Origin of the sequence: Sphaerospermopsis sp. LEGE 00249 (genome assembly GCF_014299995.1) — a bacterium.
In the GTDB taxonomy this organism is placed as follows: Bacteria; Cyanobacteriota; Cyanobacteriia; order Cyanobacteriales; family Nostocaceae; genus Sphaerospermopsis; species Sphaerospermopsis kisseleviana.
Genome location: NZ_JACJUZ010000003.1, coordinates 57,672 through 115,342 on the forward strand (window position 1 = coordinate 57,672; position 57,671 = coordinate 115,342).

Here is a 57,671-nt window from a genome sequence, read left to right on the forward strand (position 1 = left end):
TACATCAACAGTAGACTTAATTTGCAGTTTATCAAATAACTCATGAACGGGAGCATTACCATATTTACTGGCATGAGTAAAAACATACAAACCACGACAAGCCATAAAACCCCGTGCTGAAGAACGGTCAAACTCCCAAGCCTTAATCAAAGCTTGCCAAAATAAAGCTAAATCTCGTTCATTCACACAACCAGATTTTTCTGCCAAAGCCAAATGGGGATTATAAAAAACATAAGACCTATATAAACCATAGGGTAAAACCTCTTTTCTGCCCATAGTTTTATTATCTTTTTTTACACCATCTTTTTTTTCTTTTTCTTCCGTTGCAGCACAACGAGTAATACTCACAGATTGGGGAAAAACCGGATCAATACTACGAGAAAAACTAATTTGTACAGGTCCCCAAACTTGACCAGCTTTTAAACCAGTAGATAATACCGCCCCAAACATTCTTAAATCATAATAATTCTGCTGCATCCACTTAGCAACCTTTAATTGATCTTCTGGTGTTCCTTCTTTTTGTGGTAAACCGACAGCAGTATAAGCGCGACTGATTTTTTCATTTAATACACTTCCTTCTTCCACAAATATTTTATATCTTTCTGGTGTTGGTTCATCCTTACCAAGCATCTCTACATAATTTCTCACCTTACGTTTTAAACAGGCATCTGTCACCAAACCTTGATTAGTTTGGGGGTCAATTCTTGGTTGATTTCCGGCATCGGGATCACCATTGGGATTACCATCCAAACAATCAAATAATAAAATTGCATCGTGTTTTTTAGTAGGGTCTAAATATGCAGTCATGATTTTTTTTCCTTGTGATTTGTTGATAGTTTGAAGACCTAACCCCTAGCTTCTTCCCTACGAGGGAAGGGAGACAAGAATTAGATAAAAACTGGTTTTTAAAGCCTTTCTCTTGGTAGGAGAGCGGTTTGGAGAGAGGTTAACATTGAAAATTATTTGTTGGGTTTCACTTTGTTCAACCCAACCTACTCAGATTTGTCTTTACTTTTAAAAAACTCGGCTCTTTTTTGCCACCAACCTTGAAAAAACAAAGCCTGAGATTTTAAATCTAGCACTTCTGGCAATATGGAAATATCAAAGTTTTCAAATTCTTCAGCTAGTAACTTTTTGATGTATTTACTATTATCACTTTCTATATGATAATGAGTACAACCATGACAAAGCCGAGCAAAAACTTGAGTCGGTGTAGAAGATAAAGTCTTTAAACTACGCATAACATTAGTATTATCTTCACTCATATTTTGAGCTTTAACTTGTGATTGGTGCATTAAAAATGCAATTCTGCCTAAAGTGTAAGCAGTATCAAATTGAGGATCGCCTGTGGGATATTTCATATTGTTTGTGGCTAAATAAAGTAATAAACCTTGCAGTCTGGGAAAATATCGAGATTGTTTAGATTTAGATGGAAAATCATGAAATACCTTTTCACTACATATCCTATCAATGATTCTGTAAGCATATTCATCAGGTAAACTTTCACCTAAAAAAGCAGCTTTAATTAATGCTGTTGCTATTCTGTCTGTGTGTTCTTTACTAGGATTCAAAAAAGCACTATTACATAACATCCACATAGGACTAGGTGACAAATAATTAACTTGCTGACATTGGATAAATTGCCCAATAGAATCTTTGATTTTTTGGGTAGTAACTTCACTCCAACCACTAACGGAAATTCTCCCTTTATTACCTTTGAGAATGGCTAAATAAAATTTGCTAGATTTAATATCCTCCAAATTAAATTTTTTCGGACTATGGGGACTAGCAAAGATAGATTCAAAAGCTGGATTTTCCCATATTTCGGGATTAATACCTTCCCCGTCTTCTTCTCCCCAATAAACAAAAACCTGCTCTCCTAATTTATAACGATTTGTGTCACTATTAAGTAAAAAATCTAAAGATTTATGAAATCTAACGGCACTTTCAAAACCTATGGGAGCGTTAATATTTCTATACCATCCGTGAGACTTATAAGCATCTTCTTGAAAACTACTAATAGCAGCACCAGAAGTAGCAGCACCAGTAACACCTTTAACCATCATGGGCATTTTTTGCTTCATAATTAGAGTCTGTTCACCTGTTAATAAACAAACTCCATTAACGGTATCTTGTTTACTGGCATAATAGTTAACCCACCATTTTTGAATTACGGGAATTTTGGTGATTTGTTTACCTTCAAATAGAAACACAAATCTATCCCGACACCAATCTGTATTAGCTGCTGTATTAGCTGCTTGTGGATAAATTTCTGTTAGCTGGGCTGTAATTTTTTCTACAGTGGTGTTAGTAACAAAATCATAAACTGCTTTAACTGCTTCGTGGTTAGTTTCTTGTAAACATCTTTCCAGAAGTTGTAAATACATTTGATGCCGTTTTCCACCTCGATCACCAGCACCAAAAACATATTCTCCCCCATCATCAATTAATAATGGTTCATCACCATTACGCCGCAAATCTGGTACTAATATTTTTCTGCCAAATTTCGGTTTACCTTTGGTTGCTGCTGTTTCTAAAACTTGAAAACTACCTAAAGGTAAATTAATTTGCCAATGACACAAACATTCACTAAATCCTGTGGGTGTGAGTTGATTATCCTGTTCTAAAGCAATTCCTAATTGATTTAATTCTTGCAACATAACCGCCCATCTCGCATTATAAAGTGAGCAAATTCTGTAACTACATTTCCTTTGACAAAACCTTGAGCAGTACGCCAAGAAACTGTACCTTTTTGATCAGGTATAAAGTGCATTTTTTTAGGCATTAAACCTAAATCTATTTCCCCTTTTAACTCTGGTGCTGGTTGATCTTCTTCTGAAGGAAAACTAAAATGGGCTATATATTCTCGACAGCCAAAATAGGGTTGTTTAAAACATTGCCCTTTTTCAATTCTCCGCTTTATTTGTGCTGCATATTTATTAGATAAATCTTCCTCTGTTTGTAAATCAAAATTAAAATCCACGATATAGGCCACATCATGCAATATGACATGATTTCTCTGAGCGCGATCGCCCACAGCAGTGTAACTCCCTATACCATCATTTCTCATCCAATCTTTAGCATTTTTATAGCTTTGTTTGGACTGCACCATGTTACGCTGGATGGTAAATGTATTAATTGGCTTTAGTACCGTGATGTGATTAATCTTGTATTTAATCTCTGGTTTCCAGAAAATAGACTCTAATACACCTACAGCCGCAGTAAAGGGAATTACCCTATAACTGTGCGGTTCAGCTTTAAACTCCGGCCTTGTGAATAATGCCCATTCACCCCATAACTTTAACTGCATAAACTAGACTTAAAATTTTTCATCAATTATAACTACAAATGAAATACTTAGCAAGAATTACTACAGATTGTAAAGAACAACTACTAGCAGCACATTTACAGAATGTTGCGGAAATGTCTGCAAGTGCTGTACCGCAACAATTCCAAGCTGTAGCCAAGTATGCTGGTTTATGGCATGATTTGGGTAAATATCAGCAAAAATGGCAGGAATACTTAAAAAATAACGGTAAGCGGGTTGTACATTCTCCCCACGGTGCTGTTGTAGCTTTACAAATGTCTAAAAAAGAACCGCCCGCAATAGCTTATATCATTGCTGGCCATCATTCTGGTTTATCAGAAAAGTTGAGATTAAGAGGTAGTGAGTATAAACAATTAGCAGCAGGTTTAGAGAAATGTTTAGAAATAGCTAGACAGGAAATAGCTGATTTTATACCGCAAGAATTACCAGATATTAATTTACCTAAATTGCGGCGAGAATTTGCCATTAGAATGTTATTTTCTGTCTTAGTTGATAATGACAGATTAGACGCTCGCAAATTTGAAAATATTGAAAATAAAGGTGAAAGCTCCATATATGTACAAGATTTGGAGCTTTCTGCATATAACAAAATGAGTTTCAATCCTCATTCCTTGTTTCCACAATCAGCAAATGCGATTAGTGAAGCTAGAAATGTCTTTGCCCAACATTGTATCAACAAAAGTGAATTACCCAAAGGAATTTTTAGATTAACTGGACCCTGTGGAATTGGTAAAACCATTGCTAGTGCGAGATTTGCTTATTTGCACAGTCAAAAACATCAAATGTCAGGAATAGTTTATGTCGGACCATTAAAAAGTATTATTGAACAAACTGCTGCTGTTTATCGGCAATTATTTGGAGAAAATGCAGTATTAGAACATCATTCAGGATATGAACCAAAATTAGCAGAAACCAAAGATTATAAATTAAATACAGAAAGATGGGATAAACCAGTAATTGTCACCAGTGGAGTCCAATTTTATGAAAGTTTATTTGCTAATCATCCTACTAAATGCCGAAAATTACAAGGTTTAATTAATAAAGTTATCTTATTAGACGAATCTCAATCTATACCTAGTGATTTAGTCCGGCCAATATTAAATGTTTTGAATACATTAGTCACAGATTGGGGATGTACAATAGTTTTAATGAGTGCTACCCAACCAGCATTTCACAACCTTAATGAAGATGATTTAACAGATGTTGTTGATATTATTCCTGAAGCTGAAACCAGCAGAATATTTCAACAACTTAAGCGTGTTAATTACCAATATATTGCTGATATTTGGGAATGGAAAAATTTAGTTGATAGCATTCAATCATCTAAATTAAATCAAGGCTTAATTATTGTTAATACCAAAAAATTAGCCAGGGCAGGATATGAAATATTATCTGCTAAATTTCCCGATCATTGTTTTCATCTTAGTTCTATGATGTGTCCTGATCATCGTTCTCAAGTTTTGGACAAAGTGCGAAAATTATTAAAAGCTGAACAACCTTGTTTTTTAATTAGTACCCAAGTAGTTGAAGCTGGTGTTGATGTGGATTTTCCCATAGTATACCGTCAACTTGCACCTTTAGATTCTATCATTCAAGCAGCAGGAAGATGTAACAGAGAAGGAAAGCAGGATCAAGGTAATGTAATCATTTTTAATATGTCATCTGCCAACCCACCGGGATATAAAGACGGAATAAGTATTACTAAAAAAATCTTAGAAAAATATGATATAAATGATGATATTTTATCTTTGATAAAGATTTACTTTAGTGATTTATTGAATCAGAATCATGATGGAGGTGTGGATATTCAAAAATTAAGAGAAAAGTATGATTTCCCGGAAGTTGCTAAAGCAGTAAAAGTAATTGATAATGAACATCAAATAGCGGTGGTTGTCAAATGGGGAGACAGTGAAAAATTAATTGCAGAAATGCAAAATAAAGAATATTTAACAGAAGCAGATTGGCGCAGATTACAAAAGTTTACTGTGAATATTCCTCAGAATGATCAATATACAAATTATACTCAAGTTGGTAAAATAGATGTTTGGATGGGAGATTACGAAGAAACGGGAATTAGGGTTGGTTGAGAAAGTCTTTTTGTGGGGATAAGGAATAGAGAATAGGTAAAGAATTTGCTCCCATCTTCCCAGTTCCCAGTCCCCTCTACTGATGAATCTGCGTTGCTTTGAGCATATGATAGGTAATAGATCTGTCCGAAAATTAATATGCGTAACCTGAAACCCATTCCTAGTGACAATTCATGAATTGTCCCTACATCTTTTTCGGAGATGTCTAATCATCAACTGTGTCAACGCTAGGGGGTAACTTTGTCATGTTTCCCCAGTTGTACCAGCGATTTTACCAAGTTCAGAATTGATTTCGCGATCGCAAATATTCTTTAAATAAGGAAATATTAGTCCTAATAATTATTTTTGGTTTTGTTTCTCTCCAGAAGCACGAATTAATTCTGCGATAATTGCCACAGTAGCGGTAATAGAAATTAACATAATGCTAAGGGCATTAATATCTGGTTTGACTCCAGTTCTGATGCGGCTAAATATTTCCATTGGTAGGGTATTAGAACCGCTACCTGCTGTAAAACTGGAGATAAGAAAGTCATCTAAACTGAGGACGAAAGCTAGTAAGCAACCAGATATAATACCAGGCATTAATTGGGGTAAGACAACTTTGATAAAAGCTTGAATAGGGGTTGCACCTAAGTCTAGTGCAGCTTCTTCTAGGTGGGGATCGAGGTTATTAAGTCGGGATGATACTACTAAACCGATGTAGGCTAGGCAAAAAACTATATGTGCAGCTACAATTGTCCAGATGCTTAAAGGTATGGCAAAAGCAGCTAAACAAACAAGGGTAGAAACTGCGATCGCAATATCAGGAATTAATAATGGTAAATACGATATACCACGATACAATGTTTTCCCAGGAAAATTATAACGTGCCAACCCTACAGCCATCATAGTTCCCAAGACTGCGGAAACAGCAACTGCACTACAGGCTACTAGCAAACTGTTTTTTACAGCTGATAAAATGCGAGCATCTGTGAACAGTTTTTGATACCATTCTAGAGTGAATCCTTGCCAACTTGCGCTGTAAGGTGACTGGTTAAAGCTATAAAAGCCTAGTACCAGGATAGGCAGGTACATAAACACAAATACCAATATGGAAAAAACTACCTGCCATGTCATAGACTTTTTTTTACTTGGGTGAGGGATATTCATGTTGATATTTAGTGCTTAATTATTGTATGAGATTATATCATCGTCAGGAGTCGTAGGGGCGACGTAGGGGCGAAGCATTCGGAAAATAACCTGTGATCAAAATTGATAATTGTTCGCCCGAATGCTTCGCCCTTACAGGAAAATAACCTGTGATAAAAATTGATAATTTTTCGCCCGAATGCTTCGCCCTTACAGGAAAATAACCTGTGATAAAAATTGATAATTGTTCGCCCGAATGCTTCGCCCTTACAGGAAAATAACCTGTGATAAAAATTGATAATTGATAATTGATAATTGATAATTCATCATTTATAATGAAAAACCTCCTGACTTCTTGAAATTCTGATTCCTTAAAATTACTAATTTACCTCTAAAGTAGAGGAAAATATCCCTACCTAAGATAGACAAAAGATATCAAAGATCCAGCATAAGATTGTGAAGCGAGTAACAGTATTAGGTTAATATTTACTAGTTTTTTGTCAGTGATTTTCAAGTAAATTCTTAATTGTTAGGGGGTTAATAATGAGAATTGCCCAGGTTGCTCCACTGTGGGAGAGAGTACCACCTCCAGCTTATGGTGGAATAGAATTAGTCGTGGGTTTGTTAACAGATGAATTAGTCAAAAGAGGACATGAAGTAACATTATTTGCATCAGGAGATTCTCTGACTCTGGCTAAGTTAGTATCAGTTCATCCGCGGGCTTTAAGATTGGATAATACTGTCAAAGATTACAGTATTTATGAATTGCTAAATCTAGCTTCAGTTTATGAGCAATCCGCAGAATTTGATATTATTCATTCTCATGCAGGACACACACCTTTAGCATACACAAAGTTGGTAAAAACTCCCACAGTTCACACTTTGCATGGTATTTTTACACCTGACAACGAAAAAATCTTTAAATATGCCAAAAAACAGCCTTATGTGAGTATTTCTGATGCCCAAAGAGAACCCAAGTTAGGGTTAAATTATATATCAACAGTGTACAATGGAATTGATGTGAGTAGTTATGAGTTTTATCCTCAACCTGTAGATCCACCATATTTAGCATTCGTTGGCAGAATATCGCCAGAAAAAGGCACACATTTAGCAATTCAAATTGCCAAAAAAACTGGTTGGCAGTTGAAAATAGCTGGTAAAATAGATAGAGTGGATATAGAATATTTTGAGCAGGAAATTAAACCCCAGATTGATGGTAAGCAAATTCAATATTTAGGTGAAGCTAACCACGCAGAAAAAAATACTATCATGGGTTCTGCTTATGCCACTTTATTTCCTATTACTTGGAGAGAACCATTTGGTTTGGTAATGGTAGAATCAATGGCATCGGGTACACCTGTAATTGCGATGCGAATGGGTTCAACTCCCGAAGTAATTGCTGATGGTGAAACAGGTTTTTTGTGCAATAATATTCAGGAGTGTATTGAGGCTATTGAGCAAATAGAAAGATTAAACCGTTATGCTTGTAGGCGATATGTAGAAAACCATTTTAGTGTCAAACAAATGACTGATGGTTATGAAGCGGTTTATAAACAAATTATCAAAGAGAAATTTGCTCAAGAAAATGGACATTTTCGGACTACTTTAGTTCATTAAGTTCATTATCATTGTTGGGTGAGAGTTTCCACAAAAGCCATTACTAACAGTACAATTGCGGTTGGGGCTAGGGTTAAGGCTATTTCTCCTTTCAAGTTTAATCTGCGCCTGAGTGTGCGATTTTTCCTTTGTAATGGTTTTAAGCTAGAACGTTTTTGGCTCATGAGGCTTCAACTACAGCTAGTTATATCCACTTTAAGAATTAAGAGCGATTGCGCGGAGCGCAGCGCCGGAGGCGATCGCATCTTCCCACGAATGATAGACAATCTTGAAGTTGCAGGAGATCAAGGAGTCAGGAGTCAGGAGTAAAATTGGCTTGATAGCTGTAATAACTATTTAGCCTCACAAAAATTATGACATCGACAATTTCTATCAACGACAGTCAAAAGTTACAACTTTCACCTTTAGAAGTTCCCAACCGTTTATTACTGGGTCCTGGTCCATCTAACGCCCATCCTGCGGTATTGCAAGCTATGAATACCACACCTTTAGGGCATTTAGATCCGGCATTTTTAGCCTTGATGGATGAAATACAATCTTTATTGCGCTACGTTTGGCAAACGGAAAACCCCCACACTATCGCCGTGAGTGGTACGGGTACAGCAGCGATGGAAGCAACCCTAGCTAACACTGTAGAACCGGGAGATGTGGTTTTAATTGGTGTTGCTGGTTACTTCGGTAATCGTTTGGTAGATATGGCGGGAAGATATGGCGCAGATGTACGCACTATTACGAAACCTTGGGGACAGGTATTTTCTGTAGATGAAATTAAAACAGCGTTAGAAACTCACAAACCGGCAATTTTAGCATTAGTTCATGCAGAAACCTCCACCGGCGCACGTCAACCTTTAGAAGATGTGGGGGAGTTGTGTCACAAATATGGAACTTTGTTATTAGTGGATACTGTCACCAGCTTGGGTGGTGTTCCTATTTTCTTAGATGAGTGGGGTGTGGACTTAGCTTATAGTTGCAGTCAAAAAGGTTTAGGTTGTTCTCCTGGTGCATCTCCTTTTACTATGAGTCCCCGTGCAATGGAAAAGTTGCAGAAACGGGAGACTAAGGTGGCCAACTGGTATTTAGATATGTTGTTGTTAGGAAAATATTGGGGTAATGAACGCATATATCATCATACAGCACCGATTAATTTATATTATGGTTTGCGGGAAGCTTTGCGTTTAGTAGCGGAAGAAAGTTTAACAAATTGTTGGCAACGGCATCAAAAAAATGTTGAATATTTGTGGGAAAGTTTGGAAAGTATCGGTTTAAAAATGCACGTTGCTAAGGAATATCGTTTACCAACTTTAACTACTGTTTGTATTCCTGATGGAGTGGATGGAAAAGCCGTAGCAAAGCAGTTATTACTTGAGCATAATATTGAAGTTGGTGGTGGTTTGGGAGAGTTAGCGGGTAAAGTTTGGCGTGTGGGTTTGATGGGTTTTAATAGTCGCCCTGAAAATGTGGATCGGTTGGTTGAGGCTTTGCAGCAGGTTTTGGGTAAGTAGGGTGTTTAAGGTGGGCATTTTGCCCGCCAAGATCATGATTTTTTCACATTAAGATCCAAGGAAGGATGCAAAGAGGAAAGACTTTTTGATCCCAGAATCCCTACCCTGATAGAGTAGGGAGGATATCAAATAAGTCAAATAATTGAGCAGATGCGATCGCCTGGAGTCATATCACATCTGATTTAATAGTTAAGACTCCGTCATTTCCTTGACTAACCGCTGATCAGATGCCACTGCCAGTAGTTCTTCTACAATATCCCAAGCTGCTGCACATTCACGAGAAGTATCTCCTTTCACTGCACAAATTCTTCTAGCTTCTTCCCGTGCAGCTTCTATCTCATCCTCAATAAATATGGGTTTTGGATTATCAAACAAATCACTTTTTCTGAGGATATCAGTAATTGATATAATCCCTAACAACTTACCTTTAATTACGGGAGCGCGACGAATACGTGTATTGGCAAACAAACGCGCTACATACTCTACACCAAGCTCAGGATTGACTACAATACAAGGCTTGGTCATAATCTCGTAAACTCGCACTTGTTTGGAGTCTTTACCATAAGCGGCAACTTTATAGACGATATCAGTTTCTGTTACCATGCCATAAGGATCGTTTTCTGTGCGTGGTTCCACAACTAAAGAACGTAATCCTTTATATTTCATCAAATCCACGGCTTCTGCTACTGTTGCTGAACCACGAATTGTAATCACTTCTGTGGTCATTATGTCTTCTGCTTTCATCATATTTTTATAATTTCCTGTCAGTAGTTGGTTGGAAAAATTGTTCGGGTTAATTTGCCGATGTTGATGATTTTTTTCACTCATTCCTGAGATGTTTTCAGATTTTTATCTTTGGTAAATGAGTGTAGTTACCTGTGCAAAAAGTACAAAGAAATGAATTTTGATGTTTAATCTTCGTAAATTCTTGCCTCTGGAGCGTTGGGAAATTCTTCACAATACATTTCAAAAGTGCTTTTGGGATTTTCCACAAAGTCACTTTTTCTGAGGATATCAGTAATTGATATAATTCCTAACAATTTACCTTTAATTACAGGAGCGCGACGAATACCTGTATTGGCAAACAAACGCGCTACATACTCTACACCAAGCTCAGGATTAACTACAATACAAGGCTTGGTCATAATTTCATAAACTCGCACTTGTTTGGGGTCTTTGCCATAGGCACCAACATTGTAAACAATGTCAGTTTCTGTGACTATGCCATAGGGGTCGTTGTCTGTGCGTGGTTCGACAACGATAGAGCGCAGTTTATTATCTTTCATCAGTTTTACTGCTTCTGCTACTGTTGCTGAACCACGAATTGTTACCACTTTTGTGGTCATTATATCTTCAGCCTTCATCATGGTTGAAATCCTTAAAGCAATGAGTATGAATCTGTGGGATTTTGATCTGGTAAATGTCTAAAAATGAGGCTGAATAAAGTACACTCTCTGATCACTAGCATTTGCTCCTCACGAATCTCCGAAGGAGTATTAGATGTGGTAGAAGGTTTAAAACTGCTTGGTATTCCAGGTGCGTAAGCTTCAATTACACTTCCATCCAGAGAGCGCATCACCATCAGGTAGTCACAAACTAGACACTCTGTACGGATAATTTGATTAGCTAAACAATGGGTGTGAGTTAGGTGTTCATCAGTTGCAAACTGACGCTGTGCCTCACTACCGCAATTAGGACATCGAACTATCTGCGCTCTCTGCATAAAGCAATTGCCTCAATAATGGTTAAAGTATATTGGTTACAGCTGTGCTGAATTTTTCATAAGGAGCTATCCCAACAATTTTTTCCAATAAGTCACCGTTCTTGAAAAACATAACTGCGGGAATACTGCGGATACCAAATTGTTTGGCAAAAGTTGGATTTTCACCCACGTCTATTTTGACTACTTTGGCACGACCTGTGTATTCATCAGCGAGTTTATCCATTAAAGGACTAACCATTTTACAAGGTCCGCACCAAGTTGCTGTGCAGTCTAGTACAACTATTTCGTTATCACTTAATAGTGATTTGAACTCTGTTTCCTGGATATATTCAACTGTTGTCATATCAACTCCTTTTTTAATCTTTTTCAATTTTGAGTGGTGGTTGTGAAAGGGAAAACAGTAAAAGATAAGGTGGGATGGCAATGAGTTAATTTCTCTATTGAGAAAAAGCTGAGGTCAGAATTGCTGTAACCTTGATGAAATAAAAGTTTCAGTCTTTTAATTTTTCTTTGCTTACGCATAAAATACTCATTTTTTCGGCTTTGTTTTGCTGTTAGTCCGATAAGATTTGTCGTTCTTTGTTGATTAGTCTTTTGCTGGTATTCACAGTTTTTTGGTGAATTGTTAAACTCAAATCAGAAAAAGAAGTTTGTAAAAAATGAGTCACTATTTCCACAGGGCGATCGCCATTAATCACTGTTAAACATCCTTGCTGGCGATAATGCTGAATCACGGGTGCAGTCTGCTCTTGATAAACTTCTATTCGCTTACAAATAAGTTCAGGGTGGTCATCTGAACGCCCCCTTTGTCGCCACCTTTGTACCAAAACATCTGTTGGCACATAAAAACTGAAAACTCGGTTATAAGACTGTCCTAAAGTTGCTAATAGTTGATCAAGAAACTGAGCCTGGGATAAATTACCGGGAAATCCATCTAATATCCAACCTCGTTGAGTAGATGAAGCAGTTAAGCGTTGGCGGATGAGATCAAAAATTAAATAGTCTGGAACTAATTCACTTTTTTCTACATACGCTTTTGCTTTCAAGCCTAAAGCAGTTTGATTAGCGATCGCCTGACGTAATATTTCACCAGTGGAAATATGCGGAATTTGCCATTGGCTGGACAGTATTGCCCCTTGCGTACCTTTGCCACTACCCGGCACTCCTAGCAAAATCAATCGCATTCAAACACCCCCTATCTTGAAAAGCCTGAAAAATCTAACTCATTTACCAGCAATCACCAGTAATTGATGTACCATGTTGACAAAGGTAATTAAATTCTGAAAACAATGGCTGCTGAAGAATCGAAAGATCACTCCCTCTGGGAAAAACTCAACCAAGCCCGGAAAGCAAAAGCTGCCAGTGGCGGCTATGCTGGCTATGGTTCACCCGCTTTTGGTCAGCAATCAGTTAATGGTGAATTAGTAGACAATCCCGCTGAACAACAGATTATTGAATTAATTCGCCGTCATCACAAGTCAGGAAAATCACTACCACAAATTGCTGCTTGGCTCAATCAGCAAGGATATACCACCAAGCGAGGACATCAGTGGCAACCTGTGTCCGTTAAAAGGGTTTTAGACAGGCTTCATGGCAAAATGCAACGAATTTCTGGCATGGGTGAGGACTGATGTAGATATTGCCTCTCAATAGAGCCATATACCTCATATCTCTTCCTTTTCCTCTCCAGTTATCTGGCAATCGGCCCTTGGATATCCCAGTTTAAATCTTTAACGCTAATTTACCTTTTACAGCTTATAGCCTTTATATAGCAAGCTTTTCTCCCATTTATCTTTTACATCTCTCGTATTATATATATATTTTGCAGAATTTAATATATTTATTGCTAATAAATTTACAAAACTTCATAATTAGTTTTACCATTTATAATCTAGACCGAATAATCTATGCAAATTGATGATCCACTCATTGGCGTTCCCTGCCTGGAAGATGCAATAGATAAGCAACCACTGGTGGTTGCACCCCATACTTCCCTGATGGAAGTTGTAAATTTAATGAATCAGACACGAGGTAATAGTTGCTTATTACCGGATTTTGATGCAGGAATTACCTTTAATTCCATGCAAGGTACACGCTCCAGCTGTGTACTAGTCATGGAAGGGAGGGAATTATTAGGTATTTTTACAGAACGAGATATTGTGAGATTTACGGCTGCGGGTACGGATTTTGCTAGGGTAAAAATAGCTGATGTCATGGCACATCCAGTAATTACCCTGTCAGAAACTGTATTTAAGGACATCTTTGCCGCACTGTTTTTATTTCGTCGGTATCGTATTCGCCATTTGGTAATCGTCAATGAACACAAAGAGGTATTAGGAATTATTTCCCCAGAAAGTATTAGACAAATTTTACGCCCCACAAACCTACTAAAAATGAGGCGAGTGTCAGAGGTAATGACAACCCAAGTAATCCATGCACCACCAACAACTTCTGTACTCACCTTGGCGCAGATGATGGCAACTCATAAAGTGAGTTGTATAGTCATAACCAAAACAGACTCCTGGAATAATATTCTGCACGCTGTTAAGCCTGTAGGAATTGTTACAGAAAGAGACATTGTGCAATTTCAAGCATTGGGGTTAAATTTAGACCAAATTGAGGCAAAAACAGCGATGAGTACACCCTTGTTTTTGCTAACTCCAGAAGATTCCCTATGGTCAGCCCATCAAGAAATGCAGCAGCGGCGAGTACAACGATTAGTTGTATCCTGGGATTGGGGATCAAAGTTAGGAATAGTGACTCAAACCAGCTTGTTGCGGATATTTGATCCCTTAGAAATGTATGGAGTCATAGAAACTTTACAGCGAAATGTAGCGCAATTACAAGCTGAGAAAGCAGAATATCTCAGCAACCAAACTAATTCCCCAGAACCACCTCAACAACCAGTTCCCAAGGAAAACTTAAATACCCTGATTTCTCTGTTGGAAAGCAGGATAGAACATTTGATCAAAAACCCGAATCTATCCACAGAATTACAGCAAATGTATTTAAATTTAGCAATAACGGACATTGACAAAATGCGCCATTGCTATCATTCATCGACATAACTCCTCAATACCCTGTTCACTGGCATGAAGAGAATTTTCAATTCTGTTTGATCTTATACTATTTGAAAATTGTGTAGTCGTTATACTCAATACTAAGGTTCTACCTGGGAATTGATGAAGTGGCAAAACAAACCACTTCATTTTTATTGTGAAAATGGTGAATTTTCAATCATTAACTAATTCATCGTGCCATTTTTCCCGTTTTGGGCGTTTCTCTATTTCTCTCACTTCACCGTCATTCATTCTATCTATATACCAAGTTCCCCATTTTAAAGCTTTTTGTCTTTCTAAATGGTCAATAAATTGAATTATGGGTTGATCTAAGTCAATAGGAGATTTTAAATTAAACTGAATAGTTTGAAAAATTTTGTTGTCGTCTTTGATAAAGTCTTCAGCCACAAATTTACTCAGCCATAAAACCAAGCGATTATGTAATCTACCGAAAATACCCAAGCGTTTTTTAGTCATTAATATTGTCATTATTTCTGCTCTACCCGCTTCTATTAAACGGGAAGCAAATATAAGATGAAATTGTAAAAAATCTAAACTAATTGTAATCATTCCTGTCATCCCATACCAATAACAAAGATGATAATGAACTGGTTTTTTATAAAAAGGACGAATCAATTTTATTAACCAAGAGTCTGGACTTTCTTGGGTAGTATTGGTAAAGGTAATGGCATTTTCATTGAGTTCTTGTTTTTCAAAATTAAACTCTGATAGTAATTTATGAACTGTGTTAAAATGTTGAGCATCAATAGCATTAATCATAAAAACATTAGGGTGACAGTTGGTGATAAATCTTGCACTCAAAGCACTGTCAGATTCTTCCATTTCCAACTCAGGAATAAACGGTAAAGGTTGTTGTGGTGTTTCTCCTGTCCAAACCCAAATTAACCCATATTTTTCAGCAGTAGGCCAACTTTTAGCTTTAACTTTAACAGGTTCTTCTAAACAAGGAATTTCTACACAAAAACCTTCAGAATCAAATTTCCAATGATGAAAAAAACAGCGTATTTCATTACCTTCTACTGTTCCTTCTCCCAGATGAGCGCCAAAATGAGGACAGTAAGCATCTAAAATCACAGCTTGTTTATCTTCACCACGATAAATTACTAATTCTCTACCCAAAATTGTCACGGGTTTAACTTCACCAACTCGTAACTTTTTAGAAGGTATTACCCAATACCAACCTTCAATAAAACGTTCTGGTTGATTGAAAATCTTAGGTTTTCTAGTATGGTTAAAATTTGCTGAATTGACGTTCATTTTTAGATTTATACTTATAGTCAAGGGGGTAATCTAGAAATATCACACCCAGCAAATAAAAACGGTTATTTTCGGTACTTCATTGGTGATTGGTGATTGGGTAAGATTGTTAACCTATTCCCTATTCCCTATTCCCTATTCCCATTCTTATGTTATCATCAAAACAAGAGTTGGGAAAATCTGCTGTGTTAATTGAAGATAAACAACTACTTTTAATTGGTCAGGTAACAGAAAAAAGTGGTGTTCCTATTAGAACAATTCGTTATTATGAAAGTTTAGGTTTAATTCAAGCATCAGCACGTACTGAAGGAGGTTATCGACAATTTTCGTCTGATGTATTAACTCGATTATCTTTTATTAAAAGAGCGCAACATCTGGGTTTAAGTTTAGAAGAAATTAAAGATATTTTGGAAGTTTATGATCACGGTAAACCCCCTTGTTGTGAAATTCAAGAAAAACTCCAAGCAAAGTTATCACAGATTGATCATCAAATTGAGCAATTATTAACTTTACGCTCAGAAATTAATCAATTACTTTCCGGTTGGCAAAATACAGAAATCAAACCTGAAGATACTATTTGTCCAATTATTCAGAAATAAATTTGGTAATTGGTAATTGGTAATTGGTAATTGGTAATTGGTAATTGGTAATTGGTAATTGGTAATTGGTGATTGGTAATTGGGTTATTAAACTCCCTATCTTCCTACCTTCCTACCTCTGATTTACTAAAAATAAACCACCATAATTCTAAACCTATTAAACCTAAACCAGCAATAGTTACTGCAAATTTTAATTCTAAAGGTTGCTGAATAATTTGAAACTGTTGATTTTGATTATGCTGTGAATGTGAATAGGAATTTTCTGCTGTTGCTGGACTTGATGTTAATAACATTAAACAAGCAAGACTTACCCACAGGATTTTGTGATTGAATTTTTGATTGAATTTTTGATTGAATTTTTGAGTTAATGTTTTATTTAACATTTAATTGACTCCTGCTTGAAACTTACGTAATCTTAAAGCATTGCTAACTACAGAAACGGAAGAAAGTGCCATTGCTGCACCTGCAAGAATGGGGTTAAGTAACCAACCGAAAATAGGGTAAAGAATACCAGCCGCAACAGGGATACCAATGATGTTATAAATAAAAGCAAAGAAGAGATTTTGCTGAATATTATTAATGGTAGCGCGACTAAGTTGAATAGCGGTGACAATTGCTTGCAAATCTCCAGAAATTAAAGTAATATCACTTGCAGCGATCGCCACATCTGTACCTGTTCCAATAGCTATTCCTACATCTGCTTGCGCTAACGCTGGTGCATCATTAATACCATCCCCCACCATGGCGACAATTTTAGATTTTGGATTTTGGATTTTGGATTGTAATGATTTTACAATAGCAGCTTTTTGATCAGGTCTGACTTGAGCGAAAACTTGAGAAATACCAACTTGATGAGCGATCGCTTCCGCAGTAGGTTGATTATCTCCTGTTAACATTACCACTTCTAAACCCATCTTTTGCAATGTTTTTACCGCTGCTGTTGAGGAAGGTTTTAAAGCATCCGCAATAGCCATTATTCCTGCTAATTCTCCGTCAACAGCAATTAAAATGACAGTTTTTCCTCCGGTTTCCCAAGCAATTTTATATTCTTGCAAAGCATCGGTATTAATTGCTAATTCATTTAACCATCGTTCTGTCCCAATTTGCACTGAATGATGATTAACAATACCTTGTACACCACAACCAGCAACAGCTAAAAAATCCGTAACTTCTGTTAAATTAACTTGTTGAGATTCGGCATATTTTACCACAGCTTCCGCTAGAGGATGTTCAGAATTTCTTTCTACAGATGCAGCTAATTTTAATAAATTCATTTCATTTTGATTAGCTGTACCTTTAGCAGTCACAAAATCTGTAACTGTGGGTTTACCTTGAGTTAAAGTCCCCGTTTTATCAAGTACAATAGTTTTAATTTTATGTGCTAATTCTAAACTTTGGGCATCTTTAATTAAAATACCATTTTCCGCACCTTTACCAGTTCCTACCATGACAGAAGTAGGAGTAGCTAAACCCAAAGCACAGGGACAAGCGATAATTAAAACACCCACCATTGTAATCAGAGAAAGGGTAAAATTACCTGTAAAATTAAACCAAATCAAAAAAGTTGCGATCGCAATAGCAATAACAGCAGGAACAAACCACCCTGTTACCTGATCTGCTAATCTTTGAATAGGAGCTTTAGAACCTTGAGCTTCTTGGACTAATTTCACAATTTGTGCTAAAAAAGTATCCTTACCTACCCTAGTTGCTTTAAATTTAAAACTACCAGTTTTATTAATTGTCGCCCCAATAACTTCATCTCCTGGTTGCTTTTTCACAGGTAAACTTTCACCCGTTACCATCGCCTCATCTACCATTGAATTACCATCAATAACTTCCCCATCAACAGGAATTTTTTCCCCAGGACGCACCAAAATTATATCATTAATAATTACATCTTGAATAGGAACATCAATTTCTTTTCCATCCCGCACAACTCTAGCAGTTTTCGCTTGTAAACCTATTAATTTTCTAATAGCTTCCGAAGTTTGTCCCCTAGCGCGATGTTCCAAAAACCGCCCCAATAAAATTAAAGTGACAACCATTGCTGCAACTTCATAATAAACATGAGTTTCTAAACCTTGGGAAATAAAAAAACCAGGGAAAAGCGTAACCACTACAGAATAAAAATAAGCCGCACCAGTACCCAAAGCGATTAAAGTATCCATCGTTGCGGTGTGGTGTTTTAAAGACTTCCAACCATTTCTAAAAAACGAACCTCCACACCAAAACTGCACCGGAGTTGTTAATATTAACTGCAACCAAGGATGATGTAAAAAATCAGGAATAAAAGGTAATTTTAACCCTGTCATCATCGGTAAAGAACCGACAAACAGGAATGTGCTAATTATCCCCCCTGTCCATAATTTAAGCTTTAATTCTTGTTCTTCTGCTATTTTCTGGACTTGTACCACATCATCTTCACCCTGTGCTTCTACCATAGAAAAAGATGAATAACCAGCATCTTCAATAGCAGCTTTAATTTCTGTTAAATTAGTCTGTTGTGGTTCATAATTAATTGTTGCTTGTTCTGCACCAAAATTAACATTGCAATTAATCACACCAGGAACTGCAAGTATAGCTTGTTCCACATTATTAGCACAGGAAGCACAACTCATTCCTTTGAGTTTGAGAGTAATATTATTCATAATTTAGAGTAGGGAATAGGGAATAGGGAACAGGGAACAGGTCTAATAAATTTCTCCCCATCTCCCTAACTATTAAGCTGGAGGATAACCAGCAGCAACTAAAGCTTCTTTAATAGCAGTTTCTGAAGCTTGAGTATCGACATTGACAAGTTTGGTTTTGGGATCAGCTTCCACATTAGCGTTAGCATCTACGGCTTTAACTGCATTGGTAATATTGTTGGCACAAGCAGAACAAGCCATTCCCGGAACTGTAAGTTTGATTGTCATAACCTTAAACAAGAAAGTGAAAAAATCAAGTGAACAAAAAATTAAGATTCAACTGATAACTGATAACTGTCACCTGTCACCTGTCACCTTTTCCAACTGCTGCAATTTCTCAAGTTGGGCTGTTTGCGTTTTGATGATAGCTTGAGCTAAATTGCGAATTTGTGGCTCATTAGCATTTTCAGCAGTTGTCTTTGCCATCTTCACTGACATTTGTTGATGGTGAATCATCTTCCGCAAAAATTCCTGGTCAAAGTTGGGGGCATTTTCTAAAGCTTCTAAACTCATCATTCCTCCCATACCGTTACCTCTACCCATACCACCCATACCACCCATGTCCATACAATTCATAGCACCAGCGGGCAATTCTGCGCCATATAACTGTTTGTACAAAGCTTGTAATTGCTCAATTTCTTGGGTTTGCTCGGTTTTTATCTCAGTAGCCAACGCTATTATCTGGGGATTTTTCGCCTTCTGTATGGCCAAATCTGCTATTTTCACCGTTTTCTGAAAATGATGGTTCATCATGATCAGAAAACGCTGATCTTCCTGTTGCTGGGGCATGGTATGGGGCATGGTGTTTGTCTCACCAGCAGGGGTAGAAGGCGAATGTTGATGTGGTTGGGCTATGGCGCTATTGGTGAGGGATAAAGCGGCAAGTAAACCTAAAATACCAAAGTTGACTGATTTGTTAAGCATCACTTTTGCTCCTTTCGCTTCCCAAGGAAGGTTTAGGGCATTTCTGCCAAAAATCAGCAATTTGTTTTACCTATGTTACCAATTTTTGGCTGAGAGTCCTGTTGTGTTGTCTAATTTATCCTAAACCCTCTAGTCCACTAGAGAGTCTAGATTTATTTTACAAATCTTTAAATTTTAGTAAATCTTAATTAAATCTTAATTTAGACATTAATAGCCCTTGGATTATTCAAATACACATATTATCATAACCAGTCCAGAAGTCAAGACCCTTGGAAAATCGTTATCTGGAAAAAGCTTATTGACAGAAATTCTCAGAATTTTGGCGGTAAAAATGACTTGTGTAACTTTTTTGGCATTTTTTGGCAAAATGCTATTTAAATAATTTATATATTGGCGTTGATTAGTTTGCCTATTCTAATCAGATCCAAAAGCAACTGGCAAAATAGCATCAGTTAAAATTGCACCTTTGAGGTTAGCACCTGTTAAATTTGCACCTCTGAGGGTTGCACCTGTTAAATTTGCACCTGCTAAATTGGCATATTTCAAATTAGCCCCAGTTAAATCAGTATTGGTTAAATTAGCCTCACTGAAATTAGCGCGGAATAAGTAAGAACTTCCTAAATGTGATTTAGTTAAATTTGCCTTATAAAAATTAGCTTGATAAAGATAGCTTTGCATTATTTCTGCTTCATACAAATTAGCTTCTGACAAGTCAGCATTAATTAAATTAGCACCCATCAAATTAGCAAAACTCAGATTACTGCGGATGAGTTTACTATCTGCTAAATCGACATTTTTTAAATTAGCGTTGTGAAAATCAGTACCAATTAAATTAGCGTCTGTAATGATTGCACAGATGAGGTTAGAGGCTTTTAAATCAGCACCAATTAAAGAGACCTGAGATAAATTAGCCTGTGTCAAAATGGCATCTTGCAAATTAGCGAGACTCAAATTAGCTTGAGAAAAGTTAGCTTCGATTAACTTAGCGTGAGAGAGATTAGCACTACTTAAATTTGCACCTTGAAAATTTGTTCTGACCAATAAAGCATAACTTAAATTTACCTTATTTAAATTCACACCTTGGAGATTTGCACCCCGAAAGTTTTCTCCTACTAAGTTAGCGGTACTCAAATCAATTTCAATTTCCGGGTTTTCTTTTCTCCATCCTGTCCAAGTGACTGCACCTGATTTTAATAAAGTTAGATGTTGTTGATGTGCCATTTTTATTAATCCTTTTATTCTTGACGCTGACTTTGAGGAGTGCGGCCTGGTACATTTTCAATTGCGGTTAAAGCTCCAGCTGCACCGGCTAAAATATCTCGTTCCGTTCCTCCTAAATAAAGTCGCCCAAAACTGCCGACAGCTTGCACTTCCAGAATATTAATTGCGGCTGCTTTTTCCGCTTCATTAGCTGCCAGTGCAGCGTAAGCAGCGGGTTCAACTTCTAAAACATAGAGGGTTTGTCCTGCCAGTAGCAGTTGTCCGCGACGGGTACGGTTGATGAGTTGGGTTTGGTAAGCGTCAATGTTGCGGATGATCTGGCTAGAAACCACACGGGGTTTAAGACAGTCTTCTTTTCTGACTCCCAACAAGTCTAAAATCGCTTGTCCTGCGGCTCGTGTTTCTCCTTGAGAACCGGAATGTATTTCCAAAAGTCCATAAAGTCGTTCTACTATCTGCACTCCCGGACGGACAGAAGCGGATTTTAAGGCTACGTCTGTAACTTTATTGATTTCAATACCGGGTGAGATTTCAATCCACAGGGATGTATCCCCTGGTAATGGTAAAAAACCTTGGGCTACTGTTCCCATATATGCTGCGTGTTGCGGTTGCAGGTTGTCTAGAAATACGAAACTGCGTAATTCTATGCCCAAAGTGTTTTTCTCCAGTTATGAGTATGAGTATGTAATATATGAGTTTACCGATAAAGGCTGCATCTGAGAAGAAGGAGATCAAGGAGTCAGGAGTCAGGAGTCAGAAGGCAGGAGGCAGGAGGCAGGAGGCAGGAGGTAAAAGTCGAGGCAGAGCCTCTTGGTGGCATTCCCAGTCTGAGACTGGGAACGAGATAAGGAGTCAGGAGGCAGAAAGCAGAAGGCAGAAGGCAGAAGGCAGAAGGCAGGAGGCAGGAGGTAAAAGTCGAGGCAGAGCCTCTTGGTGGCATTCCCAGTCTGAGACTGGGAACGAGATAACGAAGTAACTTCTCCCTGCCCTTTGCTCCCTATTCCCTATTCCCTTAAAACGGTGTTACTGTTTGTAAATGCAGATGTTCCCCGGTGTGGAGATGTTTAAATGTGATTTCTCTGGCGTGTAGATGTAATCGAGTAGCGTTAGCATTGCAACCATATAGGCGATCGCCTAATATATTAATTCCCAATCCTGCTACATCCGCAGCATGAACCCGTAACTGATGAGTTCTTCCTGTTAGGGGTTTAAATTCTACACGGGTGTAATTTCCTTTTTTTCCGATAACTCGAAATTCCGTTACACTGGGTTTACCTTTTTCCCAATCTACTTTTTGATAAGGTCGGTTTTCAGGATCTCCCCACAATGGTAAATTAATAATACCTTTTTCTCCTTGTTCTGTGGTCAGTGAACCTGCAATAATAGCTTCATATATTTTATGTATTTGTCGGTTGGCAAATTGCTGATTTATCTGTGCATAAGTGTTTTGATCCCGTGCTAAGATTAAAATCCCAGATGTTTCTTGATCTAAACGATGCACTGACATTAATTCCCAATCATACAAATTTCGTAAACGACTTAAAACACTGTCTTGGTTTTCTACATACCGCCCTGGTACTGATAATAATCCCGGTGGTTTATTCACTGCAATTAACCATTCATCTTGATAAATAATTTCTAAGTTTGAAAAATCAGAAGTTGCAATTTTTAAACCAGATAGCAAAAACCCCATCAACGGTTGACATCTTTCAACACAAGCACCATAAAATTTTCCTGGAATCTTATCTTGAATTGTATCCTGAATTGTATCCTGAATTTTATCATATTCTGAAGATTCACCCCACCAAAATTCCGCCATTGCTAGGGGTTTTAAGTGATGAGTTGCTGCATAATGTAACAACTTGGGAGCGCAACATTCACCTGTACCTGTAGGTGTTCCTGTTGGTATTAATTGTTGGATAGATAAAGATTTTCCATAAAAATTAGTTAATTTATAAGCTGCGTGCATTTGGTTTTGTAATTCCCTGGATAGCTCTTTTCTCTGTTGTTTGAGTTCTCTAATTCTGTTATTTGTGGCTGTTATTTTATCATGTAAAGGCTGTAAAACTTCATTTTGACTACGTTTGAAGTATTTTCTTTCAATTCCCTGCTGACGGCTTTCTGCTTCTAGTTCTGCTAAAGCAAGTTCTAACTTTTCTCCTGTGAGGTTTTGTTGATATTGTTGACGTTTTTCTTGTCGTTGTTTTTTACTATAATTATGTTCTAAACTCATGTTGTCTAACTGTTGTTGAAATTTAGCAGCTAAGGTTTCATATTGTTGTCGTTCTGGAATTTGTTGAAGTTGAATAATTTCCTGTTTAATTTTTTCCAATTCTATTAAAGTTTGCTTTTCTGCTAAAGCTATTTCTGCTCTTCCGGGAATAGGTGAAACCCAACCTGCAACTACACTTAAACCATTTAAAAGACCAGAAAAAGCTTTAATAACTCTTTGTTCACCGTTGGGTAATTCAACTAATAGAATACCATACATTTTCCCTTCATTATTATAAAGTTGATTTTCCCGAAGTTGCTGCATTAAACTTTTAGCAATAGCTTCACTTAACGCCGTGCGTGGTAATTTCAGAAGTTCCCCTGTTTGGGGACATTTTCCCTCATAGTAATAGTTAGGTGGTGCAATTTCAATCTCCATATCTGGGTTAATAAAATCTGATAAATGATGTAAAATTACCATCTGAAAATTACCATCTATTTTCTAGTGTTTTTTATAGTAATTTTAATGACTATTGAACATTTATTGAAGATTTAACTTAGCTTATTATTGACGCAATACTGTCTCTTTCAAACTCTCTTGCCTTTGTGTACTTTGCGCCCTTTGCGGTTCAATCATAAGCAAACGGACATGATTTTACAAAACAATTACCAAAGTTTCCTTAATTGTTTACTAAATACTTAAATCATCCATTTCCTAAAAACTTAGCTTTCATTTCCTCCAATTCTTTATCTATAGCATCGTTATTAGTAGTAACAGAAGATTGTTGGTTAGCATTTTTTGATGGAACTTTACCACCTGTAAACTGTGTTTTGATTTCTAGTAATTCTTTCTCAATTTGACTAGGAGTTTGAGAATTAACAACTGGTTGAGAAGTAGAACGTTTTTGTTTAACTGGTTGAGTAATTATTGTCGGTGGGATAACTGCGGAAGTTTGAATATTTAAATTGTTATTTATGTTATTTAAATCTTGCAGAACTTCCTGAGTTGTTTGATAACGCCGACCAGGGATAGTTTCTACCATTTTATCAATAATATTACCCAATTCGTTACTAACGGGAGTTGGTAAATTTTGTCGCCATATCCAAGCAGCGTTATGGGTATCGTAACTATCAAAAGGCGATCGCCCTGTTAATAAATTAATACAAGTTACTCCCAAACTATAAATATCACTGGCAAAAATTGCCCTTCCCCGCATTTGTTCTGGTGCAACATATTCAGGACTACCTATACTTGTTCCTGTATGATTTAAAGCTGTACTTGTAAAAGATTTTGCAGCCCCAAAATCAACAATTACTAACTTATTATCATTAATACGACGAATAATATTTTCTGGTTTAATATCGCGGTGAATGACTTGTTTACTATGACAAAATTGTAATACATTTAATAAATCATTCAACAATTGTCGAATTTGATTTTCATTAAAAGTACCTTTGTTTATTAATTCATGAGCTAAATTTTGCCCATCAATAAATTCTTGGACTAAATACTGTCTGTCATCTTGAGTACAATAAGCCAACAGCGCGGGAATTTGGGGATGTGTTCCCAATTCATCTAACTGAATAGCTTCCTGATTAAATAACTCTATTGCTTTTTGTACCGTATTTGTACCCTGTGCTTGGGGAAAAAATTGTTTAATTACACAGGGAGGTTTTGAGGGTTTATCCTCATCCACCGCTAAAAAAGTCCTACCAAAACCACCTTGTCCGATGGGTTTGATAGGGCGGTAACGTTCTTTTAAAAGTAACTTAGTACCGCAAGTTAGGCAAAACTTGACATCATCAGGGTTTTCCGGTTTGGAACAATGGGGGTTAAGACAGTAACTCATAAAGGCGATCGCTCACTTGTCTATATTATGCCTTGTGCTTTGTTAAATGTTAATTGTTAAGATTATTCAAGAAAAGCATAGTATAACAAAAAAGGTAAACAAATTGGACTTTGATAATCATGAAAAATCAATTTTCTTGGACTCAACAATGGTATCCTATTAGTCCCACCCAAGTAGCACAAAATTTACTTTAGGTCTGGTCTGATCATAGTTTAACAGCATTTACAGATTGCACATCCAAATAACCAGCTACCATTCCCGACACAGAACTGGATATTAATGTAAGCGACTGGTTTATGTTTGAAGCACCAATATGTTAATTATCATCAGCTTGTTAGTAAAATTACTCATATAATTGGCAGTAATATCAACAATTATTGCTGTTTGTAGTTCTTTGGCATTTTATTTATTAGATGATCCTAGTAATTATATTGTGTAACAATACCTTAGCCATTTTCCCGTAGGTTGGGTTGAACGAAGTAAAACCCAACGTATTTGTTGGGTTTCGTTCCTCAACCCAACCTACAAATCAAGATATTTTTGATTTTGGCAAAGGTATTGGTGTAAAAATCAGAATTACCTAAAAGTTTAAAGTTTAATTTGCACAAGTTTTTATATTTTTTATATTTTTTATATTAAATTGATAAAATCTTTATTTTCTTCAAAATTTTATATGTTAAGCTAACCACCATTACGGTAAATAAAGTACCAAAACTTTTTACAGGGATATCTTCAAGATATAAACGTTAATTCATGCCCAGGGTAGATAACTTGAAATAAAAGATAATTGTCCCTGCTGAATTAACAATCAAGCCACATCTAATCCATGTTATTGGTACTCATACAGGGGCATTTTATTAGTTGGTGAGCAGTCCAGATAGCTAATTATCAATAATAATCATAGACCAAATAAATTTAGCATTATATCTGGACTGATTTAGTAGCCGAAATATCAAAACCTAATTCACTTTTTTTAAACTATTGAGGATTAACAGATGGTTCTTACTTTGAGAAAAACAATTCGTGATATTGTCTTCAGCAATCGCCAATTAGCAAAATTGTACTACTCAGTTAGCTTGACTCAACCTGTTTTACCACACTGGGTAGGTAATGACTACTACCGCACAAAATCATCATGGGAATTACAACCCCATCTCTGTCCATGTGATCTTGAATTAATCGAATATTTGCAAAAATATAATATTCAGGATCGGACAGTGTTTCATTTTGGTACAGGCGCTCATCACATTTTAGGATTAGAAAATCAGAAGTTAACAAAACCCAATGAAATTATTGGTATTACTGCTTCTATTCCTGAACATGAAGCTTATGTGCAAATGTGCCGTAAAAATCGTCATTTGGCTAAATTTTACAAGGTACTTTGTACAGATATCTACACTCTCACAGATCGTTCTTTACCAATGTTAGATGTGGTTGCACTCTTTCATATTGGTGAATTTTATATGGCTGAAGAAGCTCCCTTTGTGCATCATAATGATGAATCAATGGTTGATTTATTTCTCAGAAAATTGAATCCTCACGGGAAAATACTGTTCTATACACAGTCTGTAGGTTATGCTAAAGCTGAAGAAATCATCGAATCATTTACAGCCCAAGGTAAAATTTACCTAGTTGAAAAATACAAGAGTCTTTTGGTTTATGCTCAGAAACAGTAAGTTGAATCAAGCAGTGATGTGATATTAATTTAGAATAGGTAATATTTAGATCCCCCCAACCCACTTTTTAAGGGGGGCTAATACCAATTCTCTGTAATAATAGTGATTCAAGCGTTTTTAATAGAAACAATGGTGTGGTCATAAGATACGGTTGGGTTCTTTTTTCTTAAAACAGTACGATAATTAAGTGTTTATCCTAAAGCTGTATGAAATTCAGTAACTTCAGATTGTCCTAAAAAAGATTTTATCTCAACAGCTATTTTTTGACCTTCCTTTTCTGCTCCTAAAAGTCTTTCTGTTTCTAAATCAATTCTAAAATCAAGACCATCTACTGTAAATATTAAAGGATCATCAGTAATTAACCAACCATCTTTTTCTAAAGCTAACCTAACTGCATTGTGAAAAAAATCTTTTGCTGACATAAGAAGTTAAAGTGAGGATGTTTAATTATATTATTTTTCAGTCTTGTAATTGTAATTGAGCAATGTGGGAAAATTCCCTGTTAGTAAATCATCAGAATGCTTCTCTTTCAGGTTGTTCTAATTGTGGATGTCTAATAAATATTTCATCTTGGATACAACCATACAAATCACTCAATTTCATGGTTTGTTCTTTGGGTGAATTTTTCTTGATTTGTTGAATTATCTCTTCCTGTTCTTCTGCGGGAAGTTGTAAGACAAGGTTGAGAATTTGCTCAAAGGTTATAAGAAGTGAGTATGTTTTTTGTGTCATAGTATTTTCTCAATTATTAATAGCTGAAAAATCTCTGTAAATCTTGATTCAGGCATTTAAGCAACTGCAAATTCTGTATATTGTCTGATATCGGCTGGTTGGAAGGCTAAAACAATTTGATTTTTAGGAATACCAGCGTTAACAAGTTCGTTAGCTATACCGTATTCTGTTCCGTCTCTTTGAATCCAGATTTTATCGTTGATAATGTCTATATGAACTAAGCAACCATGCACCCGTTGATTATTTTCCCAACCTAATGTTAGTAGTAGGTAATGGTTAGTGTTTTGGCTGATTATTAGTTGTCTTTCTAGTTCTCCGTAAGCGTAGGGAAGTTGGGAATATTCCGTTAATATTTTTTGAATGATTTGGCGATATTTATCTAAGGTATCCATTGCAGTATTTCCTCTCGTTTTGGATCGAAGACAAGTAAACAAAGGCGTTGATTTTCTAATAATATTTTACCAATTGGTTCTTGAAATAGTTGTGATTTTTGTTTCGCGCAAAGAAAAAATGAAAACCGAAACCAAGGTTTTTGTAATGTTACCTATTGACAAATGATAACGGTTACGTATAATAGTACGTAAATCATATTTAGATTAAATCAGCGTTTCTGGAAAACGCAAGTATCATGTCAATTGCAATTTTTAGCAATGCGTTCTCAGATGAGCTAGTTACATTACAGCCACTGAGTTGAATCGTCAACCTGGACGAATTCTAGACAAAGCTTATGAACATCCAATCACAATTACTCGCAATGACCAATCTTTTGCGCTATTGCGTCGTGTAGATATGGCTTATCTTGTGAAAGGGGTAACACAAAGTAAGGCTGTTTTTGAGGTGTTATCGGTTGCATTTCAGTTATTATTAGGACAAAAAATAGGTTATGAGCATCCTTATGGATGGTTAAGCGTATTTGATGCTGATGAATTGCAAGATTTTATTAAAGAAGTGAGTGAGGCTTTTCGCTTAACTGATACTTCTAATGAAGCTTGGGATTTGATTGATGCTACTATTCATGAATGGCATGAAAGTGCGATCGCAATCACCAGTCCTGACCTAGCAGCAGCTTTTAATGATGAAAATAAAGAGGGTAAATCATGTTAAAATTTATGTTCAAATAATGATAAAAGTTGCAATTAAGCACAATTTAAGTTAAAATAATAACTGGAGTTTAAGTTAATAAGATGACTTACATAACATCAAAAAGAATGGTAAGAAGAGGAAGAATTTTTCCTGAATTGACTATATCACCAGAAGAATTAGCCAGACGAGAAGCAGAAGATGAAATATTTTATCAACGTTGTCGGGCAATTTTTGAGCGTGTCCGTCCTGAATATATTGAAAATCACTATGGTTGGTATATTGCTATAGAACCAGATAGTGGAGAATATTTAATTGATCAGGATAGGATGGAATCTCATAAAAGAATGTTGGAAAAATATCCTCAAGCTAGACATTTCGTTTTTTGTTTGAATGAAACGGGGACAACTGGCACAATATGATAGAGGGTTATTTTGGAGAAAATGGGCAATTATTTTTTGAAATTGAATTAGTTAATGATAGCTTAAATCTTCCTATAGATGCCCTATTTGATACGGGATTTGCAGGTTTTATGGCTATTAATACACAAGATTTAGATGGATTAGAATGGGTGTATAGTGGGGAGGAAATGTTACGGACTGCGAAAGGTGAATCAAAATTTCAGATTTATTTAGGTCAAGTGATATTAGACGGAAAGCAGTATCAAATTCCGGTGAATGTTGGTAAAGGAATTAATGAAGTTTTATTGGGTTCTGAGTGGTTAAAGTTGTTGCGTTTGGTGGTGGATTTTCCAGAAGGTATTTTGACTTTGGGATGATTTTTTATCTCACGCAGAGACGCAAGTTCTATTACTTTGGTTAAATAATTTTCTGTGTGTTTTGTTAATACTGTTTTGACTAATTTAGGATAATTTATTGTTTCTATAAAATAATCTCCTGTTTGATGGGTGGAAATACTAGCAATTTTAATTGATGTCAGGTATGATAGTTTCAATCTTTTATTTTCGTAGGTTGGTTAAGCGAAGCGCAACCCAAAGCAGTTAAATTATAAAGATGTTGGGTTTCGTTCCTCAACCCAACCTACGTAACTAAAGGTTTTATGGAAAATAAAAAAAGGAAAATAAAATTAAGTATTAAGGAATATATTAGGATCAAATTCCTCATCAAATTCTCCAATTAGTGTTTCTCGAATTTCCGTAAAATCCTGAACTAAGCTAAAAAGATCTTCTGTTTTTTGTAACATTGGAGAATTAGTTTCTTTATCAATATCTCTCAGCTTTTTAATATTATCAAATAACGTTTGATCAGAATACCATGCCCTTCCAAATCGCACTTCTTTAATTTTGATTTTATTCTTATCTTCAATTAGCTCCTGGAAGTTTTTAAGTGAACTTTCAGCTATTGTGAAAGCTTCGTTATGTTCTATTACTACCGGACGTTTTCTAGCTTTACGATTACGAATACGTTTTTGTTTGCCTTGAATCTGCTCTTTTAATGCTTGAATTATTTGTTCAGCTTGCTCTTTCTTTTGTTCATTAATTTTATTTAATCTCTCCTGTCTTTTTTCACTAGGACTTTTTTCTTTAGGATATTTTTCTAGATAAGCTGCTACTGCTTGTTCTTGATATTCCTTGATGTTATTGTCAATTTTAAAAGTATTTGCAAATAATTCGACTAACAGTTGAATAGTTTCTTTATTTTGGACTGCCCATATATAAAGTGGCGTGGTTTGTGAATACTTACTCCTAAGTTCTGAAATATTTTCTTGGCGACTTTTAATATATGCTTTGTGATGTGTCATTTCTTGCTGAGAGTATTTACTTGCTTTTTTATGTATTCTGCTGCTAGTTTATCAGACTGAAGATACAGTTTGTCTATCTTTTCTTGAGCATAATTTCCTAACTTGCCTGTTTCTAAAGCCTTTTCTATTCCAATAAAACTACTTTTAACTTGTATAGGAAAATAGCAATCATTCCATTGAATTATTACATCCCATCGTAAACCAACATCAGCGACACTATCAGATGGAGTTTGAGCCGCAGTAATTCCAGGAAGTGCATTCAAAGCACAACAAATAACATCAACAGTTTTTTGTCCATGTTCATGATTACTGCTTGTTTCTAAATAGCCTCCAAGAAATTCGTTACACATACTCCCAACAAATTCAGGAGATTGAGAATAGCATTTACCCCGGATACCATACAAATTGCGATCAATTCTACCGGAAAGTACAAAACGATTTTTGGCATCTTGAAATAGTTCTAACTCCCCAGCACTTTTTGAAAGTTGTATAAGACTGGAAACAAGTGATTTACTGTCTATTTTAGATTCTTTAATTTTTTGTTGCTGCAAGAAAACCAAACATTTTTCTAGCAGCAATTTTTGCTGATCTTTTGTCAGTGATTGCCACCATTTATTAGTGGCAATTCCATCATTTATCCCGTTTTGCCACTCTAAAATTACATCAGGGGGAATGGAAATTGGTAAATTAAAATTTAGGATCATAAGATAATTCTCCAGTATTAGATAAGTGATTAAATTATTTCAAATCTTGATAAATTAATATAATTAAGAAACTTTATTAATACAAGTTAATACACCATATTAGCAATAAATACATTACCAAAAAATATAGATTAATTAACTAAACATCTGCAAAAAAGCCTTCAAATCATTTAATATAGGATGTTCAAAATCCCATATTTCTGATTTATTGGACATTGCATATTCAAAACTACATTTTTTCTCGGCTTGCTTTTTTTCCTTATTTGAACAAGTATCAAATCTTAAATACATAGAAACCCAAAATTTATTAAAATCCTTAATTTTGATTTTTTTTCCATGACTTTCTAAACAATCTTTCCAACTTTCTAAGCAGTCAGCATAAATCGAATTTTCTTTCTTAATCGTTTTTAAAACTGTTTCCAACTCTCCTTCTCCATTAACATTCGTAAAGTAACAAGCTAGTTGAAAATTAAAACTATCAAAATTTATATCCACAAAATTATTAATTTTTGTCAATAATTGTGTTCGTGGAAAAACTGCTTGAATGCAATCATTAACAAAATTAATTCTCTCAATTTCTTGTTTATCATCAATATCAATAACAATACCTATTCGTTCAACTTTACCTTTTTGTATATCCGCTTTTAAATCATAAAGAGCTTCTTTGAGTTTTTTAGGATCTAACCCTTTCATTGATTTATAATCGTCCTCCGAAATCATAATCGCAGGAGCAACTTCTATATTAAAATTAAGGTAACGAATAATTGCCTGTAAAAAATATTGATCATTTTTACTTTCTACAATCAAAATATTGCTACTCACCTCTGACCTCCTTATTGTGAGTTATACCATACTCTAAAGTATCTAAATCTCTCTTAATAGCAACTATTTTACCAGTTTTCACATTTCTAGTTAACTCAAAATGAGCAGCCATATTTTCATACTCAGCACCAGCTTCAATAAAAGATTTAATCATTTCTAAACTGTGAGTTGTAGCAAATATTTGTATGTTTAACTCCCTAGCTAATCTGTACAAAATACTCCAAAAAGCAACTTGATTTGAGTGATGAATACCATTTTCTATCTCATCAATTAATATAATACTATTCTCATTATTCACAATCCTTAAAATAATATCCGCAATACGATTTATGGCATCACCAAACAAAGCTAAAGGCAACCTTTTTTTTCCTTCTTTCTTCACCCAAATATTTCCTTCACCAATAGTCATTGTCTCTATACTAATAATAGCAGGATCAATAACTTGAAAGGTGCTGAGAAGTTCTTGATCTTTATCTTTTAAACGAGATTTATCAAATTCCTCTGCCAATTCCCTGCTACCAACTCTTAAGAAGGAGGGGATAAAAAAAGCATCTTTAATATCAGGAACTTTAATATCTCTGGCTATAATACCCTTAACACTAGACATGATTAATGTTTCAAATGCTTCTCCATTATTAATTGTTGTTTTTAGGTGCATTACAGATTTTACAGACTCACTTCCTGAAAAAAGACTAATAAGTTTTTCGTTATCATCATTATTATCCTGTTGATATGTATCTTCTAAATTTTGGACAGATTCATCTACAAATACTTCAATTTTTTTGGATGAATCATTTTCTAGGATAGCTTCAATCTCTATTGGATTATTTTTATTTTCTTCAAAAAAGAAGTAATTCCAGGTATTTTCTGGTAAAGATTGTCTAAACTTTGATGATTCTCTTCTTATTTGTCTTAGTAAAAAAATAGTATCTGGTCTTGGTTTACTATTAAGAAATAATGCTTCTAATAATGCAGTTTTACCAATATTATTTTTTCCACTAATTAAATTAATTTTCTCGAAACCAGATATTTCTAATTCCTCAAAATATCTAAAATTTTTAATCCTAATATTTTTAATCACTGTAACCTCCATACTATGTGATCATTCCCAGTTGGGTTATCGGTTTGACGTTAAGTTGACACCAATTGCTAAACCCCTACATTTTATAGACAGGGAATTAATTCCCTGTCGGGTTATGGGTTTTACTAATAAATTAAGTTCCAGACTGCCAAGAATTGATATACTCAACCTGATCAGCAGTCAAACTATCAATTGCAATACCCAACGCTTGCAACTTCAAACGAGCAATTTCTTGATCAACCTCAGTAGGAATAGAATACAAACCAGGTGCTAATTTACCCTTATTCTTCACCAGGTATTCACAAGCTAACGCTTGGTTTGCAAAACTCATATCCATTACCGCGCTAGGATGTCCTTCCGCAGCAGCGAGGTTAACTAAACGACCTTCACCCAGTACAATCACAGATTTACCACTGTTAAGAATATACTGCTCAGTGAAAGGTCTAACGGTTTTGATTTCCTTGGCTTGACTTGCTAAGTATTTCAGGTCTAACTCAATATCAAAGTGACCAGAGTTACAAACGATCGCCCCATCTTTCATTACGTCGAAGTGTTCACCCCGAACAACGTGCTTGTTACCAGTCACGGTAATAAACAAGTCACCTTGGGGTGCAGCTTCAGACATGGGTAATACCCGGAAACCATCCATTACCGCTTCAATCGCTTTAATGGGGTCAATTTCGGTAACGATAACGTTTGCACCCAAACCACGCGCACGTAAAGCAGTACCTTTACCACACCAGCCATAACCAGCTACTACAATGGTTTTACCAGCCAGCAAAATGTTTGTAGCGCGGATAATGCCGTCTAAGGTAGATTGACCAGTACCGTAGCGGTTATCAAAGAAGTGCTTGGTGTCTGCGTCGTTGACGTTCATTGCGGGGAAGGTTAACACGCCATCAGCCAACATAGCGCGTAAACGCACAATACCGGTGGTGGTTTCTTCGGTTGTACCGATTAAATCTGCAATTTGGTGTTGACGGTGTTTCACTAAGTCTGCAACCACGTCGCTACCGTCATCAATAATAATGTTAGGACGATGATCTAAAGCGATTTGCACGTGGCGGTTATAGGTGGCTGCGTCTTCGCCTTTAATAGCAAATACAGGAATTTCGTAATCTGTGACTAAACAAGCAGCCACATCATCCTGAGTTGATAAGGGGTTACTGGCAATTAAAACTGCATCAGCACCACCGGCTTTGAGGGCGATCGCCAAATGGGCGGTTTCGGTGGTAACGTGGGCGCAAGCAACTAAGCGCAAACCAGCAAAAGGCTTTTCTTTCTCAAAGCGATCGCGAATTTGCTTTAATACTGGCATTTCCCGGCCAGCCCAGTCAATACGTTGTCTTCCCAAGGGAGCGAGAGCGAGGTCTTTAACCTCGTGCTTTAATCTGGGAGCGGTTGCGGTCATGAAAATTATCCTCTAAAAAATGCAACAGGTTGATAAACCTTTACGTACTTTAACAATATTTTCTGACAAGTAGCCATATTTTCCGGTAAATACTCATTCCCGATTGATCAGCAAAGGTAATTTTTCATTGCTAGATAGTGGAACAGGCTTCTAGCCTGTTGACGGGCAAGACTTGTACTGAGTTTATCGAAGTATGCCCATCCCACATTTTATATTGAATTATGACCAGCTACTTAACAGTGAGTAGATTTGATTAAATCAATGAAGCCAAAGTTTGCATCAATAGCTGAGATTCCTTACTCATGTCACCTTGTAATAAAAGTTGATACCATTGATGTAACTGCTGCCGAGCTAAAGTATAAAGTGGATCATCAATACCTGAGTTAAAAAGTTCCATTATTGCCTGTCTTTGAGTTTTTCCGCGTCCTAAAATCCTCAGCCATAAAGTTGAAACATCTATAGGCAATTCACTGGTAACAACAATAGTAGTAGAGAAAATTGCAGGTAAATTATAAACCCCTGCAATATTTATAGCAGATGGTTTAATTCCAAATCCTCGAAAATGGTCAGGGAAAATCGAGGGGACGATGATCAATTGAGTTTTATTATCTTCTTCTTTTGATTTTTCCTGATCTGTATCTTTTAAAGTTTCATTGACAGGAATAATCCTACCATCAGCTTCACTTGTCCATGTTAAAAAATGATTGAGACAAGTTCGTAATTCCCAGATATTTGGTGTCCAGCGTAGAGGTGAAATAATACACGGATTTGAAGTAAATTCTCCCAATAGTCCCAAGGATGTCCTAGATTTATTGATGTCAGGTTCAAACAATACATCTACCATTTTTGCTTCTGCCACCACTTCAGGACTAACCAATATACGCGGGTGATCAGTAAAAATTGTTTTTATGTATGTACTTTCCCAGCCTAATCGAGAAGGATGTTTATAGACTCTCAATTTAGGGTTACGGGGAATAAGTTCATTGAGGAAAACATTACCATAATTACTAAGTAGTGCAAAAAGGTAATTTTGGGCAAAAATCACAAAAGATGGTCGAGACATAGACAATTTTTCCCAAATATTGTTTCTAATCTGTTCTGCATTTAATTAGCCATATTTTATCATAAATACCTATTAGCTATTACATACTACCTATATCTTCAACATAAGTAAGATTAAGACCCGATCTAACTTTTGGTTTTTTCATCTTTCTCTGGTAAGACTATAGGACTCCTATTTAATTATTTGCCAAAATTCTGTACACAAGAGGTCGTCAAAAGTAAGGGGTTTAGCAATGCTAAACCCTGACATAGATCATGAAACATCTGGTAAAAATTATCATAGGGACAATTCATGAATTGTCCCTACAGGGGTTTCGTGGTTATACACATTTCATGACCACAAAATGTCTATTACCCAAGGAGGTATTTAAGTGCTAGGTAAATTTTTAGCGATTACGGGTTCAATGATCATATCCATTGCACCCATACCTAAAGCTACAGCCCAGACACCGAATAATTTACCACAAATACCAGAAAGTTTACATAAAACTACATTTACTAAAAAAACATTAACTCAACCACAACAAGAAAAAGAAAATCAATTTTTAGAACAATTGGCGATCGCCTCTGGTACTACCATCGCTATGGTAATCATGAGTTGGGGAGTTCGTCGTTTCCAAAAACGTTTAAGTAATAATTTACTCAAAGTCTCTGACTCTGATTCCTCAGAAGATCAACCCATCACTACATTACTAAATAAACAGCAAGAGCGACATCTTCAAGAAGTTAAAACCCGACTATTTCAACTTGCACAAGCTGGAATTTGGGTCAGTGGTAGTTTAATTATTTTAGGACTATTTCCTGCTACCCAAGCCCTACAAATTGGGATTCTCACCATTGCCAAAATTCCCATTAAATTAATAGTTGTTGGGGTGGGAACATATCTAACAGTAAGGTTTACCTATGCCATTATAGATCATTTTACCTCTACTATCATCAGTGGTGGAGCATTACTAACTCCAGAAACTTCCGAACGTTTGCAATTGAGAATATCCACATTTTCTGGGGTTACTAAAAGTATCACTATCATTATTTGGGTAGGTGCAGGAATCCTAATGTCCTTAATTGCTTTGGGAATAAATATTGTTCCTCTTTTAGCTGGTGCTGGTTTAATTGGTGTGGCTGTATCTTTGGCTTCTCAGAACTTAATTAAAGATGCCATTAATGGCTTTTTGATTATTCTTGAAGATCAATATGCTTTGGGTGATGTGATTACTGTGGGAAATGTGAGTGGTTTAGTGGAAAATCTCAATTTGCGAATGACTCAAATACGGGATGCAGAAGGAAGATTAATTACAATTCCTAACAGCGAAATTAAAGTTGTAGCTAATCTTTCTAGTCGCTGGTCTCGTGCTGATTTAATTATTCCAGTTTCTTACCAAACTGATATTGATGAGGCTTTGAAATTAATTGAAAATGTCGCTATCCAGATGAATCAAGAACCTCAATGGAAACGACAAATTATTGAAACCCCCAGTATTTTGGGAATTGATAATTTTGGCGATCGCGGGATGATGATTCGTGTTTGGATTAAAACCCAACCCCTCAAACAATGGGATGTAGCGCGAGAATATCGTCGTCGTCTGAAAATTGCTTTTGATGAAGTTGGAATTAATATTCCCGTACCTCAACAATCAATCTGGGTTAATGATGTTCAGTTATTGAGTTATCAAGAAAATGGTTCATCTTTGCATTAAGCAGATATTTGACTGACTTAAAATGTGATTCAAACCCTGTTCTGGTGTAGCGGTAATTCATGAATTACCGCTACTTTCGTTATTTTTTGCGTAAGTCCTGGATAAGTCAGGGGTTTTTCGCTATTCTCTTGCAAATTTAGTATAAATGTACTATAATAAATTCATCGTGTCCGACCTGTAAACAATATCTGGAAGATGGATTCAAGGATATTACAAGGGTATTACTATGATGAAGCACTATATTCTCAATCTTAATCCAACTGCCAAGCATGAATGGGATCGTTGTATTTTACGTGATCCTCTGACCGCAAAACGTCCAGACATAGCAAAATTAATTGCTGAAGCGGTAGATGCGGATACGGGTAGTTATTTAGTCAGTGTCAATATTGAAGTTACAGTTTTGGAGGAAGCAGCATTACCTCAAGCTGAACAACTTTCCCTTCCCCTTCCAGAAGTGAGTATTTCTTCGCCAATGCGGGAAGCAGCGTAATTAAAAGTTAATTAAACAGTCCTGGGTTGGGTAGACATCAGGAAACCCAACACCTACAATTGTAGGATTTTTCTAAAAAATAGCAAAAATACCCAATTAGATTATACATATAATCATAGCACAAAAAGTAAATAAGGATTAATCAATCCTGAAAAAACGTATTTGCGTTGAATTATTGATAACATTCTCAATAATCTTGAGAATAAAGGCTGATTATTGTCAACAAGGCGCAATTGATCTATTTTAGCAAAATCAATATTTAAAAAACTTATATTTAGCTAATATCCCCGACTTCTCTAATATTTAATCTTCATCAACCAGAGATATAAAATAGAAGTCGGGGATCTGATCACCTTTTTAACAATTCTTGAATTTGCTGATTAATAATATTCACATCGAACTTTTGACTAGCACTAATTCTAGCATAATTAGCGATATTTTGCATCAAGTCTTTTTCCTGAACACAATGATTAATTACCTGTGCTAATTCTTGGGGGTTATTTGGTGTGATTAAAAAACCATTTATCCCATCTTCAACTAATTCTATTGCACCCCCAGCTTTAGCAGCAACCACAGGTTTACCGCATAGCATCGCTTCCACAATAACTCTCCCAAAAGGTTCAGGTGCAATTGATGTATGTGCCACCAAATCACAAGTTGACATTAATTGGGGAATATCATCACGAAAACCTAAAAATTTAACTCGGTTTTCTAAATTTAAAGCTTTTACTTGATGGTGTAATTCTTGTACATATTCATCCTCACCAAATAAAGCATCACCGACCAAAATAACATTAACATTTTCTGGACATTCTGCCAAAGCATCAATTAAAATATGCTGTCCTTTCCAGGGAGAAAGACGGCTAAAATGTCCCACTACAAATTTATCCTCTAATCCCAAATTTAGCCTTAATTGCCGAGGTTCATTTTCAGAAACTTGATAATTTTTAATAGCAAAACCATTATAGACAACTTCTACAAAATCAGCTTTCCCACCAGCTTGGATAAATGCAGTTTTACTAGCTTGAGAATTAGCAATTACTAAAGATGCAAAGCGATTAATTAAAGTAATAGCAACCCGGAGATTAGTGTTACTAAAATGTTCTAAAGATAGAATATCGTGTAAATGATAAACCAAAGGACGACGAGAGAGAAAACTTGCTATTGCACCGACAACTAAAGCTTTTTGAGTATTAGCGTAAATTAAATCATATTCCCTAGCGCGTGTCACGACTTTATTAATTAAAGGTGTGAGTTGTCCTAAACTAGCTAATGCTGTAAATAAACTACTTTGTTTTTTAACTTTAATAGCTTGAGTTGCTAAAACTTCCACAGGAATATGATTAATTTCCAGTAACTTTCTAAAATCACCATCAGCAAATAAACCAACCAAAGAATTATTAGCAAAGGGTTTAGCAATATCTAATAAACATAACTCAGCACCACCCGGTTTACCACTTTGATCTAAAAACAAAATCTTCATTATTATCTACCTTTATCTGCGTCTATCTGCGTTTAATTTATCAATTTTTATCAGCTAAAATAACTTGTCTTACTTGTTGAGAAATATGATTCCAATCATAATTTTGTACTGCATAATTACGACATTCTTCTCTAGAAGGTAAAATGATTTTTCTTAACATTGCTTGTTCTAATTTATCAGCAATGCTATCAACAGTAATAGAATCAGTAATTAAATCTGGTGCAAAACCCTGTAAAATTTCCGGCATTCCCCCTACAGGTGTGCATAAAACTGGAGTACCACAGGCTAAAGATTCCACAATTGCTAATCCAAAACCTTCAAAAGATTGACTGGGCATTACTGTTAAATTAGCAGCTTGGTAAGCAATTGGTAGCTGTTCATCAGGTAAAAAACCTAAAAATTTAACATTGTTTTCTAGTCCAAGTTCTATCACCTGTTGTTGTAGTGAATTTTGAATATGTCCACGTCCAGCAATAGCTAACCAAATATCAGGAATTGTGGGTTTAATTATGGCTAGTGCTTGTAATAACTTATCAATTCCCATGCGATAAACTAGACGACGGGAGGTAAATAATATTGGTCGATCAGTTGGCCAAGCTAGTTGTTTTCTGGCTGTGAGACGAGATAAATTATATTGAAAGTGATTGATGTCTACTCCACCGGGGATAATGTGAATTTTATGCCAGGGAACTTGATATTGTTGATGTAAAATATTACCAAAAGCTTGGCTGAGAACAATGAAGCGATCGCAGCGATTATAGGTATTTTTTTCTATCAACCGCTTTTTCACCCAAATACTTAGTTTTTTATTTACTTCTTCTTCCTTACTTTCTGAAGCCCAAGGACCATGAAAATTAAAAGTAATTGGTACTTCTTTCGGTAAAAGATCCAAAATCGGAAAGCTATATAATGCGAAATGTAGATTAATTGCATCAGGTTGATATAACCTAGTTTTTTGGAAGTTAGTCCGAATGGACCATAATCTTTTCCAAATTTGACTATCTGGAGATGCTAAATTATTTAACTGAATATTTGACTGAATGGGTGTATTTTTTGCATTAGGTAAACCTACACCACATAATTCTATTCGGTCTTTATTTAGAGCTAATTTTTGAGTTAGTTCATAAATATACCTTTCTAATCCTCCCGGTGTTTTGGGAAACCAACCTGTTCCCAAGGTGAGGATAGACGCAGAAGCTAATTCCTGAGTTTTTGTCATACCTTCCACCTAATTATCTCCTTAACTTCCTCACACGATGAAACTTATTTAATAGGTAAGTCTGAAACGATACAGTTAATGCTCATAATCATCAATTAACAAACCTTTAGTTTAATCCGGTTAAAAATTTGTAAATCAGGTAGTTTTTGAATAAATTATTTTTAGATATTGAGTTTACTGAGTACAGGGAGTCTTGGGATTTTGTACTTAGTAAAAGTATTACTGTGATTATTAATATCATTGATATCATTAATATCTATTAAATCCGCACCTTTGATAATTAAATATTTTCTCAAGCTTTGTATCTATCTACAGAATTAGGCTGTGATGAATCCTGTATTATAATTAACAAGTTCCGAGGGGAAGATAAATTATTTTTCTGAAAAAGAATAATATTGGCAGATGAGAAAATATAAAAAATATATTTTTTTGATAAAGTTCTGATGAAATTACCTAAAATGCAACATTTATTTGTTAGTTTATTGATATTTAGTACCAATGATGTTTATGTGCCTTTTCTCCGCTACGTTTTCGCTACGGTTTTTAGAAAAGGAACAAGATATCAAAAAGCAAAAGCATAATTTAGCAACTCATTTTTGCCAATATGCAGCCATAGCAATTTTATGAAAAACAGATTCACTTCACAAATTCAAAAAAATCAACAACAGCTAATTCAAGTTATCAATAATGTAGTTAGGAGTAGGTACTGGCGACAAAATATAGCTGTCAAAATTTTACTGTCTGTCACTTGTAGCTTAATTGTCATCTTTGCGGGAATGACAATGGAAAAAGCCACAACTCAAACAGCTACAGCACCAGTATTTACTTATCAAACATCTTGGCTTGGTAATACTATTGGTAAGGGAGAACTAAGGGTACAAAACTATATAGAGGCGATGTATGTTACAGGAAATGGACTGGTTTACACTAACAGTATTTGGGATGAAGCTGGCATGGAAGCAGCTATCTATAAAGATGGTAAAGTCATAGGTTTCCTGGAAGATTTGCATGGTTGGTATCGTCTTGGTGGGAAAGCGGTTACAGCCAATAGCAAATATATTTATGTTGCTATGAGACAGGGAGGAATGAGTAGTCAAAAAGAAGGTTATCCTTCTGAGGGTAAAACTTGGTACTGTGTGAGACGCTATGATTTAACGGGAAAACCTGCACCTTTTCCTGGGGGAAATGGCTGGGATAAAAGTATGTTAATTATCAGTGACAAAAGCGAAGTTACTGGTTTAGCAATTGTAGGTAATAAGTTATTTGTGAGTAATGCTGATGCCAACATTGTGCGTATTTTCAATACAGAAACAATGCAGGAAACGGGAAAATTTACTGTTAATAATCCCGGAGGAATAGCCGTTGATCCACGGGGAACTTTATGGATTATTCAAAATAAAAAAGGTAATACACCGGGGAAAATAGTTCATTATGACCAAACTGGTAAGAAATTACCCCAACAAATTGTAGATGTTGTTGATCCTACAGCGATCGCCATTTATAAACAAGATAGAATATTAGTAGCTGAAAATGGCATCCGGCAACAGGTACTCATTTACAACATTAAAAACCAACCTGTCCAGGTAGGAACTTTCGGAACTAAAAATGGAATTTATAGCGGTGTTCCTGGAGAAGTTCAAGACTTAAAACTTTATGGTATTACAGGCGTTGGTGCAGATAGTGCCGGCAATTTCTATATCAACAATAATGGCTTTAATAATTCAGGAACAGATTTAAGAAAATTCTCCCCATCGGGAAAACTGCAATGGCAATTACTTGGTTTAATCTTTGTTGATAATGCCGATACAGATCCTAAAAGTGATGGTGTTAATCTTTTCACCAAACAAGAAGAATATTGGATGGATTACAGTAAACCAGCAGGTAAACAATGGACATATAAAGCTTATACTTTAAATCCTTTCAAATATCCTCAAGATCCGCGTCTACATACATCCCCAGATGCTCCTATTTTCCGTCGCATTCAAGGAAAGCCTTTTTTATTTCTGACACATATGTTCGGAAGTATGGTGCAAATTTATCGTTTTGATCCAAAAACAGATGGTGAAATTGCTATTCCCGCGGGAATGTTTGTGGGAACTAATGATCAAGGTAAATCTATAAACGGTAATTGGCCTCCGTATCAACCAGCCAAAGGAGAATGGATCTGGCGAGATAAAAATGGTAATGGTGCATTTGATCAAAATGAATATGACAACAGTGAAGATTATCCCTACATAGGAGGTTGGTGGGTAGATACTAAAGGTGATATGTGGAAAACTTTGCGAACGGAAGATGGTATTCGCCATTATCCTTTACAGGGATTAGATAGTCAAGGAAATCCGATTTATACCTATCGTTCCATGCAAAAGGAAAAGACTCCTAGCTTCTTTAAAGATTTGCGAAGAATTGAATATTTTCCCGAAACAGATACGATGTATTTATCAGGTTTTACTGTTGAACATCCTGCTATTGGTGATGATTGGGGAGTTGTCGGGTCAGAAATTGCCCGATTTGATAATTGGAGTAAAGGAAATCGCACTCCTAAATGGCGAACTGTCATTCCTTATGACACCACTGGTAAACGAGAAATTGCTACCGCCGCTATGAGTGTAGCAGTAGATTATGTATTTACAGTGACATCTAAAACTGCGGAGGTTAATATCTATAATGCCACTACAGGCAAACTTGTAAGAAAATTTAGTCCAGGTCCAGAAGTTGGTGGAGAAAGTGGTTGGGTGGATATTCCCCACGGTATCCGCGCTTTTCGTCGTCGTAATGGTGAATATTTAGTGTTTGTGGAAGAAAATTGGAAAGGAAAAGTGATTATTTATCGTTTACCAATTTCCTAAAAATTAGGTTATCCAACTTATTGGATTAAGTGTAAAAATCCAGCATTTAGGATTAAGTATGGGTTTAGCATTGCTAAACCCGTACATGAGTTATAATATTTGATCATTGACAATCAAATAATGATTGTTAATGTGAACAAATAAAATTTTTTGGTGTGCTGATTCATGTACAATTTAATCTTCATAATCATAGAACAAATTTACAAAATCAATAAATCTAGCTGTTTTTATTTAAATATGATGATAATTAAGGCTTTGTACTTTGCCTTAATTTTCATAGGTTGAGACTCTGTTTAAAGAATAAATTAAAATAAAAGTAGAGGAAGTAAAAAAATATGCTAAAAACAACCTTGATGGAATTACAAAAATTAATTCCCAGCAATTTATTAAATACAGTCCAATATATTCATGCTAGTTTACTTGCAAAATTTATTTTAGGTTGGGGAAGTGAACAGTTTCAATTTAGTGAAGCTTCTGCAATGGTTTTTTCTCCCCATCAAGATGATGAAACTTTAGGTTGTGGTGGGATGATCGCTCGCAAACGGGAACAAGGAATAAAAGTAGCCGTCACTTTTTTAACCGATGGACGTGGTTCCCATGGTACAGATACAAATATTCAAAATCAAATTATTCAAATTCGTAAACAAGAGTCTTTAGAAGCATTAAGTATTTTGGGTATTTCTCCTTCAGAAATTCACTTTTTGAATAAAAAAGATGGCAGTTTACCAGACTTAAACCCTGAAGAAAAACAACAAACCATTGCACAGATTTCCGAACTGTTAAAACGTTATCAACCAGGAGAAGTTTATGTTCCTCACCGTAAAGATTGTCATAGAGATCATGAAGCTACATATTACTTGGTAAAAGAGGCGATCGCCCAGAGTGGAATTAAAGTACAACTCCTACAATATCCTATTTGGGTATTTTGGAGAGCGCCCTTATTTATCCTCTTAAAATTCAATGATATTAAATCAGCGTATCGCTTATCAATTACCTCAGTACAAGAAAAGAAAAAAAGAGCGATCGCTGCCTATCCTTCCCAAATGCAAACCCTACCACCAGGCTTTATCAAACGATTTTTATCTTCAGAAGAAATCTTCTTTCATAATTAATTATCGTGTATTGAATCAAAAGCTCAAAGCTAAAATATCAAAATCTTTTGCCTGATGAAATTTTTATTAACAACAATTGCTGTGGAGAACAAATAAATGCGAATACTACACATTACGAACCATGTCCAAAAAATCGGTAACGGAATTGTCAATGTCGCAGTAGACTTAGCTTGTTTACAATCAAAACAAGGTTTTAAAGTTGCTGTTGCTTCAGCAGGTGGAGAATACGAAAAATTATTAGTAAATCATGGAATTGAGCATTTTCAACTCAATCAATCACGTACACCATTAAACATCATTAAAGCAGCTTGGCGTTATCGAGAAATTATCAAAGAATTTCAACCAGATATTGTTCATGCCCACATGATGACAGGAGTTGTACTGGCAGGAATTTTGAGAAATAATCATGAATATAGTTTAGTTTCCACTGTACATAATGAATTTCAACGTAGTGCAGTATTAATGGGATTAGCAGATCGGGTAATTGCAGTTAGTCATGCAGTAGCTGATTCTATGATTCGTCGTGGTATTCCCGCCGAAAAATTACGAGTAGTTGCTAACGGCACTTTAGGCAGTCCTCGACATAGAAAAATCCAAGATTATCAACCCATAAAACTACATCATCCAGCCATAACCACAGTAGCAGGAATGTATACTAGAAAAGGTATTGGTGAGTTAATTGCAGCCTTCCAAACTATTGCTAAAGATTTTCCTCAAGCCCATCTTTATTTAGTAGGAGATGGACCAGACCGTGCTATATTTGAGAGCATGGTTAAAAACTGCGGTAAACTACGCAAACGTATTCATTTTGAAGGTTTCCAACCAGAACCTCAAAGATATATGTTATCCACAGATATCTTTGTTCTCGCCTCACATTGTGAATCATTTGGTTTAGTTTTAACAGAAGCACGAGAAGCTGGTTGTGCCATTGTCGCTAGTGATGTAGATGGCATTCCTGAAACTTTAGATCATCGTCAAGCTGGTATTCTTATTCCACCCAAAGATAGCCAAACATTGGCTAATACCTTAGCGCAATTACTCAAAGATCCTCAACAATTACAAAGCTGGAAATTACGCGCCCAGCAAAATCTAGAAAGATTTAGTACCATGCGAGTAAGTGAGGAAACATTGGCTATATACCGTGAGTTAACTAGACAATATACCGTCATCAACCCAATACAAATGAGAGAATTAGTAGTAGGTAAATAGTCATTAGTCATCAATATCCATTCATCTACCTTACCTATTCTCTATTTATTGCTATATATTAATCACTTCCTTTTGACTAAAATACATGGCAATTCCTTTTTCATAATAAGCAGCTTCATTGATAAAGAGAGGATACACAATAGACTCTCCCTCATAGAGAATTTCTTCATCTTCAAAAGTGAGAAAAATTGGATCACCAGGATGGAGAGGTTGATAATCTCTAAATTGAAGTTGGGGATGAATCATCGCTTTAATTTCCCCATCTTCATTTCTAGGATAATCAACCGCACAAATAGATTGATAAATTGTCAGAGTGTGACTATTTTGTGGAATTTTACCTTGGTTACATTGTTCAAAATAGTCCAACACAGCATAAATTAGTTGCTCTGTTTGTTGAAACAATTCCCCATTTAAAATACCTTGAGCTACAGCACCAACTTCTATAGCTAAACCTAATTCACTTAAAGAACGGAGAAAACCACTGTTTTTAGGTTGCTGATGAATATACACTTTTACCAAAGGATTAATTGCACTCAGATGAGCCGCCAATTGCAGTAACAAGGGGTGCATATTACCCAATATAATACATAATCCCATGTTGGCAGTAGTCGTATGTAAATCAATAATTGCATTCACACAATCTTGGTTTTGTGGTTGCAAAATTGCTTGAATTTCCTTAGCCCTTAATTCTTCATAAATAGAAATTTTGTCATCAGGTAAATTGTCTCCAGTAAAGCAACGATTTAAATCTTTATCAATGTATCTGCTTCCACTGGCAATAGCTTTAGGATTACCGAATAATGACAAAGTTTCAAAACTTGATCTCTGAATTAAATCTGGATATTTATGGAACTTTTTGATTAGATAAACTCCAATTAATTCATTACCGTGACTGCCTCCAACAATTGCCACACGATTGATTTGATTCATAATTACCTCATACATACAAAAGATGAAATTACCAAAAAGCAGCTAGATTATAATTAATTCAGCAAAAAATAAATTAGTTAAAAATCAGCCTTTTTTAATAAAACATCAAAATGATTATATAGCATGACGCGATTAAATTCCCGACTTCTCTAAGAAATCGGGAATTTTGTTCTTTACAAGAGAAACTTTGCGTTCTCTCCTTTGTTTACTGTTCAAGTTCTAAATCCTAATCCAATTAATTACATCTTAATTACATCTTCATTCCTTGCTGCTGATAGTATTTATGTGCTGCCATAGCCATAGCCAAAAATCCCCACATAATCATACCTGACACACTTAACATCCCACTATAAATAATCAACTGAGCGCAGGAACTGATCCCAATAGCACGAGCAGCACTGACAAAACTATCTAACTTTCCTTCAGTATAGTTACTAACACTAAAAAGCATTAATAACAACCCACCAAGATAAGGTATAGCACCGAACCAACCCAAAGTAAAAAACATATCTAAAATGCCGCTGTCAATCACAATAACTTCAATTTGTCCAGTTTTTTCATTAACTTTCCAGATATTTCCTAAACCATTACCAAGAGCAGTAGAAAGGGCTAAATTGAGATTTCGATCATAAGATTTTGATCTCTCCAGAAAACTAGTATCTTTTTGTAGATTAGAAAAACTTTCCAAGCGAGTAGTCACAACTTCAGAGATAGGTTCAATATTTAGCAATGGTACAACACACATAGCCATTACTAAAATGATCATAATTAAACGCATTTGAATCCGAGCTTTGACCGAACCCAAAATGATAATAATCCCTAGAAACCAACCACCCCAATTAGTACGTACTTGTGAAAGTAAAAATGACAAATACCCAACTGCCGAAGCAGGAAAAATTAATGGACCAGAACTGGTAAATAATAACAACAAACCAGCCTGCATCACCGAACCAAATGGACCAGTTGAGTGCAGTGTACTCCAAACTCGCATTCCAAAAGGTTCAGGAGCGCCAGCACTTGTAAACATTTTTGATTCCATTAGCCACAATCTGTCCCACTCAGGAGCAACTACAAATTGATAGATTCCATAAGCTCCTGTGATTAAAACACACCATAAAAATACCCGCTGAATGTGTTGACGATAACTGGGATAATCTCGCCAATTTATAAATAAATGAAATGCAAAAATAATGGGACTTAACCAGTCTAAAAGTCCGCGGATAACTGGAACTGGTTGATTAAAAATTAATCCCACTAAAAAACCGTAGATTACCCCGATAAAACCTAAAACAAAAGGTAAACCTCCTTGACGAACAGCACGAGGTAAATATTTGATAAAAGTGGCAATAGTCACAAATACCACTACATAAGGTGCAAGCATCATTTGCCGGGTGGGGTCCCAACCAATTCGATAGTCAACTAACCGAGTTAGGAAGGGTGTGAGAAACCAAATCCACCAAGTAAAACCAATGTAAAGAATGGGATGACGCAAGTATAAAAATACAGCAACTACGAAGGAAGAGGCGGGAAAAACTAAGCGTAATAAACTAGCAGCACCGCCAAAATAGCAAGTTGCTGTGAGCAAGATAAAGCCAGCAATGACTATCCAAGCTTGTGCTGATCTTTTTTCTGGGGAATAATTAGTTTGTAAAAAACTATTGAAAAGGATCTGTTTGGAAATCACTTTTTTGGTAATGGGTAATGGGTGATTGGAAAAAATTACAAATTACGAATTACAAATTATCAATTATCAATTATCAATTATCAATTTATTACTTTGCCATGCTTGCCAACGTCCCCGCAAAGAGGCTTGTAATTTTTTAGTGGCAATTATGCCTTGACTGGGTAAAAATCTCAACCATTGCAATATTCCTAAACTATCCCTAGTGCCGATGAAGATTGCCCAAAATAAAAAGACAATTCGGCGTAAAGGTGGTAAATGTTCTAATAAAACTAGGGTTTCATTATGAACTAAGTTAGTAAAGGCAATTTCATTAAAGTTTTCCCGCTGATCTTCATCAAAACGTTGGGCAGGATAGTGATCTACGGCAACGTTAGGATCATAAATAATTTTCCAACCTGCACGTTTGAGAGCTAGGGTAAATGCCATTTCAAAATGTACCTGTGCGCCAGTTCCTCGCATCCGTTGATCAAATGTTAATTTCCCCATTGCTTGGGTGCGAAAACTCATATTCACACCTTTAAGGACATCAACTTCACGAGGTTTTCCTACTCCTAAATGATGGTTGCCAATTACTCGCCCAAACCACTGTACACGCCCTACTTTTGCACAAGAACCGTTTTCTATTTTCTCGCCTTGGTGTATCCAGTCACGTCCACCTACTGCACCGATGCAACCATCGCTTTCAAAGTGTGCAGTGATTTTTTCTAGCCAGTCAGGATGGGGAGCAGCATCATCATCAGTAATGGAAACTATGTCTCCGTTTACTGCTGTCAGTCCGGTGTTGAGAGCCGCTACTACTCCCGGTTGTGTAACTGTGACAATTTGCAATGGTAGCTTGTGGGGCGGAAATTCGCCCAGGAATTGCCATGTTTCCGTATCTGTATCCCGGACTACGACAATTACCTGATCCACTGGCTTAGTTTGGGCTTGCAGTGCGGTAAGGCAGCGTGATAAGTCCTGGGGACGGCGATAGGTGGGGATGAGAACTGTATTCCTCATTTTGCATTAACTCTGTAAATAAGTCTAAATAGGTTTGTGCCATTATTGACCAGCTATGTTGTTCGGCAATGTTGCGAGCCGCTTTACCCATTTGTTGACGCAGTATATTATCTGTTAATAACAATAAGGCGGCAGATAAAGCATTTATGTCATCTGTATCCGGTAAAATAATTCCTGCCTCTGGTGTGACTAATTCTGCACCTCCTGTAGCTGTGGCAGTGATAACAGGTAAACCGGAAGCCATTGCTTCTAATAAAACCAGACTGCAAGCTTCATATCGGGAAGGAAAAACAAAGAAATCTACAGCCCGCATAATTTCGGCTACATCCCTTCGATATCCTAAAAAATGCACTCGTTCACTGATGCCTAAAGCATTTGCTAATTCTGGAAAGGGACTACCTTCTGTTTTTCCTACTACTGCTAAATGTAAATTAGGGACTTTTACTAAGGCTTGCAGAATTGAATCTAAGTTTTTTCTAGTTGTGCGAATGTCTCCAGCAAATAAGGCTAAATTGAGATTTTCTGGTAAACCCAATTTTTGCCTATGAGAAATACCGGGAGCAAATTCTTGTAAGTCTACACCATTAACAATAACCCGAATTTTCTCACGGGGTACACCAATGTTTACTAATTCATCAGCTACTTTTCCAGATACAGCAATTACAACTTTACTTTCTCGAAATGCCTGTTTTTCAGCAGAGGCATTAATGGCAGTATATAGCCATTGATATAAACCATATAAATCTTGACGATGACGGGAAATGTGTACAGGCGATCGCCACCAAGAATTATGGACAAAATGTACTGCATTTACATCACTCGCACCTTTAGTAATTGCACCATTAACTTTAATTAAGTCTACTTCATGGCGATGTTTACGTAACCAAGCACCACTTTTTTGAGCAAAGATAAAATTGCGAATAAATTCAGTAGGATATCCATTGACAGGAATTTTAATCCAATTTACCCGGCTATTTTCTGCTAGTTCGGGTGAGATTTCACTGGCTAATAATGTCAAATGATGACCACGACGAATGGCTTCTAGAGCAACTTCATAATTTACTCTGCCCTGACCATCACCTTTTTGAATTTTATGGGTAACAATGCAAAGTTTCACTAATAACCTCTCTAGTTAATTAAATGTTTATTAAACACCCAGTAATTTCTGCGTGAATTTGGGATGTGTAAAACTGAGAGTCAGAGCTATTAAAGTTCGCAAATTAAATTTTTGTCTCTGTAATGCTTGCCAAAAATAAGAACGTGCTGCTGTGGTTTGTTGATCTAGCATCAAGCCAATGCCTAAAGTTGTATGTGCTTCTAACCAGAGTTTTCTAAAATGTGAATGAAACTGTTGCAAATGCTTATCTTCCATAAAGGTTTGGTAGCAGAAAATTTCACTTTTAGCTTTACAAATTTTGGACTGGATATTACGTCTACCACTGAGCATAGTATCAGTTTGTTCATGTTCCCGATAATATGTTAATTTTTCAGGATAATAGTAAACTCCATGTCCTGAGATACAACATAAGTAAGTTAAATATAAATCCCACATTCCCCCAACTTCTGAAGGAATACTATCCCAATTAATCAAACCATTGCGAATTACACAAGCTGCTGCTGTCGGTATACTTTTATCGACTAAACCAATTTGTTGGAAATTTTCATGAACTCCATAAGCAATTTTATTACGCTTATAACTGCGGGAATTTTCTTCAGTTGCTGCTGGATTAATTTGACTTTGACCATCAATAATATATTGGTCACAAAAAGCCAAAATCAAATGAGGATTAGTTTCTAGATGTGGTACAAGTTTAGCTAAAAAATCTTGATGCCACATATCATCATCATGGAGACTAGCGACATATTTACCTTGTGCCATTTTAAAGGCATTCATTTGATTATTGAGCATTCCCACATTTTCTGGATGTCGCCAAAATCTGATCCGTGAGTCACAAAAAGATGCTAGTAAATTTTCAGGATTTTCAGGACTACAATTATCAGAAACAATAATTTCAATGTTTTGATAAGTTTGGTTAACGGCGCTAGTAATTGCTTGCTTGAGGTATTCTGGGCGATTATAAGTAGGGATAATTACGCTAACCAGAGGTTCTGATATTTGAGTATTTATAGTCATAATTCAGGTTAGTTATTTTTTCATTTCTGCTATTTTTTAAGCTAAAATCAGCGATAGTTTTGGCGTAAATTGTTTCTAATCTCTGAATGTGAAGATCCAGAGTAAATTCTTGTTGAAACCAAGCTTGTCCTTGTTCGCCCATGCCTCGACTTTGATGGTAATTTGTAGCTAGTTGGTTGATGGCATCTGCTAATTTTCGTGTATCATTAGCTGGTACAAGGATTCCTGTTTTCCCATCTTGCACATATTCAGGTATTCCACCAACAACACTAGCAATTATAGGACGATAATGAGCATAAGCTTCTAAAGTCACTAAGCCCGCAGGTTCAGGCCACAGACTAGGAAAAACCACAGCTAAACACTGCTGATAAAGTGTTTTAAGCTTGTCTTTATTACACCAACCATGCCAAGTAATACGATTACTTAAACCCATTTTTTCTGCTAATTTTTCCATCGTACTTTTTATCCAACCTTCACCTGCAATATCAAGATGAATTTGCGGATGAGTTTTGGCTAAAGCTTTCAGTAACCATTCAATTCCTTTGTCGGGGACAATGCGACCCACAAACAAAATGCGCTGATTTTGATGAATTTCTTCAGTTAAAGATGCTGTGGGATATATCGGCTTTTTGACACCGCAGTGAAGTGTAATTACTTGGTGGGGTGATAAACCATTACTAATAATTTGTTCTCGTACATAATTACTATTAGCAATTACAGGAATGTTGACTTTTTTGGCAGTGCTAAGAAAATTATAGCTATTCCGCAAATTCTCAAATATTCTTTGTGGTCTGCGACTACCACAACCATCTACTAAATGTCCCCAAGTACAACCTAATGGGTGCATATTGCGATCGCATTGTTTTTGGCGATCGGCTAAATATTTTGTACCACTGGGACAATAAGTACAATGATTATGCAGTGTCAAGACTGCTGGACATTCCCCAGTCAATTCTAATAAGAATTCTGGATCGTGAAGGTGCAGTAACTTACATTGACTTTGATCTAAATTCTTAACAGAATTAGTATGGGTCTTCATCACTCCATTCATAGGAAAATTGATCAAAGAAGATATGTAAGTTTCCATCCCCCCATTTCCTCTGATATCAACACCAGAACAGTGATATATTGTTTCTTGAGAAATTATGTTTTCATGTATGGTTAACATTATTTTCTCTATTTTCTCCTTTTTAGTTGAAAATCGCTGTAATTAAATCTTGCTTTAAGAAAATTTCCCTTAATTGATGTTGATAAATTGCCTGATTATATTGTTGTGAATTTATCCTCGCAACTTTTCCCATTTCTCTTCTGATGGATTCATTTTCTGCTAAAAATCTCAATTGATTAGCCATAGTTTGTACATCTCTAGGAGGAGAAATAAAGCCATTTATGCCATGATTTACCACATCCGCTGCACCACAATTAGAAGTTACAATTACAGGTAATCCACAAGCCATTGCTTCTAGTGCAACCAAACCAAAACCATCTTCTACAGAAGGTAAAACCAGAACCGAAGATTTACCAAAAACTTCAGTAGGATCATGTTGACTAAAATTCCAAAATTCTTGTTTAATATTGGTATGTTTGTTTAATACTTCCGTCATAAATTGTCTTAATCCACGAGTAGAAGCACCACCAACAATCAATAATTCTGAGTTGGGGATATCAGCTTGTAAAAAAGCCTGAACTAGATAAGGCAATCCTTTTCTGGGTTCAATAGTTCCTACATAAAGCACTCGAAAAACTTGATCATTTTTCACAGTTTGATGAAATCTTCTAGTGTCAACAAAAGGAGTGATAACCTTTACTTTTTCTGGTGCGAATCCGGCTTGAATAAATGTTTGTTTAGCAACTTCAGATAAAACGATAATTAAATCTGCTTGTTGACATTCTTCAGCAAACCTCTTGAGCATTTGGGGATGCATGGTTGCTACAGTAGGATCAGATAAAAAATCTAATTCTTGCTGAATTTGCTGCTGCATAAACGGCAGATAATTATTTAAACAATATAACCAAGCTTTTGCACCTTGAGATTTAGCTGCTTTAAATGCTAAGTTAGTTTGTCCAGCTACTCCCATAATTAAATCACAGGGATAGGATTTTAATTTTTTACTTACCTGTTGATCAAAATATAAGTCACTTAGCAATACAGCCCAATCATTACGACGACGCAAAATGGGGGTACTTAATAATCTTTTACTCCAAGGAGAATTACCTACAGGATATACAGTAAAATCGGTTTTTGGCACTGTTAAGCCACTACAAAATACAGTTAAATCTCCTAGTTTATTTAAACCTAATGCAGCATTCTCTAAACAAACACCTTGTCCACCAGTGCCTAAACTTGTATTACAAGTAAGTGTGATTTTCATAATGGATGATTAAAAGTTGAGGTTGAGCAAATAAAATCGAAAATTTTGCAGTAGTCCTGAACCAAGGTTTGATAAATTAATTCTTTGTGTTGAATGAATAGAAAAAACGATCAAATTTGCTAAATTTTCTCACTAGCAGTCATTTGATATTGCATTTTGTGATATTGCCAAAGCTTACCTTTTTGTTCTAGAAGTTCCTGATATTGACCTTGTTCAACAATTCTTCCCTGTTCTAAAACTACAACTTTATCAGCTTTAGCAATAGTAGAAAGACGGTGAGCGATCGCAATTACAGTTCTACCCACAGCCAGCTTTTCTAATGAATCCTGAATTAATCTCTCAGATACAGAATCTAAAGCACTTGTAGCTTCATCCAAAATCAAAATTTCTGGATTACGTAACAATGCACGAGCAATAGCAAGTCGCTGTCTTTGTCCACCAGATAACCGTACACCTCTATCTCCCAATTCTGTATCAAACCCTTCTGGCATTTCTAAAATAAATTCTTCTGCATTTGCTAGTCGCGCAGCTTCTCGAATTTTTGCCTCTGTTGCTTCTGGTGTACCGTAAGCGATATTATTCCACACAGAAGTATTGAAAATAAAAGTATCCTGGCTAACAACAGCTATCTTCCGACGTAGAGAATTAATTTCAAATTGCCGCACATCAATTTCATTAACATAAATATAGCCTTCGGTAGGATCATAAAAGCGAGGAATTAAATCGGCAACTGTGGTTTTACCAGCACCAGAAGCACCCACTAACGCTGTCATTTTACCTTTTTCAATTGTTAAGGTAATATCATGCAGCACTTGTTGATTGTGACTATAGCCAAAATTTACAGATACTAAATCAATTGATCTTTTCAAACCTGTAAATTCAATTGTCCCATTTTGAAAGTACGTTTTATCCTCTCGTTTCAACAAGTTTTTAATATTCTCTGCCGAACCTTGAAGAGTGTTAAGAAAAGCTCTAGTGCCATTAATATCTTGAATGAATGGTACAAGACGAAACAGTACAAAGAAAAATGTCAGCAAAGAACTAACTTGTAAAGTCCCATTCACCACAAAGCTACTAAAAGCTAAAATAATCATACCTATCAGCACAGTAGTAGCTGCACTTTCGGCAATGGGTTTTACTAATGTCCAAATGAGAATAACTTTAGTTGAACTGCTGACTATTTGATTACTAGCTTTGTAGTAACGCTGACGCTCTGATTCTTGAGTACCAGAGGCATGAACCGTGCGAATACCATTAATAAATTCTATGGCTATTGATGTAAAATTACCATTCGCAACTGAAGTACCAAAACTGGATTCTCGCACTCTAGCATTCAGATTTGATAACCCAACAGCTAACAAAGTAAATAACAATATGGCAATTAGCGTCAGTTGCCATGAAAGTAAAAGCATTGTAATGAAGTAGACAACAACTGTCAAACCTCTAGTAAATAAAAATGCTCCGCCGCTAAAACCCTGTTTAATCTTCTCAATTTCTGTAGTAATTGTGTTAACTATTTCCCCAGAACGAGTGGTACTAAAGTAACTCAGAGACAAAGATTGCAACTGTTCAAAAATTTGTTTTCTTAACCTGTCTCCAAGATATAATTGACAAAATTCCGTGTATATTTGAGAGAAATAGTTAAAAGCAGCACGCATCCATGTACTTAATAAAATCAGACAAGATACACGATATAATCTGCTAATTGCTGAGGTATTAACTCCTAATATCCACTGGTCAAACCAATCTATTCCTATTTGAATGGGTGCAGCATTAGGATTAGTTAAATTTTGCAAAAATGACAGTAAGAAGCCAATACTTATACCTTCAAAAGTTGCTGCTAAAAAGGTAAAGACTAAGGCAAGTATAGTCACCTTACGAAAGTGTTTAAACTCTCGTAAAATTAAATGATTGTCCTGCCAGAATTTAGTGGTTTTCAGAAAATAGCGAAGCGGATTAAAAAAATGAGATTTCATTGATATTATCTAGCAGTATTGATCGATAGCTGATTTAGTTGTTCTGCATTTTCTAAACTTAGGTGGACTCCATCTGTTAAAACCCAACAACGAGAGCCAATCAAACTCATATCCCCACGCAGTACATTGAATAACTTAGGTAAATTCTCCAGACCATATTTACGCATCAAAACCCCTAAAAATGAGATGTTATGTTTTTCCCTGGTACAAAACTTGAGCGATTGAAATAGTTTACCCCTCTCACCAATCTGCCACTCATAAGAAAAAATAAATTCTGGGGATTGTAACCACAAAAGTATAGTTAATCCCAGCATTAAAGGACTAACCAATAGCAACAAAATTAACGCTAAAAGCCAATCAGTTATTCTTTGGATCACCCTGAATAATTGATGACTTTGTTTTGTGAATTGATTCATAGATGATGGGCTGATATATATTGGTTTTTGAGCTTTTTTACAAGCATTTGCCCAAAATTTTAATGCAGCATTACCTAGTTGTGGATCTATAGTTACTAAATTAACAGGAGAATGTTTTAAACACTCTACTAATAATTCTTCGTTATCTAGAGCAGGTAAATATGGTTGTTGTAAATTTACACGAGACTTCACTAATAGCTGACCCATACGCCACTGAATTGTGCAGTATTGTAATTGATAATTTTTTGGGGACAACTGTGATACAGTGCTGTGTTCTTGTAAACTAGGAAAAATTGAAGTTGTCATAGGTATTTGCGTTTGTACAGTAGCCAATTACTGACCTAAAAATATGAGTTAACCTTTGTGCAATTCTGTAGATATGAAGATGTACAGAAAGCAACAAAAACAGTTAAGCAACAGCAATTAAGATAAATAGAGATTTAGGAAACTTGGTATTTACTCTAGGTATATGTAGAGTGGAATTACCTTTAGGAACGCTCGCTAAATTAATTTAATTGACTCTACTTAATACTGTTGTAGCTATCACAGGAATACTCGAATTTCAGTCTGGTGAATTGTTGTCTTCAATTCCTAGAATATAATAAAAACGAGAATTAACTAATGATTAAATCAATTCTTTATTGAGTCTTTAAATAGATAGGTTTTTTCACACATAATGTTAAGCTATGATGAATCAATATCTTTTCGTGTTAAACATCATACATAAATTCTGTAATTTAAAAACTAATACCGTTTCTGTATGAAAATGCAATAATCAAATTTTTGTCAAATTATACATTGTAGGGGCAATTCATGAATTGCCCCTACGGAAATATAGGGCAACCTCACATAGAATTGGTATAACTAATTGGATTAGTCATATAATTACAAGTAACTCAAACTAAAAAAACTCAGATCCAGATCCCCGACTTCTTTAAGAAGTCGGGGATCTATACACTTTTTATTTGACGATAATTGCAAAATTATTTTTGGTATTTTGGGAAAAACCCTCAACTCTCAATTCTTGTCTTTTCATGATAAAAAAAGGCAAGGATAAAAGGATTAACTTCCTTAACCATAACCTTTTTCATATTTACAAAGGTAAGCATTCAGCCTTCAGCCATCAGCTATCAGCAAAACTCACAAAAACACAAATTTCAGCCTGTGAATTTATCTACTCAAAGCCTGGTAATCTAGTAAAATTATGATTTTATTAACAGCCATTTACTGATTAATGATAGCTGAATACTTACTCACAAAGAAAGTATTGTTGCCACAAAAAGGAACCGTGGAAATCATTGAGCTATTTTTCCACAAATTCTTTTAGCACTAATTGTTGTTGTTTGACATAAGGAACATAAGTGCTATCAGAATTAGATACTCCATTAGCCACAACCCCAATCAGATTTAACTTGCTCAACATTGCTGTAGCTTGGGCTAAATGGTTGCGTGTCACCCTACCAATGCTGGCTACCATAACCACACTCCGACAAGATGAAGCTGTCAGCATTGCATCCACCATACCGATAACTGAAGGAGCATCTATGAGTATCAAATC

Annotated in this window: 56 protein-coding genes and 1 pseudogene (2 of these 57 cut by a window edge); 17 read left to right on the top strand and 40 right to left on the bottom strand. The window is 35.9% G+C overall.

Annotation, left to right across the window (positions count from 1 at the left end; genetic code table 11):
• The 3 genes from cas7c to cas5c all read right to left on the bottom strand — a co-directional run.
• Positions 1-807: the 5' portion of a type I-C CRISPR-associated protein Cas7/Csd2 gene (gene cas7c / locus H5968_RS02045; protein WP_187038605.1), read on the bottom strand. It extends 78 nt beyond the left edge of the window; the window shows 807 of its 885 coding nt (coding positions 1-807); its start codon is at positions 805-807; its stop codon lies beyond the left edge, outside the window.
• A gap of 185 nt (positions 808-992) precedes the next feature.
• Positions 993-2,660, bottom strand: a complete 1,668-nt coding sequence (locus H5968_RS02050; RefSeq protein ID WP_187038606.1) for a type I-C CRISPR-associated protein Cas8c/Csd1 — start codon at positions 2,658-2,660, stop codon at positions 993-995.
• The gene (gene cas5c / locus H5968_RS02055) at positions 2,645-3,310 is read right to left on the bottom strand and encodes a type I-C CRISPR-associated protein Cas5c (RefSeq protein WP_187038607.1); all 666 of its coding nucleotides are present in this window, start codon (positions 3,308-3,310) and stop codon (positions 2,645-2,647) included. Before cas5c ends, H5968_RS02050 begins: the two co-directional genes overlap by 16 nt.
• Positions 3,311-3,348: 38 nt before the next feature.
• On the opposite strand from cas5c, the gene cas3 reads away from it, so the two are divergent.
• Positions 3,349-5,415, top strand: a complete 2,067-nt coding sequence (cas3, locus tag H5968_RS02060; RefSeq protein ID WP_187038608.1) for a CRISPR-associated helicase Cas3' — start codon at positions 3,349-3,351, stop codon at positions 5,413-5,415.
• A gap of 339 nt (positions 5,416-5,754) precedes the next feature.
• Here cas3 and H5968_RS02065 read toward each other — a convergent pair whose 3' ends face one another.
• Positions 5,755-6,489, bottom strand: coding sequence for an ABC transporter permease (locus H5968_RS02065; protein WP_199301777.1), 735 nt, complete (start codon positions 6,487-6,489; stop codon positions 5,755-5,757).
• Between the two features lie 597 nt (positions 6,490-7,086).
• On the opposite strand from H5968_RS02065, the gene H5968_RS02070 reads away from it, so the two are divergent.
• The gene (locus H5968_RS02070; RefSeq protein ID WP_187038609.1) at positions 7,087-8,160 is read left to right on the top strand and encodes a glycosyltransferase family 4 protein; all 1,074 of its coding nucleotides are present in this window, start codon (positions 7,087-7,089) and stop codon (positions 8,158-8,160) included.
• Between the two features lie 8 nt (positions 8,161-8,168).
• Here the strand turns inward: H5968_RS02070 and H5968_RS02075 are convergent, their stop codons facing one another.
• Positions 8,169-8,324, bottom strand: coding sequence for a hypothetical protein (locus tag H5968_RS02075; RefSeq protein WP_187038610.1), 156 nt, complete (start codon positions 8,322-8,324; stop codon positions 8,169-8,171).
• Between H5968_RS02075 and H5968_RS25020 the strand changes: the two genes are divergently transcribed.
• Complete coding sequence (locus H5968_RS25020) at positions 8,323-8,469, top strand: hypothetical protein (RefSeq protein WP_190346916.1); 147 nt, start codon at positions 8,323-8,325, stop codon at positions 8,467-8,469. The genes H5968_RS02075 and H5968_RS25020 overlap by 2 nt on opposite strands.
• Positions 8,470-8,513: 44 nt before the next feature.
• The gene (locus H5968_RS02080) at positions 8,514-9,662 is read left to right on the top strand and encodes an alanine--glyoxylate aminotransferase family protein (RefSeq protein WP_096570844.1); all 1,149 of its coding nucleotides are present in this window, start codon (positions 8,514-8,516) and stop codon (positions 9,660-9,662) included.
• A gap of 189 nt (positions 9,663-9,851) precedes the next feature.
• Here H5968_RS02080 and H5968_RS02085 read toward each other — a convergent pair whose 3' ends face one another.
• From H5968_RS02085 to H5968_RS02105, 5 genes are all read right to left on the bottom strand, one after another.
• A complete protein-coding gene (locus tag H5968_RS02085) occupies positions 9,852-10,409 on the bottom strand; it encodes a CBS domain-containing protein (protein WP_096572785.1) in 558 nt (185 codons plus the stop codon).
• A gap of 164 nt (positions 10,410-10,573) precedes the next feature.
• Positions 10,574-11,029, bottom strand: coding sequence for a CBS domain-containing protein (locus H5968_RS02090; RefSeq protein WP_096570842.1), 456 nt, complete (start codon positions 11,027-11,029; stop codon positions 10,574-10,576).
• A gap of 11 nt (positions 11,030-11,040) precedes the next feature.
• Entirely contained in the window at positions 11,041-11,385 is a 345-nt protein-coding gene (locus H5968_RS26015) for a hypothetical protein (protein WP_307722505.1), read from the bottom strand.
• 22 nt (positions 11,386-11,407) lie between these two features.
• Positions 11,408-11,728, bottom strand: a complete 321-nt coding sequence (gene trxA / locus H5968_RS02100; protein ID WP_187038611.1) for a thioredoxin — start codon at positions 11,726-11,728, stop codon at positions 11,408-11,410.
• 211 nt (positions 11,729-11,939) lie between these two features.
• The gene (locus H5968_RS02105; RefSeq protein WP_187038612.1) at positions 11,940-12,569 is read right to left on the bottom strand and encodes an adenylate kinase; all 630 of its coding nucleotides are present in this window, start codon (positions 12,567-12,569) and stop codon (positions 11,940-11,942) included.
• 105 nt (positions 12,570-12,674) lie between these two features.
• Here H5968_RS02105 and H5968_RS02110 point away from each other — a divergent pair, with 105 nt between their 5' ends.
• Both H5968_RS02110 and H5968_RS02115 read left to right on the top strand, forming a co-directional pair.
• The gene (locus tag H5968_RS02110) at positions 12,675-13,016 is read left to right on the top strand and encodes a recombinase family protein (protein ID WP_187038613.1); all 342 of its coding nucleotides are present in this window, start codon (positions 12,675-12,677) and stop codon (positions 13,014-13,016) included.
• A 276-nt stretch (positions 13,017-13,292) separates the two neighbouring features.
• Positions 13,293-14,453: a CBS domain-containing protein gene (locus H5968_RS02115; protein ID WP_187038614.1), complete on the top strand. Its 1,161-nt coding sequence runs from the start codon at positions 13,293-13,295 to the stop codon at positions 14,451-14,453.
• A 165-nt stretch (positions 14,454-14,618) separates the two neighbouring features.
• Here H5968_RS02115 and H5968_RS02120 read toward each other — a convergent pair whose 3' ends face one another.
• Positions 14,619-15,722: an aromatic ring-hydroxylating dioxygenase subunit alpha gene (locus H5968_RS02120; RefSeq protein ID WP_187038615.1), complete on the bottom strand. Its 1,104-nt coding sequence runs from the start codon at positions 15,720-15,722 to the stop codon at positions 14,619-14,621.
• A 149-nt stretch (positions 15,723-15,871) separates the two neighbouring features.
• Here H5968_RS02120 and H5968_RS02125 point away from each other — a divergent pair, with 149 nt between their 5' ends.
• Positions 15,872-16,321 carry a heavy metal-responsive transcriptional regulator gene (locus tag H5968_RS02125; protein ID WP_199291249.1) on the top strand — a complete coding sequence of 150 codons (450 nt, stop codon included), beginning with the start codon at positions 15,872-15,874 and terminating at the stop codon, positions 16,319-16,321.
• Positions 16,322-16,425: 104 nt separating this feature from the next.
• Here H5968_RS02125 and H5968_RS02130 read toward each other — a convergent pair whose 3' ends face one another.
• The 8 genes from H5968_RS02130 to H5968_RS02165 form a co-directional block, all read right to left on the bottom strand.
• Positions 16,426-16,704 (bottom strand): hypothetical protein, encoded by a 279-nt coding sequence (locus H5968_RS02130; RefSeq protein ID WP_255427020.1) that lies wholly within the window; start codon positions 16,702-16,704, stop codon positions 16,426-16,428.
• A complete protein-coding gene (locus H5968_RS02135; RefSeq protein WP_187038616.1) occupies positions 16,705-18,969 on the bottom strand; it encodes a heavy metal translocating P-type ATPase in 2,265 nt (754 codons plus the stop codon). It abuts the gene before it with no gap.
• Positions 18,970-19,041: 72 nt separating this feature from the next.
• On the bottom strand, positions 19,042-19,236 hold the full coding sequence (locus tag H5968_RS02140) for a heavy-metal-associated domain-containing protein (RefSeq protein WP_187038617.1): 195 nt from the start codon (positions 19,234-19,236) through the stop codon (positions 19,042-19,044).
• A gap of 69 nt (positions 19,237-19,305) precedes the next feature.
• Entirely contained in the window at positions 19,306-19,932 is a 627-nt protein-coding gene (locus H5968_RS02145) for a DUF305 domain-containing protein (RefSeq protein WP_187038618.1), read from the bottom strand.
• Between the two features lie 414 nt (positions 19,933-20,346).
• Positions 20,347-21,153, bottom strand: a complete 807-nt coding sequence (locus tag H5968_RS02150) for a pentapeptide repeat-containing protein (RefSeq protein WP_187038619.1) — start codon at positions 21,151-21,153, stop codon at positions 20,347-20,349.
• 14 nt (positions 21,154-21,167) lie between these two features.
• Entirely contained in the window at positions 21,168-21,806 is a 639-nt protein-coding gene (locus H5968_RS02155; protein WP_096570820.1) for a hypothetical protein, read from the bottom strand.
• A gap of 359 nt (positions 21,807-22,165) precedes the next feature.
• Positions 22,166-23,845: an RluA family pseudouridine synthase gene (locus H5968_RS02160; protein WP_187038620.1), complete on the bottom strand. Its 1,680-nt coding sequence runs from the start codon at positions 23,843-23,845 to the stop codon at positions 22,166-22,168.
• A 223-nt stretch (positions 23,846-24,068) separates the two neighbouring features.
• Positions 24,069-25,214, bottom strand: a complete 1,146-nt coding sequence (locus tag H5968_RS02165) for a serine/threonine-protein kinase (RefSeq protein WP_187038621.1) — start codon at positions 25,212-25,214, stop codon at positions 24,069-24,071.
• 995 nt (positions 25,215-26,209) lie between these two features.
• Here H5968_RS02165 and H5968_RS02170 point away from each other — a divergent pair.
• The gene (locus tag H5968_RS02170) at positions 26,210-26,890 is read left to right on the top strand and encodes a hypothetical protein (RefSeq protein WP_187038622.1); all 681 of its coding nucleotides are present in this window, start codon (positions 26,210-26,212) and stop codon (positions 26,888-26,890) included.
• 194 nt (positions 26,891-27,084) lie between these two features.
• Here the strand turns inward: H5968_RS02170 and H5968_RS02175 are convergent.
• The 3 genes and pseudogenes from H5968_RS02175 to H5968_RS02185 form a co-directional block, all read right to left on the bottom strand.
• Positions 27,085-27,312 (bottom strand): annotated as a pseudogene (locus H5968_RS02175) (element excision factor XisH family protein); the annotation flags it as partial.
• A 91-nt stretch (positions 27,313-27,403) separates the two neighbouring features.
• A complete protein-coding gene (locus H5968_RS02180; protein ID WP_187038623.1) occupies positions 27,404-27,622 on the bottom strand; it encodes a hypothetical protein in 219 nt (72 codons plus the stop codon).
• A gap of 56 nt (positions 27,623-27,678) precedes the next feature.
• Complete coding sequence (locus H5968_RS02185; protein WP_187038624.1) at positions 27,679-28,014, bottom strand: XisI protein; 336 nt, start codon at positions 28,012-28,014, stop codon at positions 27,679-27,681.
• A 298-nt stretch (positions 28,015-28,312) separates the two neighbouring features.
• On the opposite strand from H5968_RS02185, the gene H5968_RS02190 reads away from it, so the two are divergent.
• The 3 genes from H5968_RS02190 to H5968_RS02200 all read left to right on the top strand — a co-directional run bounded on the left by H5968_RS02190 (position 28,313) and on the right by H5968_RS02200 (position 29,480).
• The gene (locus H5968_RS02190; protein ID WP_255427021.1) at positions 28,313-28,726 is read left to right on the top strand and encodes a hypothetical protein; all 414 of its coding nucleotides are present in this window, start codon (positions 28,313-28,315) and stop codon (positions 28,724-28,726) included.
• A gap of 80 nt (positions 28,727-28,806) precedes the next feature.
• Positions 28,807-29,124 (top strand): hypothetical protein, encoded by a 318-nt coding sequence (locus H5968_RS02195; protein ID WP_096570807.1) that lies wholly within the window; start codon positions 28,807-28,809, stop codon positions 29,122-29,124.
• A complete protein-coding gene (locus H5968_RS02200) occupies positions 29,121-29,480 on the top strand; it encodes an aspartyl protease (protein ID WP_187038625.1) in 360 nt (119 codons plus the stop codon). Before H5968_RS02195 ends, H5968_RS02200 begins: the two co-directional genes overlap by 4 nt.
• A gap of 308 nt (positions 29,481-29,788) precedes the next feature.
• Here the strand turns inward: H5968_RS02200 and H5968_RS02205 are convergent, their stop codons facing one another.
• The 6 genes from H5968_RS02205 to H5968_RS02230 form a co-directional block, all read right to left on the bottom strand.
• The gene (locus tag H5968_RS02205; RefSeq protein ID WP_187038626.1) at positions 29,789-30,463 is read right to left on the bottom strand and encodes a hypothetical protein; all 675 of its coding nucleotides are present in this window, start codon (positions 30,461-30,463) and stop codon (positions 29,789-29,791) included.
• Positions 30,460-31,167, bottom strand: a complete 708-nt coding sequence (locus tag H5968_RS02210; RefSeq protein WP_187038627.1) for a hypothetical protein — start codon at positions 31,165-31,167, stop codon at positions 30,460-30,462. The genes H5968_RS02205 and H5968_RS02210 overlap by 4 nt, the downstream gene beginning before the upstream one ends.
• Before the next feature lie 135 nt (positions 31,168-31,302).
• Positions 31,303-31,989: a DUF3226 domain-containing protein gene (locus H5968_RS02215; protein WP_137669235.1), complete on the bottom strand. Its 687-nt coding sequence runs from the start codon at positions 31,987-31,989 to the stop codon at positions 31,303-31,305.
• Entirely contained in the window at positions 31,982-33,070 is a 1,089-nt protein-coding gene (locus H5968_RS02220) for an AAA family ATPase (protein ID WP_187038628.1), read from the bottom strand. The genes H5968_RS02215 and H5968_RS02220 overlap by 8 nt, the downstream gene beginning before the upstream one ends.
• Before the next feature lie 133 nt (positions 33,071-33,203).
• Positions 33,204-34,481, bottom strand: a complete 1,278-nt coding sequence (ahcY, locus tag H5968_RS02225) for an adenosylhomocysteinase (RefSeq protein ID WP_187038629.1) — start codon at positions 34,479-34,481, stop codon at positions 33,204-33,206.
• 253 nt (positions 34,482-34,734) lie between these two features.
• Positions 34,735-35,544 carry a hypothetical protein gene (locus tag H5968_RS02230; RefSeq protein WP_187038630.1) on the bottom strand — a complete coding sequence of 270 codons (810 nt, stop codon included), beginning with the start codon at positions 35,542-35,544 and terminating at the stop codon, positions 34,735-34,737.
• 403 nt (positions 35,545-35,947) lie between these two features.
• Here H5968_RS02230 and H5968_RS02235 point away from each other — a divergent pair, with 403 nt between their 5' ends.
• Positions 35,948-37,240, top strand: coding sequence for a mechanosensitive ion channel family protein (locus H5968_RS02235; protein ID WP_187038660.1), 1,293 nt, complete (start codon positions 35,948-35,950; stop codon positions 37,238-37,240).
• A 226-nt stretch (positions 37,241-37,466) separates the two neighbouring features.
• Positions 37,467-37,730, top strand: a complete 264-nt coding sequence (locus H5968_RS02240) for a hypothetical protein (RefSeq protein WP_096570797.1) — start codon at positions 37,467-37,469, stop codon at positions 37,728-37,730.
• Positions 37,731-38,079: 349 nt separating this feature from the next.
• On the opposite strand, the gene H5968_RS02245 is transcribed toward H5968_RS02240, so the two are convergent.
• Together H5968_RS02245 and H5968_RS02250 are read right to left on the bottom strand one after the other, a co-directional pair.
• Positions 38,080-39,213, bottom strand: a complete 1,134-nt coding sequence (locus H5968_RS02245; protein WP_187038631.1) for a glycosyltransferase — start codon at positions 39,211-39,213, stop codon at positions 38,080-38,082.
• 40 nt (positions 39,214-39,253) lie between these two features.
• The gene (locus tag H5968_RS02250; protein ID WP_187038632.1) at positions 39,254-40,432 is read right to left on the bottom strand and encodes a glycosyltransferase family 4 protein; all 1,179 of its coding nucleotides are present in this window, start codon (positions 40,430-40,432) and stop codon (positions 39,254-39,256) included.
• A gap of 458 nt (positions 40,433-40,890) precedes the next feature.
• Between H5968_RS02250 and H5968_RS25385 the strand changes: the two genes are divergently transcribed.
• From H5968_RS25385 to H5968_RS02270, 4 genes are all read left to right on the top strand, one after another.
• A complete protein-coding gene (locus H5968_RS25385) occupies positions 40,891-41,013 on the top strand; it encodes a hypothetical protein (protein WP_255427023.1) in 123 nt (40 codons plus the stop codon).
• Between the two features lie 42 nt (positions 41,014-41,055).
• Positions 41,056-43,281 carry a hypothetical protein gene (locus H5968_RS02260; protein ID WP_187038634.1) on the top strand — a complete coding sequence of 742 codons (2,226 nt, stop codon included), beginning with the start codon at positions 41,056-41,058 and terminating at the stop codon, positions 43,279-43,281.
• Between the two features lie 335 nt (positions 43,282-43,616).
• Positions 43,617-44,393: a PIG-L deacetylase family protein gene (locus H5968_RS02265; protein ID WP_096570791.1), complete on the top strand. Its 777-nt coding sequence runs from the start codon at positions 43,617-43,619 to the stop codon at positions 44,391-44,393.
• Positions 44,394-44,489: 96 nt separating this feature from the next.
• Entirely contained in the window at positions 44,490-45,602 is a 1,113-nt protein-coding gene (locus H5968_RS02270) for a glycosyltransferase family 4 protein (RefSeq protein ID WP_187038635.1), read from the top strand.
• Positions 45,603-45,653: 51 nt separating this feature from the next.
• On the opposite strand, the gene H5968_RS02275 is transcribed toward H5968_RS02270, so the two are convergent.
• The 10 genes from H5968_RS02275 to H5968_RS02320 form a co-directional block, all read right to left on the bottom strand.
• Positions 45,654-46,532 carry an aspartoacylase gene (locus tag H5968_RS02275; protein WP_096570787.1) on the bottom strand — a complete coding sequence of 293 codons (879 nt, stop codon included), beginning with the start codon at positions 46,530-46,532 and terminating at the stop codon, positions 45,654-45,656.
• Positions 46,533-46,782: 250 nt separating this feature from the next.
• Positions 46,783-48,216, bottom strand: coding sequence for an O-antigen ligase domain-containing protein (locus tag H5968_RS02280; RefSeq protein WP_187038636.1), 1,434 nt, complete (start codon positions 48,214-48,216; stop codon positions 46,783-46,785).
• A gap of 66 nt (positions 48,217-48,282) precedes the next feature.
• On the bottom strand, positions 48,283-49,215 hold the full coding sequence (locus tag H5968_RS02285; protein ID WP_187038637.1) for a glycosyltransferase family 2 protein: 933 nt from the start codon (positions 49,213-49,215) through the stop codon (positions 48,283-48,285).
• A complete protein-coding gene (locus H5968_RS02290; protein ID WP_187038638.1) occupies positions 49,133-50,332 on the bottom strand; it encodes a glycosyltransferase family 4 protein in 1,200 nt (399 codons plus the stop codon). The genes H5968_RS02285 and H5968_RS02290 overlap by 83 nt, the downstream gene beginning before the upstream one ends.
• 30 nt (positions 50,333-50,362) lie before the next feature.
• On the bottom strand, positions 50,363-51,349 hold the full coding sequence (locus H5968_RS02295; RefSeq protein WP_187038639.1) for a glycosyltransferase family 2 protein: 987 nt from the start codon (positions 51,347-51,349) through the stop codon (positions 50,363-50,365).
• Positions 51,312-52,517, bottom strand: coding sequence for a glycosyltransferase family 4 protein (locus tag H5968_RS02300; RefSeq protein ID WP_222620526.1), 1,206 nt, complete (start codon positions 52,515-52,517; stop codon positions 51,312-51,314). The genes H5968_RS02295 and H5968_RS02300 overlap by 38 nt, the downstream gene beginning before the upstream one ends.
• Before the next feature lie 22 nt (positions 52,518-52,539).
• Positions 52,540-53,721 (bottom strand): glycosyltransferase family 4 protein, encoded by a 1,182-nt coding sequence (locus H5968_RS02305; protein WP_187038640.1) that lies wholly within the window; start codon positions 53,719-53,721, stop codon positions 52,540-52,542.
• A gap of 119 nt (positions 53,722-53,840) precedes the next feature.
• Positions 53,841-55,697 (bottom strand): heterocyst formation ABC transporter subunit HepA, encoded by a 1,857-nt coding sequence (gene hepA / locus H5968_RS02310; RefSeq protein ID WP_187038641.1) that lies wholly within the window; start codon positions 55,695-55,697, stop codon positions 53,841-53,843.
• Positions 55,698-55,702: 5 nt separating this feature from the next.
• Positions 55,703-56,419 (bottom strand): heterocyst development glycosyltransferase HepC, encoded by a 717-nt coding sequence (gene hepC, locus H5968_RS02315; protein WP_187038642.1) that lies wholly within the window; start codon positions 56,417-56,419, stop codon positions 55,703-55,705.
• A gap of 997 nt (positions 56,420-57,416) precedes the next feature.
• Positions 57,417-57,671: the 3' portion of a polysaccharide biosynthesis tyrosine autokinase gene (locus H5968_RS02320; RefSeq protein WP_187038643.1), read on the bottom strand. 1,977 nt of this gene lie beyond the right edge of the window; the window shows 255 of its 2,232 coding nt (coding positions 1,978-2,232); its start codon lies beyond the right edge, outside the window — the gene reads right to left on this strand; the stop codon is at positions 57,417-57,419.

What these genes read in the sequence shown, in the direction of transcription:
- H5968_RS02050 (WP_187038606.1), bottom strand. Translation starts at nt 2,660, where the DNA reads ATGTTGCAAGAATTAAATCAATTAGGAATTGCTTTAGAACAGGATAAT.
- cas5c (WP_187038607.1), bottom strand. Translation starts at nt 3,310, where the DNA reads ATGCAGTTAAAGTTATGGGGTGAATGGGCATTATTCACAAGGCCGGAG.
- cas3 (WP_187038608.1), top strand. Translation starts at nt 3,349, where the DNA reads ATGAAATACTTAGCAAGAATTACTACAGATTGTAAAGAACAACTACTA.
- H5968_RS02065 (WP_199301777.1), bottom strand. Translation starts at nt 6,489, where the DNA reads ATGTACCTGCCTATCCTGGTACTAGGCTTTTATAGCTTTAACCAGTCA.
- H5968_RS02070 (WP_187038609.1), top strand. Translation starts at nt 7,087, where the DNA reads ATGAGAATTGCCCAGGTTGCTCCACTGTGGGAGAGAGTACCACCTCCA.
- H5968_RS25020 (WP_190346916.1), top strand. Translation starts at nt 8,323, where the DNA reads ATGAGGCTTCAACTACAGCTAGTTATATCCACTTTAAGAATTAAGAGC.
- H5968_RS02075 (WP_187038610.1), bottom strand. Translation starts at nt 8,324, where the DNA reads ATGAGCCAAAAACGTTCTAGCTTAAAACCATTACAAAGGAAAAATCGC.
- H5968_RS02080 (WP_096570844.1), top strand. Translation starts at nt 8,514, where the DNA reads ATGACATCGACAATTTCTATCAACGACAGTCAAAAGTTACAACTTTCA.
- H5968_RS02085 (WP_096572785.1), bottom strand. Translation starts at nt 10,409, where the DNA reads ATGATGAAAGCAGAAGACATAATGACCACAGAAGTGATTACAATTCGT.
- H5968_RS02090 (WP_096570842.1), bottom strand. Translation starts at nt 11,029, where the DNA reads ATGATGAAGGCTGAAGATATAATGACCACAAAAGTGGTAACAATTCGT.
- H5968_RS26015 (WP_307722505.1), bottom strand. Translation starts at nt 11,385, where the DNA reads ATGCAGAGAGCGCAGATAGTTCGATGTCCTAATTGCGGTAGTGAGGCA.
- trxA (WP_187038611.1), bottom strand. Translation starts at nt 11,728, where the DNA reads ATGACAACAGTTGAATATATCCAGGAAACAGAGTTCAAATCACTATTA.
- H5968_RS02105 (WP_187038612.1), bottom strand. Translation starts at nt 12,569, where the DNA reads ATGCGATTGATTTTGCTAGGAGTGCCGGGTAGTGGCAAAGGTACGCAA.
- H5968_RS02110 (WP_187038613.1), top strand. Translation starts at nt 12,675, where the DNA reads ATGGCTGCTGAAGAATCGAAAGATCACTCCCTCTGGGAAAAACTCAAC.
- H5968_RS02115 (WP_187038614.1), top strand. Translation starts at nt 13,293, where the DNA reads ATGCAAATTGATGATCCACTCATTGGCGTTCCCTGCCTGGAAGATGCA.
- H5968_RS02120 (WP_187038615.1), bottom strand. Translation starts at nt 15,722, where the DNA reads ATGAACGTCAATTCAGCAAATTTTAACCATACTAGAAAACCTAAGATT.
- H5968_RS02125 (WP_199291249.1), top strand. Translation starts at nt 15,872, where the DNA reads ATGTTATCATCAAAACAAGAGTTGGGAAAATCTGCTGTGTTAATTGAA.
- H5968_RS02130 (WP_255427020.1), bottom strand. Translation starts at nt 16,704, where the DNA reads ATGTTAAATAAAACATTAACTCAAAAATTCAATCAAAAATTCAATCAA.
- H5968_RS02135 (WP_187038616.1), bottom strand. Translation starts at nt 18,969, where the DNA reads ATGAATAATATTACTCTCAAACTCAAAGGAATGAGTTGTGCTTCCTGT.
- H5968_RS02140 (WP_187038617.1), bottom strand. Translation starts at nt 19,236, where the DNA reads ATGACAATCAAACTTACAGTTCCGGGAATGGCTTGTTCTGCTTGTGCC.
- H5968_RS02145 (WP_187038618.1), bottom strand. Translation starts at nt 19,932, where the DNA reads ATGCTTAACAAATCAGTCAACTTTGGTATTTTAGGTTTACTTGCCGCT.
- H5968_RS02150 (WP_187038619.1), bottom strand. Translation starts at nt 21,153, where the DNA reads ATGGCACATCAACAACATCTAACTTTATTAAAATCAGGTGCAGTCACT.
- H5968_RS02160 (WP_187038620.1), bottom strand. Translation starts at nt 23,845, where the DNA reads ATGGTAATTTTACATCATTTATCAGATTTTATTAACCCAGATATGGAG.
- H5968_RS02165 (WP_187038621.1), bottom strand. Translation starts at nt 25,214, where the DNA reads ATGAGTTACTGTCTTAACCCCCATTGTTCCAAACCGGAAAACCCTGAT.
- H5968_RS02170 (WP_187038622.1), top strand. Translation starts at nt 26,210, where the DNA reads ATGGTTCTTACTTTGAGAAAAACAATTCGTGATATTGTCTTCAGCAAT.
- H5968_RS02180 (WP_187038623.1), bottom strand. Translation starts at nt 27,622, where the DNA reads ATGACACAAAAAACATACTCACTTCTTATAACCTTTGAGCAAATTCTC.
- H5968_RS02185 (WP_187038624.1), bottom strand. Translation starts at nt 28,014, where the DNA reads ATGGATACCTTAGATAAATATCGCCAAATCATTCAAAAAATATTAACG.
- H5968_RS02195 (WP_096570807.1), top strand. Translation starts at nt 28,807, where the DNA reads ATGACTTACATAACATCAAAAAGAATGGTAAGAAGAGGAAGAATTTTT.
- H5968_RS02200 (WP_187038625.1), top strand. Translation starts at nt 29,121, where the DNA reads ATGATAGAGGGTTATTTTGGAGAAAATGGGCAATTATTTTTTGAAATT.
- H5968_RS02205 (WP_187038626.1), bottom strand. Translation starts at nt 30,463, where the DNA reads ATGACACATCACAAAGCATATATTAAAAGTCGCCAAGAAAATATTTCA.
- H5968_RS02210 (WP_187038627.1), bottom strand. Translation starts at nt 31,167, where the DNA reads ATGATCCTAAATTTTAATTTACCAATTTCCATTCCCCCTGATGTAATT.
- ahcY (WP_187038629.1), bottom strand. Translation starts at nt 34,481, where the DNA reads ATGACCGCAACCGCTCCCAGATTAAAGCACGAGGTTAAAGACCTCGCT.
- H5968_RS02230 (WP_187038630.1), bottom strand. Translation starts at nt 35,544, where the DNA reads ATGTCTCGACCATCTTTTGTGATTTTTGCCCAAAATTACCTTTTTGCA.
- H5968_RS02235 (WP_187038660.1), top strand. Translation starts at nt 35,948, where the DNA reads ATGATCATATCCATTGCACCCATACCTAAAGCTACAGCCCAGACACCG.
- H5968_RS02240 (WP_096570797.1), top strand. Translation starts at nt 37,467, where the DNA reads ATGATGAAGCACTATATTCTCAATCTTAATCCAACTGCCAAGCATGAA.
- H5968_RS02245 (WP_187038631.1), bottom strand. Translation starts at nt 39,213, where the DNA reads ATGAAGATTTTGTTTTTAGATCAAAGTGGTAAACCGGGTGGTGCTGAG.
- H5968_RS02250 (WP_187038632.1), bottom strand. Translation starts at nt 40,432, where the DNA reads ATGACAAAAACTCAGGAATTAGCTTCTGCGTCTATCCTCACCTTGGGA.
- H5968_RS25385 (WP_255427023.1), top strand. Translation starts at nt 40,891, where the DNA reads ATGCAACATTTATTTGTTAGTTTATTGATATTTAGTACCAATGATGTT.
- H5968_RS02260 (WP_187038634.1), top strand. Translation starts at nt 41,056, where the DNA reads ATGAAAAACAGATTCACTTCACAAATTCAAAAAAATCAACAACAGCTA.
- H5968_RS02265 (WP_096570791.1), top strand. Translation starts at nt 43,617, where the DNA reads ATGCTAAAAACAACCTTGATGGAATTACAAAAATTAATTCCCAGCAAT.
- H5968_RS02270 (WP_187038635.1), top strand. Translation starts at nt 44,490, where the DNA reads ATGCGAATACTACACATTACGAACCATGTCCAAAAAATCGGTAACGGA.
- H5968_RS02275 (WP_096570787.1), bottom strand. Translation starts at nt 46,532, where the DNA reads ATGAATCAAATCAATCGTGTGGCAATTGTTGGAGGCAGTCACGGTAAT.
- H5968_RS02285 (WP_187038637.1), bottom strand. Translation starts at nt 49,215, where the DNA reads ATGAGGAATACAGTTCTCATCCCCACCTATCGCCGTCCCCAGGACTTA.
- H5968_RS02295 (WP_187038639.1), bottom strand. Translation starts at nt 51,349, where the DNA reads ATGACTATAAATACTCAAATATCAGAACCTCTGGTTAGCGTAATTATC.
- H5968_RS02300 (WP_222620526.1), bottom strand. Translation starts at nt 52,517, where the DNA reads ATGTTAACCATACATGAAAACATAATTTCTCAAGAAACAATATATCAC.
- H5968_RS02305 (WP_187038640.1), bottom strand. Translation starts at nt 53,721, where the DNA reads ATGAAAATCACACTTACTTGTAATACAAGTTTAGGCACTGGTGGACAA.
- hepA (WP_187038641.1), bottom strand. Translation starts at nt 55,697, where the DNA reads ATGAAATCTCATTTTTTTAATCCGCTTCGCTATTTTCTGAAAACCACT.
- hepC (WP_187038642.1), bottom strand. Translation starts at nt 56,419, where the DNA reads ATGACAACTTCAATTTTTCCTAGTTTACAAGAACACAGCACTGTATCA.